The 56,247-nt window shown below is 70.4% G+C and carries 51 protein-coding genes and 3 pseudogenes (1 of these 54 only partly in view); 36 read left to right on the top strand and 18 right to left on the bottom strand.

Going from position 1 to position 56,247, the window contains the following annotated elements; translation table 11 throughout:
* The 4 genes from glmM to HPY32_RS11625 form a co-directional block, all read left to right on the top strand.
* Positions 1-782, top strand: partial view of a phosphoglucosamine mutase gene (gene glmM / locus HPY32_RS11640; protein WP_067581558.1) — the 3' portion only. Its footprint begins 586 nt before the window's first position; only the last 782 of its 1,368 coding nucleotides appear in the window; its start codon lies off the left edge, out of view; it ends in the stop codon at positions 780-782.
* Between the two features lie 123 nt (positions 783-905).
* Positions 906-1,229: a hypothetical protein gene (locus HPY32_RS11635; protein WP_067581562.1), complete on the top strand. Its 324-nt coding sequence runs from the start codon at positions 906-908 to the stop codon at positions 1,227-1,229.
* Positions 1,226-2,662, top strand: coding sequence for a hypothetical protein (locus HPY32_RS11630; RefSeq protein WP_171982836.1), 1,437 nt, complete (start codon positions 1,226-1,228; stop codon positions 2,660-2,662). Before HPY32_RS11635 ends, HPY32_RS11630 begins: the two co-directional genes overlap by 4 nt.
* Positions 2,649-3,626, top strand: coding sequence for a DUF8176 domain-containing protein (locus tag HPY32_RS11625; protein ID WP_171982835.1), 978 nt, complete (start codon positions 2,649-2,651; stop codon positions 3,624-3,626). The genes HPY32_RS11630 and HPY32_RS11625 overlap by 14 nt, the downstream gene beginning before the upstream one ends.
* A gap of 209 nt (positions 3,627-3,835) precedes the next feature.
* Here the strand turns inward: HPY32_RS11625 and HPY32_RS11620 are convergent, their stop codons facing one another.
* Complete coding sequence (locus tag HPY32_RS11620; RefSeq protein WP_067581574.1) at positions 3,836-5,488, bottom strand: ABC-F family ATP-binding cassette domain-containing protein; 1,653 nt, start codon at positions 5,486-5,488, stop codon at positions 3,836-3,838.
* 144 nt (positions 5,489-5,632) lie between these two features.
* On the opposite strand from HPY32_RS11620, the gene HPY32_RS11615 reads away from it, so the two are divergent.
* The 5 genes from HPY32_RS11615 to HPY32_RS11595 all read left to right on the top strand — a co-directional run bounded on the left by HPY32_RS11615 (position 5,633) and on the right by HPY32_RS11595 (position 8,427).
* On the top strand, positions 5,633-5,824 hold the full coding sequence (locus HPY32_RS11615) for a PspC domain-containing protein (protein WP_067581577.1): 192 nt from the start codon (positions 5,633-5,635) through the stop codon (positions 5,822-5,824).
* 79 nt (positions 5,825-5,903) lie between these two features.
* Positions 5,904-6,212 carry a DUF6802 family protein gene (locus HPY32_RS11610; protein ID WP_067581580.1) on the top strand — a complete coding sequence of 103 codons (309 nt, stop codon included), beginning with the start codon at positions 5,904-5,906 and terminating at the stop codon, positions 6,210-6,212.
* A gap of 5 nt (positions 6,213-6,217) precedes the next feature.
* Positions 6,218-6,559 (top strand): hypothetical protein, encoded by a 342-nt coding sequence (locus HPY32_RS11605; protein ID WP_067581583.1) that lies wholly within the window; start codon positions 6,218-6,220, stop codon positions 6,557-6,559.
* A 24-nt stretch (positions 6,560-6,583) separates the two neighbouring features.
* Positions 6,584-8,131 (top strand): hypothetical protein, encoded by a 1,548-nt coding sequence (locus HPY32_RS11600; protein ID WP_171982834.1) that lies wholly within the window; start codon positions 6,584-6,586, stop codon positions 8,129-8,131.
* The gene (locus HPY32_RS11595; protein ID WP_067581589.1) at positions 8,128-8,427 is read left to right on the top strand and encodes a hypothetical protein; all 300 of its coding nucleotides are present in this window, start codon (positions 8,128-8,130) and stop codon (positions 8,425-8,427) included. Before HPY32_RS11600 ends, HPY32_RS11595 begins: the two co-directional genes overlap by 4 nt.
* Before the next feature lie 6 nt (positions 8,428-8,433).
* Here HPY32_RS11595 and HPY32_RS11590 read toward each other — a convergent pair whose 3' ends face one another.
* Complete coding sequence (locus HPY32_RS11590) at positions 8,434-9,300, bottom strand: dienelactone hydrolase family protein (protein WP_067581592.1); 867 nt, start codon at positions 9,298-9,300, stop codon at positions 8,434-8,436.
* 106 nt (positions 9,301-9,406) lie between these two features.
* On the opposite strand from HPY32_RS11590, the gene glmS reads away from it, so the two are divergent.
* Positions 9,407-11,272 (top strand): glutamine--fructose-6-phosphate transaminase (isomerizing), encoded by a 1,866-nt coding sequence (glmS, locus tag HPY32_RS11585; protein WP_067581595.1) that lies wholly within the window; start codon positions 9,407-9,409, stop codon positions 11,270-11,272.
* Between the two features lie 349 nt (positions 11,273-11,621).
* On the opposite strand, the gene HPY32_RS11575 is transcribed toward glmS, so the two are convergent.
* Positions 11,622-12,803: an MFS transporter gene (locus HPY32_RS11575; protein WP_067581598.1), complete on the bottom strand. Its 1,182-nt coding sequence runs from the start codon at positions 12,801-12,803 to the stop codon at positions 11,622-11,624.
* A 158-nt stretch (positions 12,804-12,961) separates the two neighbouring features.
* Here HPY32_RS11575 and HPY32_RS11570 point away from each other — a divergent pair, with 158 nt between their 5' ends.
* Positions 12,962-13,447, top strand: a complete 486-nt coding sequence (locus HPY32_RS11570) for a MarR family winged helix-turn-helix transcriptional regulator (RefSeq protein ID WP_067581601.1) — start codon at positions 12,962-12,964, stop codon at positions 13,445-13,447.
* Positions 13,448-13,457: 10 nt separating this feature from the next.
* On the opposite strand, the gene HPY32_RS45655 is transcribed toward HPY32_RS11570, so the two are convergent.
* A complete protein-coding gene (locus tag HPY32_RS45655; RefSeq protein ID WP_171982832.1) occupies positions 13,458-13,880 on the bottom strand; it encodes a plastocyanin/azurin family copper-binding protein in 423 nt (140 codons plus the stop codon).
* A 203-nt stretch (positions 13,881-14,083) separates the two neighbouring features.
* Here HPY32_RS45655 and HPY32_RS11560 point away from each other — a divergent pair, with 203 nt between their 5' ends.
* Positions 14,084-15,526: an NAD(P)H-hydrate dehydratase gene (locus HPY32_RS11560; RefSeq protein WP_171982964.1), complete on the top strand. Its 1,443-nt coding sequence runs from the start codon at positions 14,084-14,086 to the stop codon at positions 15,524-15,526.
* An 8-nt stretch (positions 15,527-15,534) separates the two neighbouring features.
* On the opposite strand, the pseudogene HPY32_RS11555 reads toward HPY32_RS11560, so the two are convergent.
* A pseudogene (locus HPY32_RS11555) lies at positions 15,535-15,934 on the bottom strand (SDR family NAD(P)-dependent oxidoreductase); the annotation flags it as partial.
* A gap of 6 nt (positions 15,935-15,940) precedes the next feature.
* On the opposite strand from HPY32_RS11555, the gene alr reads away from it, so the two are divergent.
* The 6 genes from alr (at position 15,941) to tsaD (ending at position 21,165) form a co-directional block, all read left to right on the top strand.
* Positions 15,941-17,146 (top strand): alanine racemase, encoded by a 1,206-nt coding sequence (gene alr / locus HPY32_RS11550; RefSeq protein WP_067581609.1) that lies wholly within the window; start codon positions 15,941-15,943, stop codon positions 17,144-17,146.
* Positions 17,143-18,246: an alpha/beta fold hydrolase gene (locus tag HPY32_RS11545; protein ID WP_067581612.1), complete on the top strand. Its 1,104-nt coding sequence runs from the start codon at positions 17,143-17,145 to the stop codon at positions 18,244-18,246. Before alr ends, HPY32_RS11545 begins: the two co-directional genes overlap by 4 nt.
* Entirely contained in the window at positions 18,164-18,685 is a 522-nt protein-coding gene (gene tsaE / locus HPY32_RS11540) for a tRNA (adenosine(37)-N6)-threonylcarbamoyltransferase complex ATPase subunit type 1 TsaE (RefSeq protein ID WP_082870868.1), read from the top strand. The genes HPY32_RS11545 and tsaE overlap by 83 nt, the downstream gene beginning before the upstream one ends.
* A 244-nt stretch (positions 18,686-18,929) precedes the next feature.
* The gene (tsaB, locus tag HPY32_RS11535) at positions 18,930-19,604 is read left to right on the top strand and encodes a tRNA (adenosine(37)-N6)-threonylcarbamoyltransferase complex dimerization subunit type 1 TsaB (protein WP_067581618.1); all 675 of its coding nucleotides are present in this window, start codon (positions 18,930-18,932) and stop codon (positions 19,602-19,604) included.
* Positions 19,601-20,134, top strand: a complete 534-nt coding sequence (gene rimI, locus HPY32_RS11530) for a ribosomal protein S18-alanine N-acetyltransferase (protein WP_067581621.1) — start codon at positions 19,601-19,603, stop codon at positions 20,132-20,134. Before tsaB ends, rimI begins: the two co-directional genes overlap by 4 nt.
* Complete coding sequence (gene tsaD / locus HPY32_RS11525) at positions 20,131-21,165, top strand: tRNA (adenosine(37)-N6)-threonylcarbamoyltransferase complex transferase subunit TsaD (RefSeq protein ID WP_067581624.1); 1,035 nt, start codon at positions 20,131-20,133, stop codon at positions 21,163-21,165. The genes rimI and tsaD overlap by 4 nt, the downstream gene beginning before the upstream one ends.
* 136 nt (positions 21,166-21,301) lie before the next feature.
* On the opposite strand, the gene HPY32_RS45650 is transcribed toward tsaD, so the two are convergent.
* Complete coding sequence (locus HPY32_RS45650) at positions 21,302-22,819, bottom strand: DUF7159 family protein (protein ID WP_171982831.1); 1,518 nt, start codon at positions 22,817-22,819, stop codon at positions 21,302-21,304.
* A gap of 581 nt (positions 22,820-23,400) precedes the next feature.
* On the opposite strand from HPY32_RS45650, the gene groES reads away from it, so the two are divergent.
* Both groES and groL read left to right on the top strand, forming a co-directional pair.
* The gene (groES, locus tag HPY32_RS11515; RefSeq protein ID WP_067581629.1) at positions 23,401-23,700 is read left to right on the top strand and encodes a co-chaperone GroES; all 300 of its coding nucleotides are present in this window, start codon (positions 23,401-23,403) and stop codon (positions 23,698-23,700) included.
* Positions 23,701-23,830: 130 nt separating this feature from the next.
* Complete coding sequence (gene groL, locus HPY32_RS11510; protein WP_067581632.1) at positions 23,831-25,438, top strand: chaperonin GroEL; 1,608 nt, start codon at positions 23,831-23,833, stop codon at positions 25,436-25,438.
* 92 nt (positions 25,439-25,530) lie between these two features.
* Here groL and HPY32_RS11505 read toward each other — a convergent pair whose 3' ends face one another.
* From HPY32_RS11505 to HPY32_RS11495, 3 genes are all read right to left on the bottom strand, one after another.
* Complete coding sequence (locus tag HPY32_RS11505) at positions 25,531-25,791, bottom strand: RskA family anti-sigma factor (protein WP_067581634.1); 261 nt, start codon at positions 25,789-25,791, stop codon at positions 25,531-25,533.
* 1 nt (position 25,792) lies between these two features.
* Positions 25,793-26,368: a sigma-70 family RNA polymerase sigma factor gene (locus HPY32_RS11500; protein WP_067585355.1), complete on the bottom strand. Its 576-nt coding sequence runs from the start codon at positions 26,366-26,368 to the stop codon at positions 25,793-25,795.
* Between the two features lie 440 nt (positions 26,369-26,808).
* A complete protein-coding gene (locus HPY32_RS11495; protein ID WP_067581637.1) occupies positions 26,809-27,102 on the bottom strand; it encodes a WhiB family transcriptional regulator in 294 nt (97 codons plus the stop codon).
* Between the two features lie 666 nt (positions 27,103-27,768).
* Between HPY32_RS11495 and HPY32_RS11490 the strand changes: the two genes are divergently transcribed.
* The 3 genes from HPY32_RS11490 to HPY32_RS11480 all read left to right on the top strand — a co-directional run bounded on the left by HPY32_RS11490 (position 27,769) and on the right by HPY32_RS11480 (position 30,476).
* On the top strand, positions 27,769-28,722 hold the full coding sequence (locus HPY32_RS11490; protein ID WP_156674130.1) for a hypothetical protein: 954 nt from the start codon (positions 27,769-27,771) through the stop codon (positions 28,720-28,722).
* A 121-nt stretch (positions 28,723-28,843) separates the two neighbouring features.
* The gene (locus HPY32_RS11485; RefSeq protein ID WP_067581640.1) at positions 28,844-29,422 is read left to right on the top strand and encodes a sigma-70 family RNA polymerase sigma factor; all 579 of its coding nucleotides are present in this window, start codon (positions 28,844-28,846) and stop codon (positions 29,420-29,422) included.
* Entirely contained in the window at positions 29,415-30,476 is a 1,062-nt protein-coding gene (locus tag HPY32_RS11480; RefSeq protein WP_067581643.1) for an anti-sigma-D factor RsdA, read from the top strand. The genes HPY32_RS11485 and HPY32_RS11480 overlap by 8 nt, the downstream gene beginning before the upstream one ends.
* Before the next feature lie 110 nt (positions 30,477-30,586).
* Here HPY32_RS11480 and HPY32_RS11475 read toward each other — a convergent pair whose 3' ends face one another.
* The gene (locus HPY32_RS11475) at positions 30,587-31,000 is read right to left on the bottom strand and encodes a DUF5319 domain-containing protein (protein ID WP_019932909.1); all 414 of its coding nucleotides are present in this window, start codon (positions 30,998-31,000) and stop codon (positions 30,587-30,589) included.
* Positions 31,001-31,613: 613 nt separating this feature from the next.
* Between HPY32_RS11475 and guaB the strand changes: the two genes are divergently transcribed.
* A complete protein-coding gene (gene guaB / locus HPY32_RS11470) occupies positions 31,614-33,155 on the top strand; it encodes an IMP dehydrogenase (RefSeq protein ID WP_195115778.1) in 1,542 nt (513 codons plus the stop codon).
* 311 nt (positions 33,156-33,466) lie between these two features.
* A complete protein-coding gene (locus HPY32_RS11465) occupies positions 33,467-34,600 on the top strand; it encodes a GuaB3 family IMP dehydrogenase-related protein (RefSeq protein WP_067581646.1) in 1,134 nt (377 codons plus the stop codon).
* Between the two features lie 2 nt (positions 34,601-34,602).
* Here HPY32_RS11465 and HPY32_RS11460 read toward each other — a convergent pair whose 3' ends face one another.
* Entirely contained in the window at positions 34,603-35,403 is an 801-nt protein-coding gene (locus HPY32_RS11460; protein WP_067585364.1) for an alpha/beta fold hydrolase, read from the bottom strand.
* Between the two features lie 257 nt (positions 35,404-35,660).
* Here HPY32_RS11460 and guaA point away from each other — a divergent pair, with 257 nt between their 5' ends.
* Positions 35,661-37,220: a glutamine-hydrolyzing GMP synthase gene (gene guaA / locus HPY32_RS11455; protein ID WP_067581649.1), complete on the top strand. Its 1,560-nt coding sequence runs from the start codon at positions 35,661-35,663 to the stop codon at positions 37,218-37,220.
* 151 nt (positions 37,221-37,371) lie between these two features.
* On the top strand, positions 37,372-37,824 hold the full coding sequence (locus tag HPY32_RS11450) for a guanyl-specific ribonuclease (RefSeq protein WP_067581652.1): 453 nt from the start codon (positions 37,372-37,374) through the stop codon (positions 37,822-37,824).
* 97 nt (positions 37,825-37,921) lie between these two features.
* Here the strand turns inward: HPY32_RS11450 and HPY32_RS11445 are convergent, their stop codons facing one another.
* Both HPY32_RS11445 and HPY32_RS11440 read right to left on the bottom strand, forming a co-directional pair.
* Positions 37,922-38,134 carry a hypothetical protein gene (locus tag HPY32_RS11445; protein WP_067581655.1) on the bottom strand — a complete coding sequence of 71 codons (213 nt, stop codon included), beginning with the start codon at positions 38,132-38,134 and terminating at the stop codon, positions 37,922-37,924.
* Entirely contained in the window at positions 38,127-39,641 is a 1,515-nt protein-coding gene (locus HPY32_RS11440) for a PspC domain-containing protein (protein WP_067585367.1), read from the bottom strand. Before HPY32_RS11440 ends, HPY32_RS11445 begins: the two co-directional genes overlap by 8 nt.
* A 151-nt stretch (positions 39,642-39,792) precedes the next feature.
* Here HPY32_RS11440 and HPY32_RS11435 point away from each other — a divergent pair, with 151 nt between their 5' ends.
* Together HPY32_RS11435 and HPY32_RS11430 are read left to right on the top strand one after the other, a co-directional pair.
* On the top strand, positions 39,793-41,091 hold the full coding sequence (locus tag HPY32_RS11435) for an ATP-binding protein (RefSeq protein WP_067581658.1): 1,299 nt from the start codon (positions 39,793-39,795) through the stop codon (positions 41,089-41,091).
* Between the two features lie 114 nt (positions 41,092-41,205).
* Positions 41,206-41,841 carry a response regulator gene (locus HPY32_RS11430; RefSeq protein ID WP_067585370.1) on the top strand — a complete coding sequence of 212 codons (636 nt, stop codon included), beginning with the start codon at positions 41,206-41,208 and terminating at the stop codon, positions 41,839-41,841.
* 121 nt (positions 41,842-41,962) lie between these two features.
* Here HPY32_RS11430 and HPY32_RS11425 read toward each other — a convergent pair whose 3' ends face one another.
* Positions 41,963-43,096, bottom strand: coding sequence for a serine/threonine-protein kinase (locus tag HPY32_RS11425; RefSeq protein ID WP_067581661.1), 1,134 nt, complete (start codon positions 43,094-43,096; stop codon positions 41,963-41,965).
* A gap of 206 nt (positions 43,097-43,302) precedes the next feature.
* Here HPY32_RS11425 and imuA' point away from each other — a divergent pair, with 206 nt between their 5' ends.
* From imuA' to HPY32_RS44545, 3 genes are all read left to right on the top strand, one after another.
* The gene (gene imuA', locus HPY32_RS11420; protein WP_067581664.1) at positions 43,303-44,028 is read left to right on the top strand and encodes a DnaE2-dependent mutagenesis accessory factor ImuA'; all 726 of its coding nucleotides are present in this window, start codon (positions 43,303-43,305) and stop codon (positions 44,026-44,028) included.
* Between the two features lie 144 nt (positions 44,029-44,172).
* Positions 44,173-44,475: a hypothetical protein gene (locus tag HPY32_RS11415; protein ID WP_156674131.1), complete on the top strand. Its 303-nt coding sequence runs from the start codon at positions 44,173-44,175 to the stop codon at positions 44,473-44,475.
* Positions 44,476-45,037: 562 nt separating this feature from the next.
* Positions 45,038-47,290: a Y-family DNA polymerase gene (locus HPY32_RS44545; RefSeq protein WP_373686628.1), complete on the top strand. Its 2,253-nt coding sequence runs from the start codon at positions 45,038-45,040 to the stop codon at positions 47,288-47,290.
* Positions 47,291-47,296: 6 nt separating this feature from the next.
* Here the strand turns inward: HPY32_RS44545 and HPY32_RS11400 are convergent, their stop codons facing one another.
* Both HPY32_RS11400 and HPY32_RS11395 read right to left on the bottom strand, forming a co-directional pair.
* Positions 47,297-47,998: a class I SAM-dependent DNA methyltransferase gene (locus HPY32_RS11400; RefSeq protein ID WP_067581676.1), complete on the bottom strand. Its 702-nt coding sequence runs from the start codon at positions 47,996-47,998 to the stop codon at positions 47,297-47,299.
* 50 nt (positions 47,999-48,048) lie between these two features.
* Positions 48,049-48,567 (bottom strand): winged helix-turn-helix transcriptional regulator, encoded by a 519-nt coding sequence (locus HPY32_RS11395; RefSeq protein ID WP_067581679.1) that lies wholly within the window; start codon positions 48,565-48,567, stop codon positions 48,049-48,051.
* Between the two features lie 84 nt (positions 48,568-48,651).
* Between HPY32_RS11395 and HPY32_RS11390 the strand changes: the two genes are divergently transcribed.
* The 3 genes from HPY32_RS11390 to HPY32_RS11380 all read left to right on the top strand — a co-directional run bounded on the left by HPY32_RS11390 (position 48,652) and on the right by HPY32_RS11380 (position 50,932).
* Positions 48,652-49,086 (top strand): tautomerase family protein, encoded by a 435-nt coding sequence (locus tag HPY32_RS11390; RefSeq protein ID WP_067581682.1) that lies wholly within the window; start codon positions 48,652-48,654, stop codon positions 49,084-49,086.
* 101 nt (positions 49,087-49,187) lie between these two features.
* Positions 49,188-49,958, top strand: a complete 771-nt coding sequence (locus tag HPY32_RS11385; RefSeq protein WP_067581685.1) for an alpha/beta fold hydrolase — start codon at positions 49,188-49,190, stop codon at positions 49,956-49,958.
* Positions 49,955-50,932, top strand: coding sequence for a ferredoxin family protein (locus HPY32_RS11380; RefSeq protein ID WP_067581688.1), 978 nt, complete (start codon positions 49,955-49,957; stop codon positions 50,930-50,932). The genes HPY32_RS11385 and HPY32_RS11380 overlap by 4 nt, the downstream gene beginning before the upstream one ends.
* Positions 50,933-51,031: 99 nt before the next feature.
* On the opposite strand, the pseudogene HPY32_RS11375 reads toward HPY32_RS11380, so the two are convergent.
* A pseudogene (locus HPY32_RS11375) lies at positions 51,032-51,964 on the bottom strand (SDR family NAD(P)-dependent oxidoreductase); the annotation flags it as partial.
* Between the two features lie 205 nt (positions 51,965-52,169).
* Here HPY32_RS11375 and HPY32_RS11370 point away from each other — a divergent pair.
* On the top strand, positions 52,170-55,523 hold the full coding sequence (locus HPY32_RS11370; protein ID WP_067585373.1) for an error-prone DNA polymerase: 3,354 nt from the start codon (positions 52,170-52,172) through the stop codon (positions 55,521-55,523).
* Between the two features lie 16 nt (positions 55,524-55,539).
* Here the strand turns inward: HPY32_RS11370 and HPY32_RS11365 are convergent.
* Positions 55,540-56,247: pseudogene (locus HPY32_RS11365) on the bottom strand (hypothetical protein); the annotation flags it as partial.

Below are 56,247 nucleotides of genomic sequence, written 5' to 3'. Positions count from 1 at the left end.
CCTCCGACGTCGGCCCGGCGGCCTACCGGGAGGCGGGCGCCCGGGTCGTCGCGATCAATGCCGAGCCGAATGGGCTCAACATCAACGACCGGTGCGGCTCCACGCATCTGGAGCAGATCCAGCACGCGGTGCGCGCGCACGGCGCCGACCTGGGCCTGGCGCACGACGGCGACGCCGATCGCTGCCTGGCCGTGGACGCCACCGGCGCGGTCGTGGACGGCGACGCCATCATGGCGGTCCTCGCGCTGGCCATGCACGAGTCCGGTGAGCTCGCGCGAAATACGCTGGTGGCCACCGTCATGAGCAATCTGGGTCTGCACATCGCGATGCGCGAGGCCGGGATCACCATGCTCACCACCGCCGTCGGCGACCGGTACGTGCTCGAGGAGCTGCGGCGCGGCGGCTACAGCCTGGGCGGCGAGCAGTCCGGGCACGTGGTCTTCCCGCGGTACGGCACCACCGGCGACGGCGTCCTCACCGGTCTCAAGCTGATGGCCCGGATGACCGAGACCGGCCGCGCCCTGGCCGATCTCGCCGCCGTGGTGCGGACCGTGCCGCAGGTGCTGGTGAACGTGCCGGTCACCGACAAGTCCGCGGTGGCCGCGGCGCCGGAGATCCGCGACGCCGTCGCCGAGGCCGAGCGGGTGCTCGGCGAGACCGGGCGAGTTCTGCTGCGCCCCAGCGGCACCGAGCAGTTGGTCCGGGTCATGGTCGAGGCCACCGATCTCGATCGCGCCCGTCAGCTCGCCGACGACCTCGCCAAGCGGGTCGCCGCGGTCTGAGGCGCGAGGCCGTCCCTCGGGTGAGAAGATAGAGTTGGTCGGAAACTTCGCGTACCGCGAAGTATGGTGGACCTCTGAAACATGATGCGACAGCGACAGCTTGGGTTTCCGTGAGGGGGAACAGTGAACACGCTGAAGCTCGATCCGGCGGCGATGGCCGCCTACACCACCATCGCGGATACCGTCTCGCAGCAGCTGGCCTCGGCGGCAGCGGTCGCGGCCGGTGCCGTGCAGCCCGAGCAACTGGCCGCCGATCTGGGCCTGGTCGGCGCCGAATTCGCGGCCACCTTCACCGCGGCGGTCTCCGAACACGCGCAGGCGCTGTCCACCGCGGGGCAGCTGGTCTCCACCTACGGGCAGGTTCTGCGCCGATACAACGCGGCCATGCAGGGCACCGACGCCGACTCCGCCGCCGCGGTCACCCGAATCGGGGAGACGCTGACATGAGACGCGCCGTCGCCACCGCTCCGGGCGCCGATCCGCCCATCGTCGCCACGCTGGTGCGGCCGCTGCTACAGTTACGCGCCTCGCTCGGAACCGGCCGCGCCGTCCCGAGCGAGACCGTCACCACCGCGTTATCCACGGCGTCGTCGCAGGCCGCGGGCACCGAGGACCCGCACCGGCAGGGCATGCACGCGCTCGAGTCGACCTGGGCGGGCACCGGCGCCGACAATACCGTTCCGGCGTTGCGCACTACCCAGACTCAGATCGGTGACATCTCCGATCGCGGCCCGGCCTATCTGGCCGTGCTGGCCGACGCGCACGCCACCAGTGCGCGCGCCGCGCAGCGGGTCGACCAGATCATCGCCGATTTCCGCCGGGACGCGCGGACCATCCTCGGCAATGCCACCGCCGCGCCGGACACCGACGCCGTGATCACCCGCGCCACCCAGGCGCTGCGCGACGCCATCACCACGGTCACCACCGCGCAGACGGAGATGAACGACCACACCCAGCGGCTCACGGCCATGGGCCCGCTCACGGTCACCGATTATTCGTCGCCCGGCACGACACCGCCCGCCACGACGCCGACGCAGTACGGCTCGGGCACCGGGCAGTACCAATTCGACCAGGGCACAGGCACATCGCCCCAGGGCACCTACTCGCCCGGGACCACGTACACACCCGGCGGCGCCTCCTCGCCCGGCACCTATGCGGCGGGGGCCGTTCCTCCGCAACTGGATCCGGTCGCCGCGGCGCAGCTGCAATTGCAGGAGCAGCTCATCGGCGCCGGTGTGCAGGTGGGGACCGCGGCGATCAATGCCGGTGTCACCATCGGCCAGGACCTCATCGACAAGATCGCCGAGGTCGGCACGCACGCCATAGACACCGTGGCGTCCTCGGCCGACAAGGCGATCGAGCAGGCGATTCCGGAGCTCCTGCATCCGGGCAGCACCACCGGCGCGGCGGGCACCGGCACCGGTACCTCGAACGGCTCGAATGTGCTCGACTTCGGCGGCAACCAGCAGTCCGGGTCGTCCCCGTCGTCGAGTTCGCCGTCCTCGACGGGTAGTCCGGGTGTGGTGATCCCGCCCGCCGCGAGCACCCCGAATGTCGCGCCCGCCCCGCCGCCCGCGACCCCGCCCCCGGCCACCCCACCGGCGAGCCCGCCCCCCGCCGCGGTGAATCCGCCTCCCGCACCGGCGAATCCGCAGCCCCCGGACCCCGGTCCGGATGTCGCCGCGCAGCCGGATCCGAAGGCCGGTCAGTCCGCGCCCGGCGGCACGGCCGGCGGGATGGCGCTGCCGCCCCCGCCCGGCACCGACGGCCAGGACCGCAAGCCGCCGCGGATCGACGGTCAGCTCGGTGTGACCGTTCCGGCGGCGGAGCCCATGGTCCCGGCCGCCGTCATCGGCGACTTCGGCGATGACACGATCTGATCCGGACGACCGCGACGCCGAGCACGGTAATCCGTTCGAGCTGGGGTTGCCCATGGTGCGCCTGCCGCACCACCGGCCGCCGCGCCGCCGCCGCTCGATGCGCCGGGGCGGGCGGCGACGTCCGAATCCGGCTGTGGGCGTGCCGGAACCGCTTCCCGATGCGGAGGACTCCTCGGATCTGTCCGGCGACTGGGAGCAGTGGCTCGACTCCGGCCCCCGGCCACCGGAACCGCAGCAGCCACCGTCGGAGACCCGCGCGCATCTGCACGTGCGCGACTACGGCCGGGCGGACTCCGAGGACACGTCGCTGATACCGGCGATCGTCGACCGCTCCGGCGGCAGCCCCGGCCCCCGGCTGCGCCATCCCCGAACCACCCGTCGCCGCGAACGGCCCAATGCGGACAAGCTGATCGCCGTCCTGATCATGCTCGGCGTCGCCGTGGTCGTGGCCGCGGTGGTGCTGACCGTCATCCACACCGCCAACCGCCGCACCGCCAGCGCCCCGCCGCGCACCATCCAGGCCCCCGCCCCCGCGAACCCCGGCGCCTCCGTGGCCCCCACCACCGCCCCGACCACTCCCTCCACCTTCGCCACCGCCGACTGCCAGACCCGCCGCACCCCCGACGTCGTCTCCGGCACCGACCCCGGCGGCACCGCGTCCGGCCCCGACGCCATCCTCGCCTTCGAACGCGCCTACTACGTCCAACGCTCGGGCTACGCCGCCCGAGCCGTAGTAACCGACGACGCCACCGTCCCCCCGGCCGACCAAATCCAACGCGGCATCAACAAAATCCCCCCGAACACCCGCTACTGCGTCCAAATCACCCGAACCCCCACCGACAACCAATGGGAAGTCCGCCTCACCCAACAACAACCAGACCAACAACCAGCAACCTTCACCCAATTGATTACCACCCGAACCACCGCCGACCGCACCTTGATCACAGCCATCGCCCCGGGCTGATCCCGGCCAAAAGCACGCCGGGATCATTGGGAGCGGTACGCCGGGATCGTTGGGAGCGGTACGCCGGGATGACGGGCATGCTGCCCCAACGTCATCCCGGCATGCTGCCCCTACGTCATCCCGGCATGCTCCTCAACGTCATCCCGGCATGCTTTTGGCCGGGATCCCAGTCGATTTCGCCCGACAGCATGCTGGAGCGGCGAAAATCTTCAGTCCTCCGTGAGGTGGCCGTGGTCCATGCGCCAGCGGCGGGTGGCGCGGACGTTGTCGAGCATGCGGCGGTCGTGGGTGATCAGGAGCATGGTGCCGTCGAAGGATTCGACGGCCTGTTCCAGTTGTTCGATGGCGGGGAGGTCCAGGTGGTTGGTGGGCTCGTCCAGGACGAGGAGGTTGACGCCGCGGGCCTGGAGTAGGGCGAGGGCGGCTCGGGTGCGTTCGCCGGGGGAGAGGGTGTCGTTGGGGCGGAGGACGTGCGGGCCGCGCAGGCCGAATTTCGCGAGGAGCGTGCGGATTTCGGACTCGGGCTGGTCCGGCACCTCGGCGGCGAAGGTGTCGGCCAGGGCCGTGCCGCCGCGGAACAGCCCGCGCGCCTGGTCCACCTCGCCGATCGCCACCCCGGAACCCAGTGCGGCGGAACCGGTGTCGGGCGCGATCTTGCCCAGCAGCAGCGCCAGCAGCGTGGACTTCCCGGACCCGTTGGCGCCGGTCAGCACGATCCGATCGCCCCAATCCACCTGCGCCGTCACCGGTCCCAGGGTGAACTCGCCGCGCGTCACCGTGGCGCCGGACACCGTGGCGACCACCGATCCGCTGCGCGGCGCCGCCGCGATCGACATGCGCAGCTCCCACTCCTTGCGCGGCTCCTCCACCACCTCCAGCCGTTCGATGCGCCGCTGCGTCTGGCGCACCTTCGACGCCTGCTTCTCGGTGGATTCGGCGCGCATCTTGCGACCGGCCTTGTCGGAGTCCACCTTTCGCGGATCGCGGGCCTTGCGCCGGGCGGTGCGCACCCCGTGTTCCATCCAGTTCCGCTGCATCACCGCGCGCTCTTCGAGGGCCGACCGGGTGTCGGCGTACTCCTCGTAGCGCTCGCGGGCGTGGCGGCGCGCGATCTCCCGCTCCGCCAGATACGACTCGTACCCGCCGTCGTACACCCCGACCTGCTGCTGGGCGAGATCCAGTTCGACGATCCGATTCACGGTGCGCGCGAGGAACTCCCGGTCGTGGCTGATCACCATCAGCGGCACCCGCACCCCCGCCACGAACTGCTCCAGGCGCGCCAATCCGTCCAGATCCAGATCATTGGTCGGCTCGTCGAGCAGCAGAATGTCGAAGCGCGACAGCAGCACCGACGCCAGCCCGGCCCGCGCCGCCTGTCCGCCGGACAGCGCGGTCATCGGGGTGGCCAGGCCGTCGGGCAGGGTGGCGATCAGGCCCAGCTCCGCGGCCACCTCCTCGGCGCGCTGGTCCAGGTCGGCGCCGCCGAGCGTCAGCCAGCGTTCCAGCGCGGGGGAGTACTCGTCGTCCCCACCCTCGGCGAGGCGTTCGGCGGCGGCGTCCATGGTCTGCTGGGCCGCGGCCACCCCGGTGCGGCGGGACAGGAACGCCAGCACCGATTCGCCGGGCACGCGCTCGGGTTCCTGCGCCAGGTACCCGATGGTGGCGTCGGGCGGGCTCAGCGTGATCTCGCCGGTCGGTGCGTCCCGGTCGGCGAGCATGCGCAGCAGCGTCGACTTGCCCGCGCCGTTCACCCCGACCAGGCCGATCACATCGCCCGGCGCCAGCACCAGATCGAGGTCGCTGAACAGCGTGCGCTCGCCGTGTCCGGCCGACAACCCGCGGGCATGCAGTGTGGTGCTCACCGTGACGAGTCTGCCGTGTTCGGGGTTGCACCCTGAGCCCGGGCCCGCGGAAATCAGGGTGCCGATGGGTCCTGCGCCCGATGCGCGGGCGGGGCCGCGTTCGGCAGAGTGGACGGCGAAGGGAAACAGACAAGGAGAATTTCGATGACTACACCGACCCGGCGCCTGACCCGCTCCCGGACCGACAAGTGGATCGGCGGCGTCTGCGGCGGCCTGGCCGAGTACTTCGGGTGGAACGCCACCGTGATCCGCCTGCTGTTCGTGCTGTCGTGCCTGCTGCCGGGCCCGCAGTTTCTCCTCTACCTGCTGCTGTGGGTGATCATCCCCAAGAACTGACTCGACCCGGCTGCGCCGCGACCCCGGCGGATGCCAGGATGGAACGACATCTGTCGTCTGTCCTTCGAGGAGCCGCACCATGATCCACTCGGGCGATCTGCCTGGCCTGGACCTGCCGGAGGTCGATGCCCACTCCGATCTCGGCGGCCTCGGTTCGATCGAATTGCACCATCCGACACAGGATCTCACCGGCGACGGTATCGCCGACACCGAGACCGTGCACGGCGGCCACTCCATGGAGGTGTGGACCGACACCGACCACGACGGTCTCGCCGACCACGTCACCATTGTCGACACCGACGGCGATTACGCGGCCTGGGAATTCCACCACCACCCGGACGGGACGACCGAATGGGTGCGGACCGATCAGGGGAACCTGGACAAGTAGGGGACATGACGGGTACGGGTTCCGACGGCGTGAGCATCGACGTCGCCGGGGTGGCGAGTCTGGCCGCGGAGATGCGGCGGTCCGCGGAAACGATCGCGCAGCACGCCGGGCGGCTGGACGCGCAGCTCTTCGGCACCGGCCGCGGCGGCGCGGAATCCGAAGCCGGACGGAATTACGCCGCCCACGGTGAGGCCGTTCACGCTGGGCTGGAACGCATTTCGCACTGGCTGCGGCAGTGGAGCCGGGCCGTTTCCGCGACCGCGGATGCGCTCGGGACCGCGGGCGTCGATTATTCGACGACCGAACGCGAGAATGCCCGGCGCATCGCCGCCGCCGGCAATCAGTAGCTCGACGAGAGCCCAGGTGAGCTGATGGCGGACCAGGAAGCGGAGTTCGCAGCGCACGCGAACAGCAGCGTCGGCGATCTGCTGGACTACGGTGCGCCCGGGCTGCGGTACTGGTCCGACTTTCTGCCGCTCTACATCGAGGCATTCGGTGCGGTGCCGGGCGGTTACCGGGTGGCCCAGCTCGAGGCGCTCTACGACCAGCAGCGCGGCATGACTCTGGAGCGGCTGGACGCGGCCCGGCAGGAGGTGCATGCGGCGCTGGCCGAGGCCGACACCCAACTCGAGGCGCAGCGCGGGCATTTGCGGCGGTTGCCGTCGGTGTGGAGCGGGGGCGCGGCCGCGGAGACGGCGCAGCGCCTGCTCTTCGACCAGGTGCGGTGTGCGAGTGGGGATATCGACACCGCGCGCGCGGCCGCGGCCGCGCTCGAGGCGATGATGGCCGCCGCGCGCCGGGCGGTGTTCGAGAAGGCTTATCTCACACTGGGTTTGCTCGAGCCGGGGCAGCAGGTGACCATCGGCGGCAAGTCCGCCGCCGACATCCGGACCATCGTCGCGGTGGCGAAGGCCGGGCAGTGGATCGGCGGCGATCAGGTCCGCGCGCTGAAAAGCGTTTTCCCCGAGGGGAATCTGACCGTCACCACGACGGTCGCGGGCGGCGCACAGGTCGACCGCATCGACGACCGCAACGACATCGGCTTCGGAACCGGCAAGCTGTGCCACGACGCCTGCACCGACTGGCTGAGCCGGACATTCAAACCCGATGTCGAGCACAAGCTGGAGACCTGGGTGAGCGGCTGCCAGGGCACCGATACCACCATCGAGCAGCTGTACCGGAAGATCGCGGCCGCCATGAACGAGGTGCACGAGTCCGACTACCCGATACCGGGTGCCGTGTCGCGGCAGCGCGGCCCGGCGCAGCCGAGTTCCCCCGGAACACCAGGCGTTTCGATTTCATCCCCACCCACAGCGGCTGAATTACCCGGTACCCCACCACCGCAAACCTCCGCACTCTCCGGCCTGATCCAGCGGGGAATCGAGGGCGCGCTGCACGATGTCGCGGCATCCGCCGCACCGCATGAGGCCGTCCCGCAAGGTGATTCGCCTGCGCCGGAGAACCGGCAGGCACCGGCCGAATTCGACATCGCCGGCAGGCATGTGCGACTCGAGGTGGACCCGAACCACGAACTGACGGTGGACCTGTCCGAGGGCGATGAGAGCAAGACCTACACCGCCACCCTCGACGAGCACGGCGACCCGATCATCTCCACCACCGTCCACAGGTCCCCCGGTAGCACGCCCCCCGACCCCACCACCGACCCGGCGATCCCCGAGCACGTGCACCCGATCGGTCCACCCCGGCCCGACCCGAAATCGGATGCCCCCAGGGACAATCCGCCCACCACCCCGCCCCCCGACGACAGTTCGGGCGCCCAACTCCCCACCGCGGGCCCCCTACCCCGCTCCGAAAACCGCAGCGAGGGAATGGAACACCGCAACCGCATCACCCCGCCCACCGACCGGGACCAACCCGGGACCGGAGCGCAACTCCCGGAAGCAGGCCCCCTCCCGTGAACCATGCCGCCGACATAGAACTCCTCGCCGCCGAGAACTCCCGCCGAATGTCCCTCCTGACAACCGAACTGGACGAAATACGGCAGCGCACCGCCGCCAACGACCGCGACTGCGCCGCCCAGCGCGCATCCGCCCAGCAGAAACAACACGGACCGGAAGCCCGCACCCGCCGCCCCGCCCCGACCTGGACCGAAGCCGTAACCCGCTCTCGAACGGCCCGCCGCTCCGTGGAGGTCGTCAACCCCACCGACGACGATGACGACCCCTACTACCGCCGCAAGAGCTGGCTGGTGTGAGACCCCCTATTTCCGCAGCGACTGAACCGCCTGCAGCAGTTGCAGTTTCGACGGTCGCTCCGGCTCCTTCTCGGCCAGGGCCTCCAGGTCGATCGCCTGCGTGTGGGGGAGGATCGCCTCCGGGTCGGCGAAGGGCTTGTACTTCTTGTCGCCGAGCAGCTGGTAGGTGAGGTAGCCGGTGAGCAGGGCGCGGGTGAGGCGGGCGGTGCGGGGCTCGTATTTACCGGCGCCGAGGGCGGCGAGGGCGCGGCGGCCCTCGATCAGGCCGTTGTGGGAGCCCTTGTCGAGGGCGCGCAGCACCATGGGGCCGCCCCAGGCGGTGGCCAGCGAGAGGGCGTTGGAGGTCGCCGAGTCGATGTCCTCGGGGCTCACCAGGATCAGGGCGGGGGCGTCGATATCGGGGGCCAGCGATTCCGAGGCGGGGGCCGAGCGGGCCGGGAACAGCGCCGCGACCGCGGCGACCGGGCGCTGCGCCGCCGCGATCACCGCGGCGCCCGCGCCCATCCCGTGCCCGGCCAGCGCCAACCGGTCGGGATGCACGCTGATCGCGCCGCTACCGAGCCGCACGCCCGCGCAGATGTCCAGCGTTGTGAGCAGATCGGCGGCCAGATTCAGGTGTGACGGGATCGGCCCGCGCTCGGTATCGGGGGCCGCGGCCACGAAACCCCAGGACGCCAGGTGTTCCAGCAGCTTGCGATAGTTGCCGACGCCGGTCAGCCACCCGTGCCCGAAGGCGACTGCGGGCAGGTTGAGGCCGTTTTCCGGGGTGCACACCACGCCGGGCTGCCCCGCGATGGCCAGGTTGCCGCGCATGACCCGATGCGGGCCCGGGCTGGTCAGGGAGCTCAGGAGCGATTTCACAGACGCCGACACGACCTCGAACTTAACTCGAGAGCGCCGTCTTACGGCGTTTCGCCCGGCATTCGGCACCATACTGTCCGATTCGCATGCGCGTCCGCTCCCAGTAGGGTGGGGACCCATGTGCGGAATCGTTGGGTACGTCGGATACCGGGACGCGCTCGGCGTCGTCGTGGACGCGCTGCGCCGCATGGAATACCGGGGATACGACTCCGCGGGTGTGGCGATTCTCGACGGCGCGGGCTCGATCGCGGTGGAGCGCAAGGCCGGTCGCCTGGCGAATCTGGAGGCCGAACTCGCCGAGACCGGCATCGACGCCTTCGCCGGCAGCACCGGCATGGGACACACCCGCTGGGCCACGCACGGCGCCCCGACCGACCGCAACGCGCACCCGCACCGCGACGGCACCGGCACGGTCGCCGTCGTGCACAACGGCATCATCGAGAACTTCGCCCCGCTGCGCCGCGAACTGGAGGAGGCGGGCGTCGAACTGCGCAGCGACACCGACACCGAGGTCGCGGTGCACCTGGTGGCGCGCGTCTACGCCACCGGCCCGACCGCGGGCGACTTCGTCGGCAGCGCGCTGTCGGTGCTGCGCCGGTTGGAGGGCGCGTTCACGCTGGTGTTCACCCACGCCGACCATCCGGGCACGATCGTGGCCGCGCGCCGCTCGACCCCGCTGGTGGTGGGCGTCGGTCAGGGCGAGATGTTCATCGCCTCCGACGTGACCGCGTTCATCGAGCACACTCGCGAGGCGGTCGAGCTGGGCCAGGACCAGGCGGTGGTGATCACCGCCGACGGCTACACGGTCACCGACTTCGACGGCGCCACCGGCGTTGCGACCCGCCCGTTCACCATCGACTGGGATCTGGCCGCGGCCGAGAAGGGCGGCCACGATTACTTCATGCTCAAGGAGATCGAGGAGCAGCCGTCCGGCGTGGCCGACACGCTGATGGGGCATTTCGCGAACGGCCGCATCGTGCTCGACGAGCAGCGGCTGGCCGATCAGGAACTGCGCGAATTCGACAAGGTGTACGTGGTCGCCTGCGGCAGTTCGTATCACGCGGGCCTGCTGGCCAAGTACGCGATCGAGCACTGGACCCGGCTGCCCGTCGAGGTGGAGCTGGCCAGCGAGTTCCGTTACCGCGACCCGGTTCTGGACCGGTCGACGCTGGTGGTGGCGATCTCGCAGTCCGGCGAGACCGCCGACACGCTGGAGGCGGTGCGGCACGCCAAGGAGCAGAAGGCGCGCGTGCTGGCCATCTGCAACACCAACGGCGCGCAGATCCCGCGCGAGTCCGACGCCGTGCTCTACACCCGCACCGGCCCCGAGATCGGCGTCGCCTCCACCAAGGCGTTCCTCGCCCAGATCACCGCGAACTACCTTGTCGGACTTGCCCTCGCGCAGGCCCGCGGCACCAAGTACCCGGACGAGGTGGCGCGCGAGTTCGGCGAGCTCGAGGCCATGCCGAAGCTGGTCGAGCGGGTGCTCGAGACCGCGCCGCAGGTGCGTGCGGTCGCCCGCCGGTTCGCGCACCAGTCGACGGTGCTGTTCCTGGGCCGCCACGTCGGCTACCCGGTGGCGCTCGAGGGCGCGCTCAAGCTCAAGGAGCTGGCGTACATGCACGCCGAGGGCTTCGCGGCGGGCGAGCTCAAACACGGCCCGATCGCGCTCATCGAGGAGGGCCTGCCGGTCATCGTGGTGATGCCCTCGCCCAAGGGCCGCGCGGTGCTGCATTCCAAGCTGCTCAGCAACATTCGCGAGATCCAGGCCCGCGGCGCCCGCACCATCGTGATCGCCGAGGAGGGCGACGACACCGTCCGCCCCTTCGCCGACCACCTCATCGAAATCCCCGCCGCCCCCACCCTCTTCCAGCCCCTACTGTCCACCGTCCCCCTCCAGATCTTCGCCGCCGAGGTAGCCCAGGCCCGCGGCTACGACATCGACAAGCCCCGCAACCTGGCCAAGTCCGTCACGGTGGAATAACCCACCCGCACCCCTAACGGGATGCGGCCGGGTACAGGAGACGTGCCCCGCCCCGGCGTGCCTTCACCCGTCGGCCCGGTGTGCCTTTACTCGTTGGCCTCGGCGTGCTTTTACTCGTTGGCCTCGGTGTGCTTTTACTCGTTGGCCTCGGTGTGCTTTTACTCGTTGGCCTCGGTGTGCTTTTACTCGTTGGCTCCGGTGTGCTTTTACTCGTTGGCTCCGGTGTGCTTTTACTCGTCGGCTCCGGTGTGCTTTTACTCGTCGGCTCCGGTGTGCCTTCACTCGTTGGCCCCGGCATGCTTTCACTCTTTGGCCCCGGCATGCTTTTGGCCGGGGCCTACTCGAGCCCTCAATTACCCACTGCCACAAGAGGTTCGCCACTAGCCCGCGTGCGCCGCTCCAGCGCGCCGGACAGTACCGCCAGACCCAGCGCGGTGCCCGACAGCGCCACGCCGACCCAGTTGGGTGCGGTGTAGCCGTAACCGGCGGCGATGACCAGTCCGCCCAGCCAGGCGGACAAGGCGTTTCCGAGGTTGAAGGCGCCGATGTTCAGGGCCGCGGCGAGGGTGGGGGCGCTGGCGGCGTGGTCGAGGACTCGCTTCTGCAGCGGCGGCACGGTGGCGAATCCCAGTGCGCCGATGAGCATTACGGTGATGCCCGCGGTGATCTTGTTGTGCGCGGTGACGGTGAACAGGCCGAGCGCGATCGCCAGGCCGCCGAGGGTGAGATACAGCATCGGCATCAGGTGCCGGTCGGCGAAGCGGCCGCCGACCAGATTGCCGATCAGGAAGCCCAGGCCGAACAGCACCATGATCCAGGTGACCGAGCTCTCCGCGAACCCGGTGACCTCGGTCATCATCGGCGCGAGATAGGTGGTGGCCGCGAAGACGCCGCCGAAGCCCAGCACCGTCATGGCCATCGCCAGCAGCACCTGCGGATTGGTGAACACGGCCAGCTCGTGCCGCAGCCGCGCGCCCTGCGGCGCGGGTCGATCCGGCACCAGCGCGGCGACACCCGCGAAGGCGACCACCCCGGCCACCGCCACCAGCGCGAATGCCAGCCGCCACCCGAAATGCTGACCGAGCAGCGTATCCAGCGGCACCCCCGCCACGGTGGCGACCGTCAGCCCGACGAACATCAGCGAGATCGCGCCCGCCCGCCGCTGTGGCGGCACCAGGCTGCCCGCCACCACCGAGCCGATGCCGAAGAACGCGCCGTGCGCCAGCGAGGCGACGACCCGCCCGGTCAGCATCAGGCCGAAATTCGGTGCGGCAGCGGACAGGATATTGCCCGCGATCAGCAGGGCGAGGCTGATCAGCAGCATGCGCTTGCGCGCGACGCGGGTGCCGAGCGCGATCATGATCGGCGCGCCGACCAGGACGCCGAGCGCGTATCCGGTGATCAGCCAACCGGCCACCGGTATCGAAACGGAATATGCGCCGGCGATGCCCGGCAGCAGGCCGACGACCACGAATTCCGTTGTGCCGATGGCGAAGGCCCCGACGGTCAGGGCCAGCAGTGCGAGCGGCATGAGTGTGCCTCCACCTGATGTCATTGGGAGTCGATCCGCTCATTGCGGATGCTCATTACGAGCGTCGACAATAATTGCACACGCGCATTATATGCAAGAGCGTCATATTTCACGCGCGGGGTACCCTGGGTGTCGCAACCCCGTACGCAGGAGGATCCATGACCGCGGACGCCGCGCTGACCGGCCTGGCCGACGGCTGGTACGCGCTGTCGGTGCTACACGACCGCATCGAGGCGCACATCGAACGCGCACTGGCCGGACACGGGCTCAGCGTCCGCGAGTATTCGCTGCTGGTGGTGCTGAGCCGTCAGCACGACGGCCCCGGCGGCCACCTCCGGATGAATCAGGTCGCCGATTCGGTGGCGCTGAGCCAGAGCGCGGCCACCCGCCTGGTCACCCGCCTCGAGGACCGCGGCCTGCTACAGCGCTACCTGTGCCCCGACGACCGCCGCGGCATCTACACCGACGTCACCCCCGACGGCCTGACCCTGCTCGCCGAGGCCCGCCCCACCCACGACGACGCCCTCACCGGCGCCCTCCGCCAGGCCGCCGCCGACTCCGAACTGGCCCCCTTGGTCGCCGCGGTCGAGGCCCTCAACACCTCGGCCCGCGGCACCCGCTCCCGCGAGTACCGCCCGGTCTGACCGACCGCGCCTACTGCACGATGACGGTCCCGCGCATCTCCGGATGCAGCGGGCACAGATACCGATACGTCCCGGCAACGCTGAAGCTATGACTCCACTCGCCCTTGGTGACGATCGGCCCATTGATCCCCATGGCCGAATCCCCGATCCCCTGCACCGCATGCGGAACCCGATCGGAGAACTTCCACGTCACGGTCCCACCCACCGGAATGGTCACGGAAGCCGGTGAAAACGCCATCTTGTCGACCTCGACAGTCACCGCCGAAGCCGGAGCAGTAGAGGCAGCGCCCCCCGAACCCCCGGCCACCGAAGTCGTCGAAGGCGCGGATTTCGTTCCCCCCGAACCACACCCACCGACCAACACCCCCACAACCACAACCAAGGCCCCCAACCCGACCCGCAAACCCGCCCCCCAGTGTGCGCCAGCCGACATACCCCCCACCCTATCCCGCAACCATGGCCACCAATTCGCCGGTGGCCCCGACGCGCCCCTCCACTTGGTCCCGGCGCGCCTCTCCTCTTGCTCCTGGTGTGCCTCTCCTCTTGCTCCCGGCATGCTTTTGGCCGGGATCCCCCGGCGTAATGTGCAGAATCGGGCGGAGACGGCCGTGGAGGAGGCGAGCGATGGCAGCGGAGATGCGTGGATATTTCACCGCCGATGAGGTGCGGGCGGCGGAGGCTGAGCTGTTCGGGCGGGTGGCTGCGGGGGTTCCCATGCAGCGCGCCGCCTACGGGCTGGCCGGTGTGGTCGCCGCGGAACTGCGCGAGCGCACCGGTGGGATCGCCGGACGTCGCGTGACTCTGCTGGTCGGGTCCGGCGACAATGGGGGCGACGCGCTGTTCGCGGGGTCCCTGCTTCGCCGCCGCGGCGTCGCGGTCTCCGCCGTCCTGCTCTCCCCGGACCGTGCGCACGCGAAAGGTCTTGCGGCCCTGCGCCGTACCGGCGGCCGCGTGCGCGACGAACTGGCCGCGCCCGATCTGGTGGTGGACGGCATCGTGGGTATCTCGGGCCGCGGTTCGCTGCGCCCGCGGGCCGCGGAACTGGTTGCGGCGGTGCGGGTTCCGATCGTGGCGGCGGACCTGCCCAGCGGCGTCGACCCGGACACCGGCGCGGTGGACGGCCCGGCGGTGCGCGCCGAGGTCACCGTCGCCTTCGGCGCCTACAAGCCGGTGCACGCGCTCGCGGCATCCCGGTGCGGCCGAATCGAGCTGGTACCCATCGGATTACGGCTGCCGGAGCCGAATCTCGCTGCGCTGGAACCGGTGTCGATCGGCGCGGGCTGGCCGATCCCGGGCGCGCACGACGACAAGTACAGCCAGGGCGTCACCGGCATCTGCGCGGGCAGCGCCGCCTATCCGGGCGCGGCGGTGCTGTGCACCGGGGGAGCGGTGGCCGCGACCTCCGGCATGGTCCGCTACGCCGGAACCGGCGCGGCCCAGGTCCTCGCGCACTTCCCGGAAGTGATTGCCGCCGAGTCCATCTCGGCGACCGGGCGGGTGCAGTGCTGGGTCTTCGGCCCCGGCGCGGGCACCGATGACGCCGCCCGCGAACGCCTTTCGGAGATCCTCGCCACCGACCTGCCCGTGGTCGTCGACGCCGACGGCCTGACCCTGCTCGCCGCCGACCCGGCCCCGGTCGTCGGCCGCCGGGCCCCCACCGTGCTCACCCCGCACGCCGGGGAATTCGCCCGCCTGACCGGCCACGACCCCGGCCCGGACCGCGTGGCGGCGGTGCGCAAACTCGCCGAGGAATGGCAGCTCACCGTGCTGCTCAAGGGCCGAGCCACCCTCGTCGCCAGCCCCGGCCATCCGGTGCTCGTCAACGAGGCGGGCGGTTCCTGGGCCGCGACCGCGGGCGCGGGCGACGTCCTGTCCGGCGTCCTCGGCGCCCTCCTCGCCGCGGGCCGCGCCCCCGCCTGGTCCGCCGCGGCCGCCGCCCGAGCCCACGCCCTGGCCGCCAATCTCGCCGCCCACCAAGCCCCCGGCCCCGGCGCCCCCATCTCCGCCACCCCGCTCCTCCACCATCTCCGCCCCGCCGTCCAAACCCTCCGCATCTACGCCGGGGCCGCGCAACCTTAAAGCCCGTGGAATGCCATGATTCCGCCGATGCCGGACAGCTGGAGGATGTGCCCGCCGCTCTGCGCTCGCATGATCGGCAGCGCCGCCTGCGTCACCCACAGTGCCCCGAGCACATTGGTCTCGAACTGCGCCCGGAACTGGCGACCATGCCGAACCGGCCGTAACCGGCATTGTCGACGACCACATCGAGCCGCCCGAAGTGCCGGGCCGCCTGCGCCACGGCGGCGAAATCACCGGCGCGGTCGATCACGTCCAGCCGCAGCGGCACGAACGTGTCCGGATACTTGGTGATCAGATCCTCCACCGTCGCCAGGTCCCGGCCACCCGGTCGCCCCGCTCCGGCGCCGCGAGCGCCCACTCCGAACTCTCCGGACCCGCGCCGACCACGCTGGAGCACACTCCAAGCAACCCGCGATGGCGGCGCGGCCGTGGCGAGCCGCAGCGGTAGTGGCAGGATCGGTAACCGTGAGTAGTGCTGATCCACAGGCGGAGACCGTCGTCGATCTGGATGCCGTGGCACACAACGTCCGGACGCTGCGCGAGTACGCGGGCGACGCCGCGGTCATGGCGGTGGTCAAGGCCGACGGATACAACCACGGCGCGGTGCGGATCGGCCGCGCGGCGCTGGCGGCCGGCGCGGCCGAACTCGGCGTCACCACCATCGCCGAGGCCCTGGCCCTGCGCGCCGCGGGCATCGATGCCCCGATTCTGAGCTGGCTCAACACCTCCGACGCCGACTACCCCGCCGCCGTCGCCGCCGATATCGAGATCGGCGTGTCCTCGGTGGCGCAGCTGCGCGCGGTCGAGCGGGCCGCGCGCAGCACCGGCCGGACCGCCACGGTGACCCTCAAGGTGGACACCGGCCTGAACCGCAACGGCATCCCCGAAACCGAATACCCGAAAGTCCTGACCCTGCTGCGAGAACTGGTCGCCGAGCAGTCGGTCCGGTTCCGCGCCATGTTCTCCCACCTCGCCCGCGCCGACGAGCCCCGGCATCCGGCGATCGACGTGCAACGCGACCGCTTCATGGACGCCATCGCCCTCGCCAAGGACCACGGCCTGCAACCCGACCTGGTGCACCTGGCCAACTCCGCCGCGGCGCTCACCCGCCCCGACCTCGCCTTCGACATGATCCGCCCCGGCATCGCGGTCTACGGCCTGTCACCCGTCCCCGAGCTCTCCGATTTCGGCCTGCGCCCCGCGATGACCTTCCGGGCGCGGGTGGCGCTGGTCAAGCCGGTCGCCGCGGGAGAGGGCGTCTCCTACGGGCACGAATGGGTCGCCCCGCGCGACACCACCGTCGCCCTCGTCCCGGTCGGGTACGCCGACGGTGTGCCGCGATCGCTGGGCGGCCGCATCGGGATCCGCCTCGGCGAGCGGGACTACCCCGCCGTCGGCCGGGTGTGCATGGATCAGCTGATGGTCGACCTGGGTGACAATCCCGACGGGGTGCGGGAGGGCGACCCGGCGGTCCTGTTCGGCGGCGCGCCCGGCGATCCGCACCCCCAGCGGTGGGCCGACCTGCTCGGAACCATCCACTACGAGATCGTCTGTTTCCCCCGCGGTCGAGTCGTGCGACGCTATGTGGGCGATCCACGACGGCCAAGGGGTGCGCTATGAATTGCGAACGGCGGCAGGGGCTTCGATCGGCGGCGTGGCGCGGCGGCATGGCCACCGCCGGTGTGCTGGGCGCGCTCGCCGGGGCACACGCGTTGCGCCGCATCGGCGCCGCGGTGCGCTGGCCCGCCCGGCGCGACGATCTCCGCGACGAGGACTTCACGCTGCTCGAGCGCGACCGGGCGGTGACGGTCGTCGCCGACGACGGCGTCGAGCTGTCGGTGCGCGTCACCGGTGCCGAAGACGCCTCGGTCACAGTCGTTTTCGTGCACGGCTTCTGTAACAGCATGGAGTCGTTCCACTTTCAGCGCCGCGACCTCGAAAAGCTGTGGGGCCCCGGCGTTCGCATGGTGTTCTACGACCTGCGCGGCCACGGCCGCTCCGGCGCGCCCGACACCGACAGCTGCACCGTGCCGCAGCTGGGCCGCGATCTGGCCGCGGTGATCGCCCAGTGCGCGCCGACCGGTCGGCTGATGCTGGTCGGCCACTCCATGGGCGGCATGTCGATCCTGGCGGCGGCCGCGCAGTTCCGCGCGCTGTTCGAGACCCGGGTGGCGGCGCTGGCGCTGCTGTCGACGGCCGCGGCGGAGGTGTCCGAGGCGGGAGTGGCGCAGCTGCTGCGCAATCCGGCGCTCGACGGGTTCCGGGTGGCCGTGCACGCCGCCCCGGCGCTGGTTCAGGTCGGTCGCGTCGCCGCCCGCCAGGTGATCACGCCGATCCTGCACGTCAGCTCCTTCCACGGCGACGTGAGCCCGACGCTGTCCCGCTTCACCACGACCATGATCGACCGCACCCCGGTCGCCACCATCGTGAAATTCCTGAAAGCCCTGGAGCTGCACGACGAATCGGCCGCGCTGCCCACCCTCGCGCCGATCCCGGCGCTGGTGCTCGGCGGCGTGCACGATCTGGTCATCCCGTTCCGCAACTCCCGGGCGCTGGCGCGGCAACTGCCCGACGCCGATCTGGTGCGGGTCACCGACGCCGCGCACATGGTCCACCTGCAGTACCCGGAACTGGTCAATGCCGCGCTGGATCGCCTGTTCGCCCGCGGCGGGCTGGCCGGGGCCGGGCAGCGCCGAAGCAAGGAGGCCGCCCGTGGCTGAGCGGCGCGTGCTCCCGACGGTCGAGGACACCGAGGCCCTGGGCCGCGAGCTGGCCGCCGAACTGCGCGCCGGGGACCTGGTGGTGCTCGACGGTCCGCTCGGCGCGGGCAAGACGGCGCTGACCCGCGGCATCGGGGCCGGTCTCGGGGTCGAGGGGCGGGTGAGCTCGCCGACGTTCGTCATCGCCCGGCAGCATCGCGCCGGAACCCATCCGGGCGCGATCGCGATGGTGCATGTCGACGCCTACCGCCTCGGCGGCGACCTCGACGAACTGGATGCGCTCGATCTCGACACCGATCTGGCCGACGCGGTCGTGGTCGTCGAATGGGGCCTGGGCGTGGTCGAGCATCTGACCGATCGCCACCTGCGCGTGCTGCTGCGCCGCGAGCCCGAATCCGATGTCCGCACCGCCACCTGGGAATGGGTCGGCCCGACCTGATTTCGGGTCCCGGCACTCGGGGTGCGGCGTGTGACGGTTCCCACTCGGAGCGCGGGCGAGAATCGATCGGGCGAATGTGGCGCTTCGCACTCGACGCCCCCGACTCGACCGAAACCACTGCCTTGCCGACGAATACGCGGGAAGAACCCGTTGCCGATAGGTTGCCGAGCACGCAATATGCGACGTCGGCGGGGTGGCGGCGGTGCCGTCCCGCAGGTGACCAACCGGTATCGTTGACCTAATCATGCTTGTACTCGCTGTCGACACCGCGACGCCCGCCGTTACAGCAGGGCTGGTGGATCTGGAGCAGGCCGACCCGAAGCCGCAGGTCCACACCCTCGCGTCCCGCGTGACCGTGGATGCGCGCGCCCACAACGAGGTGCTCACCCCGCAGATTCTGGCTTGCCTGGAGACTGCGGGCCGGGCGCGCGGCGAACTCGATGCGGTCGTCGTCGGCATCGGGCCCGGCCCGTTCACCGGGCTGCGGGTCGGCATGGCGACCGCCGCCGCGTTCGGCGACGCGCTCGGCATCCCGGTGTACGGGGTGTGCAGCCTGGACGCGATCGCCGCCGACGCCTGGCGCGAGATCGACGACGCGCGGGCCGAACTGCTCGTCGTCACCGACGCCCGCCGCCGCGAGGTGTACTGGGCCCGCTACCGCAAGTCCGGCCGCATCGACGGTCCGCAGGTGTGCCGCCCCGGCGATCTGGAGTCCGGCGACGCCACCGCCATCGCCGGATCCGCCTCGCACGTCGACTTTTTCGATCTGCCGGTGCTGCCGGTGGAGACCCCGTCCCCGGCCGGTCTGGTGTCCTGCGCCGCCGCCGAATTGCTGGTCCAGGCCACCCCGGAGCCGCTGGCGCCGCTGTATCTGCGCCGCCCCGACGCGGTCGAACGCAGCTATCAGGCGGTGCGATGACCACGCACACCCCGCCGGCCATCCGCATCGAGCCGATGGGCCCGGCCGATATCGCGCGCTGTGTGGAGCTCGAGACCGTGCTGTTCCCCGAGGACGATCCGTGGCCCGAGGTCGCGTTCAACTCGGAGCTGGCCGGGACGCACAACCGCTACCTGGTGGCCCGCGACGAGGCCGGGCGCATGCTCGGCTACGCCGGTATCGCGCTGCTCGGCACGCTGGAACATCCGGAGGCCGAGGTGCATACGATCGGCGTCGATCCGGAATGCCATCGCGGGGGCATCGGCACGCTGCTGCTGCGGGCGCTGCTGTCGGAGGCCGGTCGGCGCGGTGGGCCGGTGTTCCTGGAGGTCCGCACCGACAATGCGGCGGCGATCGCGCTGTATCAGAAGCACGGCTTCCACATCATCGGCCTGCGCAAGAACTACTACCAGCCCAGCGGCGCCGACGCGTTCACCATGCGGCGGCCCGCGATGACCGGATTCCCCGGCCCGGCCGCGGGCATCTCGCAGGATTCAGAGGTCGTGTCATGATCGTCATGGGCATCGAAAGCTCGTGTGACGAAACCGGAGTCGGCATCGTGCGCTGGCGCGACGACGGCACCTGCGAGCTGCTCGCCGACGAGGTCGCCTCGAGCGTCGACCAGCACGCGCGCTTCGGCGGTGTGGTGCCGGAGATCGCCTCGCGGGCGCATCTGGAGGCGATCGTGCCGGCCATGCGCCGGGCGCTGTCCGCGGCCGGGGTGGCGCGGCCGGACGCGCTCGCGGTCACCATCGGTCCCGGCCTCGCCGGTGCGCTGCTGGTCGGTGTGGCGGCCGCGAAAGGCTATGCGGCGGCGTGGGACATCCCGCTGTTCGCGCTGAATCACCTGGGCGGGCACGTCGCCGTCGACACGCTCGAACACGGGCCCATGCCGCCCTGCGTGGCGCTGCTGGTGTCCGGCGGGCACACCCATCTGCTGCACGTCACCGATCTCGCCGACCCGATCGTGGAACTGGGCAGCACCGTCGACGATGCGGCGGGCGAGGCGTTCGACAAGGTGGCGCGCCTGCTCGATCTGGGCTTCCCCGGCGGCCCCGCGCTGGATGCCGCTGCGGCGCACGGCGACCCGCGCGCCATCCCGTTCCCGCGCGGCATGACCGGTCCGCGCGACGCGCGCTACGACTTCTCCTTCTCGGGCCTGAAGACCGCGGTGGCCCGCTACGTGGAGGCGGCCCAGCGCACCGGCGCCGAGCTGCCGATCCCGGATATCGCCGCCTCGTTCCAGGAGTCGGTCGCCGACGTACTGACCATGAAGGCGGTGCGCGCCGCCCAGGACGTCGGGGTGGACACCCTGGTCCTCGGCGGCGGCGCGACCGCCAACTCCCGAATCCGCTCGATGGCGCAAGACCGCTGCGCCGCAGCCGGTCTGACCCTGCGCGTCCCCAAGCCCCGCCTGTGCACCGACAACGGCGTCATGATCGCCACCCTCGGCGCCCACGTCATAGCCGGCGGCGCCAAGCCCTCCAACCTCACCGTAGCCACCGACCCCGCCCTCCCGGTCTCCACCAGCCAACTCCGCTAACCCCCACCTGTAACCCCTGAACTCCCACCCTGTCGCCCCATCCGCGGTCGACACCTGGGCTCGTTCGTGGTCGGGCCGCTGGTCCGCCCGAGGCTTGGCGTGGTCGGTGCGTTGGCTTGCGGGGTTGGGGGCGTGGTCAGTCTGGGGGCTCGATCGTTGGGCCTCCGGCGGAGCCGGAATTCGAGCGGGGGAGTAGCTTGCTCGGGTTTGGGCTGGGGGTGGAGGTGGGGTTGGGGCTGGGGGTCGAGTTCGGGTTTGGGCCGGGGTCGTGGGGGTCGGGGGTCGGCTGGGGGGCGACGGTGGAGGTGCCGCCCAGGAGGGGGCCGAGGAGGTGGGGGAGGTCGGGGAGCGGGATTTGGGGCAGGCCCGGGTCGGGGCGCAGGGGCAGGCCGCTGGTGGCGGGTGGGGGTGCGGGGGTGGTCGTTGTGGGTGCCGGGCTGGGGGCGGGGGCGACGGGGACCGTGCTCAGTGGGCCGCGGGTGGTGCCGCGGGGCTGACCGGCGGTGGTGGCGGAGGATCCGGCGGGCGCGGAGGTCGGCGCGGGCGTGAGCTGCGCGGTATTGGTGGTGCCGACCGGGCTCACATCGTGATTGACCACGGGCGCCAGCTCCTTGATGCCGTAGCCGACCACCAGCCCCAGCACCACGACCGCACCGGCCAGGGTGCCGACGAGCTTGGTGAAGGTACCGGCCGGCGCGTCGGTGCCGAGGCTGATGACCGGGAAGGCGGACGGCTGCGCCGAATCGGCCACCAGCGCAGCGCCTTTCGCGGTGGCGACCTCCGGCTCGGACACGGTGGACACCGGCACGTCGAGCAGATGGTCCAGCGCGGAGACGACGACCGGCATGTTCGCGCCGCCGCCGATCACCATGACCGCCTCGGGCTGCCGCGGCGCCCGGGCGAAGACCGCGGAGGCGAAGACGGCGGCCTCGCGCATCAGGTCGGCGACCAGTTCCTCGAAGTCGGCGCGGGTGAGCTTGAGCGGCTGCCCGGCGACGTGGTCGATGGTCACGGCCGGGGCGACGGACAGGTGCTCCTTGGCGGCGCGACTGCGGTTGATGAGCATGCCGCGATTGGGCCGGGTGCCGCGGCGCGCGAAGTGACAGTCGAGCAGGTGGTGGTAGATCAGCTCGTCGACGGCGGTGCCGCTGATGGCGCTGGTGCGCTCGGAGCGCAGCACGGTGTCGTCGGCCAGGTCGGCCACGGTGACGGTGGTGCCGGACGCGCCGAAGTCGACGATGGCGACCGTCCGGTACCGGTCGAGCAGGCCGGTATGGCGCAGGAAGGTCAGCGCGGCAGTGCTTTCCGGGATGAGCTGCACATCGCGCCGCTGGCGACCGATGGCCGCGCGAATGGCCACGGCCTGCTCGCGGTCGCGGTAGGCGACGGCGATGGACCCCGGTGGCCCGGACGACGTCTCGGTCCGGGTGACGGGGAGGCCCGCGGCGTGCGCGCCGAGCGGATGCACGAAGTCGCGGGGCATCTGCGTGGTCATCAGCTCGATGGACGACGCCACCAGGTCGCCGAGGTCCGAATGCGCGACGTCGGCCGACACCACCCGGTAGTCGAAACTCTGGGCGCCGTTCGGCGCGGTGGCGACGAGCGCCGAGCACACCACTTCGGTCCCGGCGGAGATGCCGAGGGATGTTCGCATGTTCACCTCCCTTCGAGCGGATGGTCACGGTGTCTTCGACCATCTCGAACGGACAACACGGGCCGTCGCGTGGATGACGACCGGCCCGAGCACCGGACGATCACTTACGGTCTTGCTCTCGTCTCAGGCGGGCGCGAGGGTGTCGCGCCATGGGTGAAGCGGTGGTGCAGCATTCCACGAATCGTGTGACGAGATAGCGGCCGACGCGGTGTCGGGTGGCGGCAACATCACGGAGCCGTCGTCCATAGTGTCACAATCCGTTATCCGAACGTTACAGTTTTTCGGGATCAAATGCCAAGGCATCGGGCGTGTCGCAATCGCGGTGCCGCGGAACCTGTTTCACCCTGCCGTACCTGGACGATCGACTCGTATGCTGGTGGCACTACCCGCCCTTGAGCGCTGGCACTCGCCTGTATAGAGTGCTAGTTGGCACTGGATGTGCAGGTGCCAGCGTGACTACTGAGCAGGGTTCCGGCACCCGCGACGACGGGGCAATGCCCAGGAGTCAGCACAGTGACCGAAACCGTGAGTCCGGGGAACCGCCCCGGACGACCGAATCCCCTGAAAGTGGAGGGCTCAACGTGGCGAGCGTGAACATCAAGCCGCTCGAGGACAAGATCCTCGTCCAGGCCGGCGAGGCCGAGACGACGACCGCCTCCGGCCTGGTCATCCCCGACACGGCGAAGGAGAAGCCCCAGGAGGGCACTGTCATCGCCGTTGGTCCCGGCCGCATCACCGACTCGGGCGATCGCATCCCGGTGGACGTCAAGGAGGGCGACACCGTGATCTACAGCAAGTACGGCGGCACCGAGATCAAGTACAACGGCGAGGAGTACCTGATCCTGTCGGCGCGCGACGTCCTGGCGGTCGTCAACAAGTGATCGCGCCCGGCGCGGTCGTCCCGGCGCAGGCCGGGATCTCGCAATAAGGACGCACTGCCCCGGTGCCCGCACAGCGTGGGCGTCGGGGCAGTTGTCATTCGCCTCCCACGAGACACAGGACTTGTAACCCATGGCAAAGCAGATCGAGTTCGACGAGAAGGCTCGTCGGGCAATGGAACGCGGCGTCGACAAGCTCGCCGACGCCGTCAAGGTCACGCTCGGCCCGCGCGGCCGGCACGTGGTGCTGGCCAAGGCGTTCGGTGGCCCCACGGTCACCAACGACGGCGTGACCATCGCGCGTGACATCGACCTCGAGGATCCCTTCGAGAACCTGGGCGCGCAGCTGGTCAAGAGCGTCGCCACCAAGACCAACGACGTCGCCGGCGACGGCACCACCACGGCCACCGTGCTCGCGCAGGCGATGATCAAGGTCGGCCTGAAGAACCTCGCCGCCGGCGCCAACCCGATGGCCCTGGGCGCGGGCATGAGCCAGGCCGCGGACGTGGTCTCCGAGGCGCTGCTGGCCTCCGCGAAGCCGGTCTCCGGCGCGCAGGCCATCGCGCAGGTCGCCACCGTCTCCTCGCGCGACGAGGAGATCGGCGAGATGGTCGGCAAGGCGCTGACCACCGTCGGCAAGGACGGCGTGGTCACCGTGGAGGAGTCCTCCACGCTGAGCACCGAGCTGGTCGTCACCGAGGGCGTGCAGTTCGACAAGGGCTACCTGTCGGGCTACTTTGTCACCGATGCCGACAAGCAGGAGGCGGTGCTCGAGGACGCCCTGGTGCTGCTGCACCGGGAGAAGATCAGCTCGCTGCCGGATTTCCTGCCGCTGCTGGAGAAGATCGCCGAGTCCGGCAAGCCGGTGCTGCTGGTCGCCGAGGACGTCGAGGGCGAGGCGCTGTCCACCCTGGTGGTCAACGCGATTCGCAAGACGCTCAAGATCGTCGCGGTCAAGGCGCCGTACTTCGGTGACCGCCGCAAGGCGTTCCTGGACGACCTGGCCGTGGTCACCGGCGGCACCGTGATCAACCCGGATCTGGGCATCAGCCTGCGTGACGCCGGCCTGGACCTGCTGGGCAAGGCCCGCCGCGTGGTCGTCACCAAGGACGACACCACGATCGTCGAGGGCGCCGGCGCCCAGGCCGACATCGACGGGCGCATCGCGCAGCTGCGCGCCGAGATCGAGGCCACCGACTCCGACTGGGACCGCGAGAAGCTGGAGGAGCGGCTGGCCAAGCTGTCCGGCGGCGTCGCGGTGATCAAGGTCGGCGCGGCCACCGAGACCGCGCTCAAGGAGCGCAAGTACCGGGTCGAGGACGCGGTCAGCGCGGCCAAGGCGGCGGTCGAGGAGGGCATCGTGCCCGGCGGCGGCACCGCGCTGGTGCAGGCCGCGACCAAGCTGGTCGAGCTGCGCGAGTCGCTGACCGGTGACCGCGCGATCGGCGTCGAGGTGGTGCGCCAGGCCCTGCAGGCGCCGCTGTACTGGATCGCGACCAACGCCGGTGTCGACGGCGCGGTCGTGGTCAGCAAGGTCACCGACGGCAAGGACGGCTTCAACGCCGCCACCCTGACCTACGGCGACCTGGTCACCGACGGCGTGGTGGATCCGGTCAAGGTGACCCGTTCGGCGGTGCTGAACGCCACCTCGGTGGCGCGCATGGTGTTGACCACCGAGAGCGCCGTGGTCGACAAGCCGGCCGAGGAGGAGCACAACGAGCACCACGGGCACGCGCACTGACCCCTGGTGAACGGCGATCGGGCCGTTCGCATTCCGGCTCCGGAATGCGAACGGCCCGATTCTTCTGTCTCGATCGAGGCTCGGGGGCGGGCTCAGCGGCCGCCGGGGCAGTGGTGCGGATCGGGGGCCGCGACCTCGGCCAGCAGGCGCTCCCGGAGCGATTCGGGCGGCTGTACCGCCGCCGCGGCGGCGACGGCGACGAGCGTCTCCCTGGTGGATTGCACTTCACGTTCGAAGTCCACGCGCAGGATTTCGTCGCCGCTGCCTAGCAGCTCGCACACCGCGCGCCGGTCTTCGTCGCCGATCGATCCGAGCGCGACCGCATGCGCGAGATCGATCTGGCTGTCGTTCATCTCAGGTCACTCCCAAACTCTTCTTGAGTCGTGTCAGCCCATCGCGGATACGGGACTTAACAGTCGGTAACCCTACGCCGAGATGGGCCGCCACCTCCGCGTAGGTCCGCCCGCCGAAGTAGGCGAGCGTGATCGCCTCGCGCTGGGTGTCCGTCAGTGTCGCCATGCCGTCGAGCACCGCCTGCTGTTCGAGTCGCCTGCCCACCTCTTCGGTGACTTCGTCGAATTCGTTACCGAGAGTGCTTGCGCCGTAGGCGACCTCGCGCTGGGCGTGGGCCTGCTCGGCGCGGACGCGGTCGACCGCCCGGCGATGCGCGAGGGTCATCAGCCAGGTGACCGCGGAGCCCTTGGCCGGATCGAAGTTGGCCGCGGTACGCCAGATCTGGAGATAGACCTCCTGGGTCGTCTCCTCCGCGTACCCGGGGTCGTGTAGGACACGCAGCACCAAGCCGAACACCCGCGCGCACGTGCGGTCGTACAGCTCGGCGAATGCCGCATGGTCGCAGCGGCCGCAGCGTTCGAGAAGCACGGCCAGCTCGATGCTTTCGGAGACGCGTGCCGTCACCGCAGAGTCCACACCGGAGGTGGTGTCCACCCGCCCGTCCCTGGCTTTCTGGAACGAGTCGCCCTCTGCGGCCGGGGGCCGCGTTGTCACAACGCTCCATTCTGTGTCATCGGCCACTACGGTAGCGCGCGGGCTATAACCTCCTCTCGGGCGGGGTGCCGAACAAAACCGCCTGTGGCCCAGCGGTTTCGAGTCGCTTCCCCGACACACCGAGGAGTGCTTGACGGACACGCCGTGACACGCCGGTACCGCTCGCGAAACGCTGAGGCGACAGGTGGTGGTCATTTCGCAGCAGGCAGATCGGCGGTGGCCGAGGGAGCCTGCGCGCCTGCATCGATATGCCTCGGCCGTAGTTGTGGGTGGCCGAGTATTTGCTGCTAGGGATTCGACGCACCCGGCCGTCTGGATGGGCGAGGGATGGGAGGAATTTCGCGCCCCGCCGGATACCGAGGTCAGACGGTCACTCGGCGGCGATTGCGGCGGGCGTGCATCTCGCGCTCGGTTTCCGACATTCCGCCCCAGATGCCGTACGGCTCGCTGACCTCGAGCGCGTGACTGCGGCACTGCATGAGCACCGGGCACGACCGGCAGATTTCCTTCGCGCGCAGCTCACGCTGCGCCCGTGCGCGTCCCCGCTCCCCGTCGGGATGGAAGAACACGGAGGAATCCACTCCGCGGCAGGAACCGCGCATCTGCCAGTCCCAGACGTCGGCGTTCGGGCCAGGGAGGTGGGTGGGCATGGGCATGGTGAACTCCTCGTGGTGCGAGCTCGTCGGCGTTGTCGAGCGGTGCTTGTCAGCAGCGGTCTGTCCGGAGACCGGACGGGCGCGGCCGGATGAGACCCCGCCGAGTTCGGGCTCGGACCTGTCACCGGTGTCCCGGCGATCGCAGTTCGTGGTCGCCGCAATTTCGCGCGGCGCCGACGACGACGTTGCAGTACGTTAGGACGCATGGCGAAAAGGAGTCAATAGTTTGTCCGGCGGCGATTTCAATTCCGGCGAATCTCAGATTTAACCTTCGCGCTATTTACTTTCGGGCCCACCCTGGTGATACTGATCGGTTGGCCAGGTCTGCCGTGGTTGTGGCAGGTCTTGTGACGGTGCATAATCGGGCAGGTCATGCGGTATTTCTTCGAAAAGATCCGGTAGTCGACCCGGCGTCGGTCCCGGGTGTGGTATGTGGCCGATCGGGCCGCCGAAGCGAAACATCCGCGTCGCAGATGGCCGTGCCGAGGCGACCAGGTTAATTGTCCGAAAAGCATACGAATTCCTTACGCACGTGCTGAGCGATAGCCGGTCACAGTTTTACGAGATGGAAACACCTGAGCGGCATTCTTCACGCTGAGCGGTTGCCCGCTGTTCGGGTCACCGGGGCCGCGCGGCGAGCGGGACCGCGCTGGATAGGGTGCGGCGGTGAACGAGTTCGCACTGCCCGCCGACCTGCGGCCTAGTCCGGGAAACACGCTGTTCGCCGCGGCCGCCTTCGGTGCCCGCCCCGCTCTCCCGGCCGCCGGATTGCCCACCGCCGGGACCGCCGCCGAATCCTGGCTGCGCGCGGTCGTACTCGGTGGCCAGGGCCGTTACGCCGCCGCCCGCGCCGAACTCCGGCGCACCCCGCGGCTCGGCGCCGACCCGGCACTGCGCTCGCTGGCGCTCAGCACCGAGGCCTCGCTGCTGCGGCAACTCGGCTGGCACGCCCGCGCCGCCGCGCTCGACGGACGGGCCTTGGCGCAGGTCGCGGCGGGGGAGCCGACCGGGTCACCCGCCCGCGACATCGCGATTTGCGACGCGTTGACCGGACTGGCCGCCGACGCCCTCGGCACCGCCCGCCCCGCCCTGGCGGCAGGATTGCTTGATCGTTGCCAGACTCCTCTGGAACGGCTGTGTGAAGCGGTGAGGACGCCTGACATCGGCGTGTCGGCTCCCGATCCCGCGTGGCGGCCGCGGCTGCGTCGGCACTGGGTCGCGGCCGAGACGGCACTGTCCGCTCCGGACACCGGGCTGATCTCCCCGCCCACCCCGGAACCGTGCCCGCACCCCGCGCTGGCGCACGCGGAGCTGGCGCTGGCGCTCGCCGAGGCCGGTCCCTCGGTCCGGCACCGCGTCAAATCCCGGCTCCTCGTCGCCGCCGCGGCCGCCGCGGCGGGCGATCTCGATCGATCCCGGGAGCTGGCCGCCCTCGTCGCCGAGCAGTGCCGCGCCCACGGCCTGCTCCCGCTGCAATGGGCCTGCGCCATGCTCCGGAGCGGGGTATCGGCCGGGCCCGCGGCCGCGGCGGCCGCCGCCGAAGCGGCCGCGTGCGCCCGCGCTCTGGCAGGTCACGGCGGTCTATTGCGTTCGGACGCCGGGGTTCTCACCGAGTTGTGATCCCCCGTGTTGCTCGTACCGGGGATTGAAGCGGCTATTGTTGGACCCGTTCCGCCCGACCGGCGGAAGCACTGGTCACGAACCGACCGTGCCACTTGTAACGCCAGGAATATCTCTGACGATGACGCACTCGGGCGAGGAGTTGGACGCCGCCGTCGCTGCTGCAGCGCAAGGCGATCGTTCGGCTTTAGCCCAGGTACTGGAAAACATCCGCCCGTTGGTGGTGCGTTACTGCCGCGCGCGGATCGGCGCTGCGGAGCGTGGGCAGCTCTCCGCGGACGACGTTGCGCAGGAGGTATGTCTGGCCGTGATGACCGCCCTCCCCCGATACCAAGATCAGGGGCGGCCCTTCATGGCCTTCGTCTACGGAATCGCTTCGCACAAGGTCGCCGACGCCCATCGTAACGCCGCCCGTAACAAGGCGGATGCGATGGCCGAAGTACCAGATGTCATATCCACCGACCAGGGGCCGGAGCAGCGAGCTCTCGAATCCGAAGCCAGCCGACAGATGAACAGCCTGCTGGCCACACTTCCGGAGAAGCATCGAGAGATCCTGATCCTGCGTTTGGTCATGGGTCTGTCAGCAGAAGAAACAGCTGTTGCCGTGGGCAGTACGGCAGGGGCTATCCGAGTGGCCCAGCATCGGGCGCTCGCGAAACTGAAGTCACAAGTGGCGAGGGCAGGTGAAATGTATGGCTAGGGATGGCGAGCGCGGTCGGGGCGACTGGAAAGCGCGGCTTGGATCGCAGGACAGCGATCCCTACGCCGAGGCATCCGGTGATTCCGGACCGGTCGATATCGCCGCGGTCCGCCGCGACGATGCGCTCATCGACGCCATCGCCGGCGACGGACCCGTAGCGACGGACAGTCCCGAGGAGTTCCAGCTCGCGAGTCTGCTCGCGGACTGGCGGGCCGACATCGTCGAGGCGCCGTTGCCGGCCGGACCGGATCTGGATGCCATTGTCGCGGCGGTCAATCAGGAAATCGGCGCGCGGCAGGCGAGGGTTGCCGTAGGCAGAAGAGGCGGGCTGCGACTGGTCCGTCCGCTCATGGGTGCGGCGGCGGCGCTGGCCGTCATCATCGGCGGTATGACGGCGTTCTCCTACAGCGCCCAGCCGGGCGATCCGTTATGGCGGGTCAAGGAGGTCGTGTTCAGCCAGCAGGCGCAGACCACCATCGCCCAGAACGCCGAGACCAATCTGAACAAGGCGGACGACGCCATCAAGTCCGGTAATCCGGAGCGGGCCAAGACCCTGCTGCAGAGCGTCCAGTCCAACGCCACCCAGCTCGACGATTCCTCGCGCAAGAACCAGCTCGAGTCCAAGTGGAACGACCTGCTGGCGAAGTTACCGCCGGCGATCGCCGCCTCCCTGCTGCCGACTCCCGCGAACGGGACCGAACCCACCACCGTTCCGAGTTCGGTGACGCCGACCGCGCAGCCCACGGGCAGCGGCAATCCCAGCACCGACGGTTCCCAGCCCACTTCGACGGGCGAGCCCACGAGCGGTGGTGGGTCCGGTACCGAGCCGAGCAATGTGCCGCCGACCCACTCGCAGCCGCCGACCACTCCGCCCACCGCGGAACCGCCCACCTCGGCGCCCCACGAACCCACCGGCGCGCCGACCACGGTCGGTTCGCCGGAGGGCGGTTCGGCTCCGGGGGAGAAGCCGGGCAACCCCGGTCGAATCGGGCCTCCCGCACATCGATCCGTGGTGCCGACGACCCCGGAGTCGCTGCCCGAAGGCGCTCGGTAGACGGCTGCGGGTGCGTCCGCAGCCGGATCGGCCTCGGCGACAACGAGACACAACAGAAGATGGTTAGGTAACGAAGACCGATCGCCGACCCGGCGGTCGGCTTTTTCGTGTCAGGCGTCGAAACCGTCGAACCCGTCGCCGTGCAGCGCCTCGTTCATCGATGCGTCGGCGTACCCGCGGCAGTAGTCCCACGTGACATAGGCTTCCGGCGTCGGGTCGTAGGCGGGTTCGTGCGGGCGCACCGTGCCGTCCACCAGAAGCTGGAGCAGGTTGGCGCGCAACATATCCCAATCGTGATAGTGATCCTGCCGGCAGTCCTCGCAGCTGACCACCAGACCGCGGATACCACGGTGGGCCAACAGGGCCTCGTAGACGGCGAGGTCGGCGAGATCCTCTTCGACCGCTAGGCGCTCGTGAGGATCCAGCGGCTCCCCCGGCTCGATGGCATCGAGCGCGGCCGACGGGTCGGAGGGGTCTCCGGCGAATGGATCCGGCGGCAGGCCAGGTGGTAGATGGTCACGCACGTTTCCACGGTACGCAGAACAGGGGGGCCTGCGCCAGCGCTGTGCCAAATTTGCCGCGCTGTGTTGTATTTGCTCTGTCTGTTTGCCGCTCCTCCGTCGCGGCAGGTTTGCGGCCCATGGGGGGCTCGTCGTTTCGGGGCCGCTGCTTGCTCCTTCGTCGCTTACGCAGCGGCCCCGAAACGACGAGCCGGGCCGCAAACCGGACGGGTTGGTAGGGCGGGCATGTTCGGCCCACTGCCTCGACGTACAGCCAGGCGATTCGGATTCAAGATCGATTCTTGGGGTTGGGGGACAGACCGGTGTCGTAAAGCCGGGGTGACTGATCAGGTGGTGTGTGAGCGAAGTCGCTGACCGTGGGTCGCCGGGGAGCATTTGCTCAGGGTTGCCTATTGCCGGGCATGTCGGGGTGTGTCGGAGATAACTTATCCTCCCCGACGGGGCTCGCTCGCGGGGGGTTCGACCCACTCCCGTGGGTGTTCGATTTGCAGGGCCGATACGATAGACCAACGGGTGCCGGGTAATGATCTTCGGCTCCGCCAATCCGTTCAGACAAACGCGATCCGGGCCCGATCCCCGGAGCCGCTGCTTTCGAGGTCCAGGAGGGGTCGATCCGATGAGTAGTCCCGTGACGGACGAGCGCGCCGTCCGCCCTCGTACGGGTGGTGACGATCCGAACAAGATCGCTATGCTCGGCCTCACGTTCGACGACGTGCTGCTGCTGCCGGCGGCTTCGGACCTCATCCCCAGTTCGGTGGAGACCTCCAGCCGGCTGACCCGTGAGATCACGCTGCGCACACCGCTGGTCAGCTCGGCCATGGACACCGTCACCGAGGCCCGCATGGCCATCGCCATGGCCCGCGCCGGTGGCATGGGCGTGCTGCACCGCAATCTGGCCGCCGCCGATCAGGCCGCTCAGGTCGAGACCGTCAAGCGGTCCGAGGCCGGGATGGTGACCGATCCGGTCACCTGTCGCCCGAGCGACACGCTCGCCGAGGTCGACGCCATGTGCGCGCGGTTCCGCATCTCCGGTCTGCCCGTGGTGGACGAGACCGGCGCGCTGGTCGGCATCATCACCAACCGCGACATGCGGTTCGAGGTGGATCAGAACCGCCGCGTGGCCGACGTCATGACCAAGGCGCCGCTGATCACCGCGCAGGAGGGCGTCACCGCCGAGGCCGCGCTCGGCCTGCTGCGCCGCCACAAGGTGGAGAAGCTCCCGATCGTGGACGGCAACGGCCGACTGCGCGGGCTGATCACCGTCAAGGACTTCGTCAAGACCGATCAGTACCCCAACGCCACCAAGGACCGCGACGGCCGCCTGCTCGTCGGCGCGGCCGTCGGTGTCGGCGAGGACGCCTGGTCGCGTGCCATGGCCCTGTCCGATGCGGGCGTCGACGTGCTGATCGTCGATACCGCGCACGGCCATCAGGCGCAGGTGCTGCAGATGGTCAGCAAGGTCAAAGCCGAGGTGGGCGACCGCATCCAGATCGTCGGCGGCAACGTCGCCACCCGCGCGGGCGCCGCGGCGCTGGTCGAGGCGGGCGCGGACGCGGTCAAGGTGGGCGTGGGCCCCGGCTCCATCTGCACCACCCGCGTGGTCGCCGGTGTCGGCGCGCCGCAGATCACCGCGATCCTGGAGGCCGTCGCGGTGTGCGGGCCGGCCGGGGTGCCGGTGATCGCCGACGGCGGCGTGCAGTACTCCGGCGACGTCGCCAAGGCCATCGCGGCGGGCGCGTCCACGGTCATGCTCGGCTCGCTGCTGGCCGGCACCGCCGAGTCCCCGGGCGAGCTGATCCTGGTGGGCGGCAAGCAGTTCAAGAGCTACCGCGGCATGGGGTCGCTGGGCGCCATGCAGGGCCGCGGCCAGGGCAAGTCCTACTCCAAGGACCGCTACTTCCAGGACGACGTGCTCGCCGAGGACAAGCTGGTCCCGGAGGGCATCGAGGGCCGGGTGCCGTTCCGCGGCCCGGTCAAGCAGGTGATCCACCAGCTGGTCGGCGGCCTGCGCGCGGCCATGGGCTACACCGGCTCGCAGAGCATCGCCGACCTGCAGCAGGCACAGTTCGTCCAGATCACCGCCGCGGGCTTGAAAGAAAGCCACCCGCACGACATCACGATGACGGTGGAGGCCCCCAACTACACTGGCCGCGGCTAGTCCACCGGACGGCATCGTGCATGACTACCCCCGGTTGCGGGTAACCGAAAGTGCTCGCGCCGTCCGCCGGTAGCAATTCGGACAACGAGCAAGCCGAGCCGAGAACAGCGGCCACCCCCAAAAGACGCCCTGAACAGTACGGGCAGATGAACGCGGACGGCCGACGCAACCCGCACGGTTTGCGGCCGCCCCGTCGTTCCGGGTTCTGTTGCAATGCGACGAAGGAGCAAGCAACAGGACCCGGAACGACGGGGTCACGAGGCCGCAAACCCGCGACGCCGAAGGCGGCGCAATCAGATAAGGAGAAACCAGTGCGCGACATGGTCGAGATCGGCATGGGCCGAACCGCCCGGCGTACCTATGAGCTGGACGACGTCGACATCGTCCCGTCGCGGCGCACCCGCTCGTCCAAGCAGGTGTCGCTGTCCTGGCAGCTGGACGCCTATCGCTTCGACATCCCGCTGGTGACTCATCCGTCCGACGCGCTGGTCTCGCCGGAGTTCGCCATCGAGCTGGGCCGCCTCGGCGGGCTCGGCGTCATCAACGGCGAGGGGCTGTGGGCCCGGCACGCCGACGTGGCCGCGCGCATCGACCAGCTGATCGAGGTCGCCGAGAAGGAGGGCACCGAGGCCGCGGTCGCGCTGCTGCAGCAGCTGCACGCCGCGCCGATGCAGCCCGATCTGCTGGCCGCCGCGGTGGCCCAGGTGCGGGCCGCCGGGGTGACGGTCGCGGTGCGGGTGAGCCCGCAGAACGCGCGCGCCCTCACGCCGGGCCTGGTGCAGGCCGGGGTCGACCTGCTGGTGGTGCACGGCACCATCATCTCCGCCGAGCACGTCGGCGGGGACGAGCCGCTCAACCTCAAGACCTTCATCGCGGAGCTGGACGTGCCGGTGGTGGCGGGCGGCGTCAGCGATCACCGCACCGCCCTGCACCTCATGCGCACCGGCGCGGCCGGTGTGATCGTCGGCTACGGCTCCACGCCGGGCGCCACCACCACCGGTGAGGTGCTCGGCATCGACGTGCCGATGGCGACCGCGATCGCCGACGCCGCCGCGGCGCGCCGCGACTACCTCGACGAAACCGGCGGCCGCTACGTGCATGTCATCGCCGACGGCGACATCGTGTCGTCCGGCCAGCTGGCCAAGGCCATCGCGTGCGGCGCCGATGCGGCCATGCTGAGCGTGCCGCTGACGCTGGCCCAGGAGGCGCCCGGGCGCGGCTGGTACTGGCCGACCGCGGCGGCGCATCCGTCGGTGCCGCGCGGCGCGCTGCTCAAGTTCGCCGACGAGGACGAGCGCCCGACCCTGCAGCAGCTGCTGTACGGGCCCTCCAGCGATCCCTGGGGCTCGGTGAATCTCGTTGGCGGCCTGCGCCGTTCGATGGCCAAGGCCGGGTACTGCGAGCTCAAGGAGTTCCAGAAGGTCGGCCTGAGCGTGCGCGCGTAGCGTCACGTCAGCTCCCGCGACACCACCCGGTCGCGGAGGAATTCGCGGATCGCGGCATTGACCTCGCCCGGGTGGGTCACGGTCACCGCCTGGCGGGCGCCCTCGATCTCGAGGAATCGCGAATTCGCCAGTCCGCGTGCCATTTCCAGCGCGTGCGCGCGGGCGATCCCGGCCCGGGTCGGATGGATGACCAGGGCGGGGCAGCCGATTTCGGGCAGCCGGTTCAGGATCGAGTCGCGGGCCAGCAGGCAGCCCGCGGCCACCTCCATGGCCTGCGGGTCGCGGGCCAGCCAGCGCGTGGTCCAGGCGATGCGCTGCCCGTCGTCGTCGCCGATCAGCCAGTGCGCCAGGTGTTCCGCGAGCGCGCGGCGGGTGCCGGGTTCGCGCCAGTGGTCCAGGAAGCGGCGCGAGTTCTCCAGTTCGTGCGGCGTGGGCGCGTGCGCCTCGGTGGCGATCAGGATCAGCGCGGCGACCCGCTCGGGGGCCAGCAGCGCGGTGCGCATGGCGCTGAAGCCGCCCTGCGAGGCGCCGCCGATGACGGCGCGTTCGACGCCGAGCTGGTCCAGCACGGTCAGCGCGTCGCGGGCGGCGGTCCAGTAGGTGAACGGCAGCCCCTCGTCGCGGGTCCGGCCGTGCCCGCGCGCATCCCACGCGACGATGCGGAACTCCGGTGCGAGCTCGTCGGCCTGGGCCGCGAACATCGTTCGGTCCATGAAGAATTCGTGCCCGAGTAACACCACCGGGCCGCTGCCGCCGCTGTCCTCGTAGTGGATCTCGGCATCGATCGCGCGGGCGAATGGCACGAGCACGAGGATAGCTGGGAAGTCCCGGCCGCACGGCCGGGTTGGGCGGTGACTTCGATTCCTGCGTGCCGAACTTTGTTGCAGCCCGGCTGCTGTGGGTTCGCTGGCGGCGGGCGTTGGGCCGCACCGATTTTCGTGTCGATCCGGAGTGGACCGTTCGGTCCGCAAAGGCGCGGCGAAAGGTCCGGCCGTGGCCGGTGTCGCTGTCCGGGTTCCCCGGGCACGAGGTGCGCATTTGCGCTCTTTAAACTGGGCGGGTGGCAGAAACCCAGCGACCTGTTCTCGTCGTCGACTTCGGAGCGCAATACGCGCAACTGATCGCGCGGCGGGTGCGCGAATCCAGCGTGTACTCCGAGGTGGTTCCGCACACCATGACCGTCGAGGAGATCGCCGAGCGGCAACCGCTGGCGGTGATCCTGTCCGGCGGCCCGGCGAGCGTCTACGCCGAGGGCGCCCCGCAGCTCGACGCGCGGCTGTTCGACCTGAACGTTCCCGTCTTCGGCATCTGCTACGGCTTCCAGGCGATGGCCCGGGCGCTGGGCGGCACCGTCGCCCACACCGGCACCCGCGAATACGGCCGCACCGAGCTCAATATCGACGGCGGCGTGCTGCACGGCGGCCTGCCGACCATCCAGCCGGTCTGGATGAGCCACGGCGACGCCGTCACCGACGCGCCCGAGGGTTTCGAGGTCACCGGCACCACCGCGGGCGCGCCCGTGGCGGCCTTCGAGGATCCCGCGCGGCGGCTGGCCGGTGTGCAGTACCACCCCGAGGTGCTGCACTCCCCGCACGGCCAGCAGGTGCTGAGCCGATTCCTGCACGACATCGCGGGCATCCCCGGCACCTGGACCCCGGCCAATATCGCCGAGGCGCTGGTGGCGCAGGTGCGCGAGCAGATCGGCGAGGGGAACGCCATCTGCGCGCTGTCGGGCGGCGTGGATTCCGCGGTGGCGGCGGCCTTGGTGCAGCGTGCCATCGGCGACCGGCTGACCTGTGTGTTCGTCGATCACGGCCTGCTGCGCGCGGGCGAGCGGGAGCAGGTGCAGCGCGATTTCGTCGCCGCGACCGGGGCCAAGCTGGTCACCGTCGACGCGGTCGACAAGTTTCTCGGTGAGCTGAAGGGCGTCACCGATCCGGAGGAGAAGCGCAAGATCATCGGCCGGGAGTTCATCCGGTCGTTCGAGGACGCGGTCTCCGGGATCGTCGGCGGGCAGCAGGACAAGTCCGTCGAATTCCTGGTGCAGGGCACCCTCTACCCGGACGTGGTGGAGTCCGGCGGCGGCACCGGCACCGCGAATATCAAGAGCCACCACAACGTCGGCGGCCTGCCGGAGGATTTGGAATTCCAGCTCGTCGAGCCGCTGCGCCTGCTGTTCAAGGACGAGGTGCGCGCGGTGGGCCGCGAGTTGGGGCTGCCGGAGGAAATCATTGCGCGCCAGCCGTTCCCGGGCCCGGGGCTGGCCATCCGCATCGTCGGCGAGGTCACCCGCGACCGGCTGGACACGCTGCGTCAGGCCGACGCCATCGCCCGCGAGGAGCTGACCGCGGCCGGACTGGACCGCCAGATCTGGCAGTGCCCGGTGGTGCTGCTGGCCGATGTGCGCAGCGTCGGCGTGCAGGGCGACGGCCGCACCTACGGCCACCCGATCGTGCTGCGCCCGGTGTCCAGCGAGGACGCCATGACCGCGGACTGGACCCGGCTGCCCTACGACGTGCTCGAGCGCATCTCCACGCGCGTCACCAACGAGGTGGCCGAGATCAACCGCGTAGTCCTGGATGTGACGAGCAAGCCGCCGGGCACCATCGAATGGGAGTGAGGACCCTCCGGACGAGGTCCTGAGTCGTCGGATTTCGCAACAGATTTCACTCGCCCGCAAGGACGATGTGGCATCGAGTGTCTCAGTGGTTCAGTGCGGCGTGTGAGGGTGGGCGCCCGGGAGATCACCGACAACTGTTGCGAGGTAGTTGATGATGAGGGATTCCAAGACGCCGAAAAGCCTGTGGGCCAAGCCGATTGCGGCGCTCGCCGCATTCGGGCTGGCCGTGCTCACCGCGATGTCGGTGCTGCTGGGCGGGTCGGCGGCCGCGGCCGGGCATGGTCCGGTGGCGGTTTCGGCAGGGGACGAGATTCGGCTCGCGGGCTGCTCGGTTCCCGGCCAGGCGTGGCAGACGCTGAAGCTGATCGATGCCGGGGAGTGGCCGCCGAACGACGGCTCCGGCACCAAGGGCGGCACCACCTGGGACGATCGTGAGGGCACCCTGCCGCGAACGGGCGCCAACGGCCCCATCCACTACAAGGAATGGGACGTCAACCGGAAGCAGCCGGGCCAGACGCGCGATGCGCAGCGCATCGTCACCGGCGACAACGGAACCGCCTATTACACCGGCGATCACTACGCCACCTTCTGCCAGATGCGCTGACCCTTCGCGATCCGCGCGGCAAAGAGCCCCTGTGCCCAGCCGATTCGGCTCGGACACAGGGGCTGTATGCGTATCCCGGCACGCTTTTGGCCGGGATCTAATTCTTGTTCTTACGCCTGCGGGGCGAGACCACCAGCGCGACGCCGACCACGATGGCGACCAGCACCACGATCCAACCCACCGGCACAATGCTGTGCTTGGGCCAGGAATCCGGGCCGATGAAGGCCCACACGCTCACCAGCACGGCCAGCACTCCGGCCAGCAGCAGCGAAAACGACGGTCCGCGACGGGTTTCGGGGTTGTCATTCATATTTCACCTCGGCATCTCCGGCGCGGACATGGACATTGAGCGTGAGCAGCCGACTGGTCGGCGGCCCGATGATGCCCTGCGGGCACCGCACATCACCCACCCGGCTGGTGCAGACGGCGTGCAGCCGCATCGAAGCGGGCACCAGGATCTTGGCCTCGCCCATGTCGACCGACACGTTCACGGTGTGATCCTCGGTGAGGTTCAGCTGCCGTAGATCCAGCATGAGCGAGCCCGCTTCCACCCGATAGGCCGGGCGCAGTTGCGCGACCGTGGTCGGGGTCGAGGTGCGATCGCCCATGGCATCGGTCTCGATGTTGATCGGGTTCGACAGCGAGGCCAGGATCACGAACCCGGCCAGCGGCGCCAGCAGCACCAGCAGTCCGTATCCGCGCCGCGCGAACGCACCGACGATCAGACCCAGCCCCACCACCAGCAGCGCGAGCGCGGCGATCCGGCCGGGGGTCATCCAGTGCACGCCCGAGGCGGCCACCGCGCCCGCGGCCGCCGCCGCGAGAACGGCCAGGCCGATCACCACCGGGGTGAGCCGGGAGCGCGGCCGCCGCGGCGGCGGCGCCTGCACCGCCACCGGCCGTTCCGGACCGGGCTCGGGCAGGTCCCAGGCCAGCGGGGCGACACCCAGCGGATCCCAGCCGGGCGGGGTCGGGCCGAAGCGGGCCGGGTCCGGAGCCGTCCGGGTCGGGGCCGGGCCGGGCGTCGAGGCGGGCGCCGCGGTCGAATTATCGGTCGGCGCCGAGGCTTTTCCCGGCACCACCGTGTCTCCGGCGGGGGCGTCCAGGGGTTCGGTGCGCAGGGCCTCGGTCGTGGCGTCGGTTCGCGGGTTCACCTCGGTGGGGGCTTCCCGGCGCAGCGCGACGGTATCGTCCTGCGCGGCGGCGTCTTTCGGCCGATCGGGCTCGTAGTGGTCGGGCAGTCTGGTGTAGGGCCCATAGGTCGCGCCCGCCCACGGCGAGCCGCCCGGGAAGACGGTGCCGGGGTAGCCGGTCGCGGCGATGTCGCCCTCGGCGAGTAGCGAATCGTATTCGGCGGCGGGCGGATTCGGCTGCCGCATGAACAGCAGCCACCAGCCCGCCAGCATGAGCGCGAAGCTGATCAGCCCGGAGCCGCCGAGGCCGATACCGAACGGGCCCGCGGTGCTGACGGCGATCGCGAGGGCCACGATCAGCACGATGGTCTTGGTCGGCGACTGCGTGCTGACGCCCTTGCCGAGCAGGCCCTCGGCCGGGGAGACCTGGTCGCCCGCGGTCGGCAGCAGCAGCCACGCCGCCAGGTACAGCACGATGCCCGCGCCGCCGAAGATGGTCGACACCACGAACGCGACCCGCACCAGGATGGGGTCCACGCCGAAGCGGCGCCCGAAACCGGCCGCCACGCCGGCGACCGGGCCCTGGTGGGGCAGCCGCACGGGGCGTGTCCGCCACAGATGTTGGAGCTGTTCGTTGAATCCGGTCCGGCCGGTGGCGCCGGCCCAGCCGTTCGGTCTGGTCATGGTCTCCATGGTGGCCGCCGACGGCGCCCGGTCGCATCCGGGGGAACCCTGATTCACCGCCTGAATTCACCGGGGTGCCGCCTGCGACCAGGGCCGGAATGGGGGTGTTCCCGGATGGTCGGTGTCGAGGGGGCGTGCAAGTATCGAAGGCATGTATCCGTCCATGCCCGCGTTCGATGCGCGCGGTGTCGAGCCCGCACCGCCGATACCGCGTCTGATGCGCCGCTCCGGCGGGCGGGTCGTGGGCGGTGTCGCGGGCGGTATCGCCGACCACCTGGGGATGGACGTCTTCAAGGTGCGGATGGCGTTCGTGCTGCTGTCCGGGCTCATGGGCGCGGGCCTCGTCGCCTACGGAATGCTGTGGATCTTCACCTCCGCCGGTGCGGACGGGCCGCCGCCGACGGCCACCGAGCGGCGGCAGTCGGTCGGGCTGGTGCTGCTGGGGCTGGCGCTGTCGGTCTCGCTGACCTGGTTGTTCAGCGGGACGTCGGCCAAGGTGGTCGGGCCCATCATCGTGGTCGCGGTCGGCGCGGCGCTGGTGTGGCGCGAATTCGACGCGGAGGGGCCGCGCTCGATTCTCGGCCTGCCCGCGCGGCCGGGCGTGCTCACCTGGACGCGCATCCTGGCCGGGGTCACCCTGATCGTGGTCGGGCTGGGCGTGGTGGTGCTGGCCCGCATCAATCTGAGCTCGCTGGGGTCGGCGCTGGTCGCGGTCGCGGTGACGCTGATCGGCGTCGGGCTGCTGACGGTGCCGCTGTGGCTGCGCATGATGCGGGCGCTCAATGCCGAACGCGCCGCCCGCATCCGCAACGAGGAGCGCGAGGAGATCGCCTCCCACCTGCACGACTCGGTGCTGCAGACGCTGGCGCTGATCCAGCGCCAGGCCGACGACCCGCAGGAGGTGATGCGGCTGGCCCGCAGCCAGGAGCGGGAACTGCGCAAGTGGCTGTTCGAGGACACCATGCCGGCGCAGTCGAGCCTGGCCGCCGCCCTGCGCACCATCGCGGGCGAGGTGGAGGACCAGCACGGCATGCAGGTGACGCCGGTGACCGTCGGCGACGTGTCGATGGACCCGGGCGACACCGGATTCGGCCTGCCCAAGGAGCATTTCACCGCCGTGCTCGGCGCCACCCGGGAGGCGCTGGTCAATGCCGCCAAGCATGCCGGGGTGCCGACCGTCGATCTGTACGCCGAGGTCGAGCCGCATCAGGTGAGCATCTTCGTGCGCGACCGCGGCGCCGGGTTCGATCCCACCACCGTTCCCGCCGACCGCCAGGGCCTGGCCAAATCCATCCACGCCCGCATCGAGCGGCGCGGCGGCACCGTGGAGGTCAAGTCCACCCCCGGCCGCGGCACCGAGGTCCGGATCTTCATGCCCCGCAACGACTCCGAGGGTCAGGAGCCGGCCGAACCTACCGGGGAGACCCACGAGCGGTCCGGCGCGTGCTGATTCATCGACGGTAACCTCGGCGTGCGGCGCGTCGGCACCGGGTGTGGTACCGATGAGTGGGCGAATTCGCGTCCGGTGGTGGTGCTCGGCCCCGAGGTGAGGAGAACTGTGAGTATCCGGGTCTTTCTGGTCGACGACCATGCCGTGTTCCGGTCCGGGGTGCGGGCCGAGTTGAGCCGCGAATCGGATATGGAGGTGGTCGGCGAGGCGGGCGGGGTGTCCGAGGCCATCTCCGGGATCAAGAGCGCGCGGCCGGACGTGGTGCTGCTGGACGTGCACATGCCCGACGGCGGCGGCGTCGCGGTGCTACAGGGCATCGAGGAGGGCCCGGTGTGCCTGGCGCTCAGCGTGTCCGACGCGGCCGAGGATGTGATCGCGGTGATCCGGGCCGGGGCCCGCGGCTATGTCACCAAGACCATCTCGGGTCCCGAACTGGCCGACGGCATCCGGCGGGTCGCCGGTGGCGACGCGGTGTTCAGCCCGCGCCTGGCCGGTTTCGTGCTGGACTCGTTCACCGGCCGATCCCCCGCCCCGGAGCCACCGCTGGACCCGGAACTGGACTCGCTGACCCCGCGCGAACTCGAGGTGCTCCGCCTGCTCGCCCGCGGCTACACCTACCGCGAGATCGCCGAAAACCTGTTCATCTCGGTGAAAACCGTGGAAACCCACGCCTCCAACGTCCTCCGCAAGACCCAGCAGTCCAACCGCAACGCCCTCACCCGCTGGGCACACCGGCGGCGGATCGACTGACGTCGCGGGTCAGCGGGCTGTCCTGTTTCCGGCGTGCCGGTTACCCCCGTTTCCGGCGTGCCAGTTACCCGTGTTTCCGGCATGCCAGTTACCCCTGTTTCCGGCATGCTTTTGGCCGGAATCACATGGCCGCAACAAGAATCACGATCAGAATCAGTAGGCCGATGAGCAGGCCCACCGCGATCGCGAGCGGGGCCCCGTTCGGGCCGAGGCTGGCCAGGTTGAAACCGCGCGACTTCTGTTGCGGCGCAGGCGCGCTCGGGGCGGTGGCGCGCGGCGGGCGCGGCAGCGGTGCGGAGAACGGGCTGCGCTGACCGGCGGCGGAGTTGCGGGCCGCCCACGCCGGAATGGTGCCGTCGTCGGTGCGTACCGGGGCGCCGAGGATGTAGGGCCCGGTGCCGGGACCGAAAGCGGCGGTGAGGATTTCGTTGCGCGCCTCGGACATGGTGGGGCGGCGCTGCGGCGCGGGCTCCATCATGTGCAGCAGCACCTCGGTGAGCACCCCGCTGCGGTGCGGCGGAATGATCTGCGCCATCGCCGCCCGCTCGACGATCACATCGCTGTCCTCGTGAAACCCGTACGGCGGCTGGCCCTCGATCGCGGTGTACAGCGTCGCGCCGAGCGAGAACACATCGCTGGCCTCGGTCGGCTGCGCGCCGCGCGCCACCTCCGGCGGCAGATAGGCGGGGGTGCCGGTGATGACGTCCTCGGGCTCGTCGCCGAGATCCCCGGTGCCGCGCGAGATGCCGAAGTCGCTGAGCTTGACCCGGCCCACCTCGGCGCCGCGGTCGGCCACCAGGATGTTGCCCGGCTTGATGTCGCGGTGCACGATGCCCGCGGCGTGCGCGGTGGCCAGCGCGTCCGCGACCTGGGCGCCGATCTGCGCCGCCTCGATCGGCGGCAGCGTGTCCACCAGCGCCAGCGCCTTGGCGACGCTGCGGGAGGGCAGATACTCCATCACCAGCCAGGGCTCGCCCGCCTCCAGCACCACGTCGTAGACGGCGATGGCGTGCTCGTGCGACAGCTTCGCGGCGACCCGGCCCTCGTGGATGATCCGGTTGCGGACCTCCTCGGCCTCGCGCTCGCTGAGCCCGGCCGTGGACAGCACCTGCTTGATGGCGACGTCGCGATCGAGTAGCCGATCGTGCGCCAGCCAGACCGCGCCCATGCCGCCGCCGCCGAGCTTCGACTGCAGGCGATAACGGCCGGCGACCAGATAGTCGGGGCCGACGATGGGACGGGCGCGTTCGGTCACGGCGCGAGGATAGCGGAAAACGATGCTGACTGGCCTGCTTCGCCCGTCGAGGCGTCCCGGGAGTGGCGTTCGACGCAGACCGGGGGTGGGGTTCTCCTGTGAGTAAATCGAACGTATATTCGATCCAGATCGATAGCTGAGTAGGTGCTGGAATCGGTACGGATCGGCTTCGGTGCAGTCCATCGGTGAGAGATAGGTGGTCGGAGATGGGTTCGCCCGAACAGGCACGGCTGGAGCGGCTGGCGGAGCTGCGCCGGCGCATGGCCGCGATCCCGGCTCGCGGCGCGGACGCTGCGCCGCGCGTGCCGACGGCCGCGGGTCCGCGCCGGGAATCGCTGCCGGTGCCGTCCGCGCTGGTGGGGCTGCTGCCGGAGGGTGGGGTGCCCCGGGGCTCGGTGATCGCCTACGCGGGTGCGAGTTCGTTGCTGGTGGGTTTGCTGGCGGCGGTCACCGGCGCCGGTGGATACGCCGCGGCGGTCGGCCTGCCCCGGCTCGGGCTGCTCGCCGCGGCGGAGATGGGTGCTCGATTGGAGCGACTGGCCGTGGTTCCCGACCCCGGATCGGATCCGGTGGAGATCGCTGCCGTGTTGCTGGATGGACTAGATCTGGTCGTGCTCGGCCTGAACGGACTTACGGTGCCGCCCAGCCGCACTCGCGTCCTCGCCGCCCGCGCCCGCAGCCGGGGAGCCACCCTCGTGGTGACCGGCGGCACCTGGAGCGGCCCCACCCTCCGCATCGCCACCCGCGTCGACGGCTACGAGGGCCTGGGCCGCGGCTGCGGCCGCCTCCGCACCGTCCGCCTGGAAGTCTCCGTCCGAGCCCGCTCCACCCCGGAACGCCGCGGCACCCTCACCCTGCAACCCCACGACGAGGGCGTGGAATGGATCGCCACCCACCCGGCGAAACCCCGCGAGATCTCCCAACTCGCATGACCGCAAGCGAGGCCACCGGTCCACTACCGGCGATCGGCCGCTACAACGACACCCGCCCAAGCCGCCGAGGCCCGCACACTGCCACCCTCGTCCACGAATCGTGCACCGATAACCGGGTCCTCCGACTCGCCCATCGGTACGGATGTGAGCGGTTCCGGCGAGTGTTCGATTGTTGCCGTTGTGGTGATACTTGCCCAGGCCATCATGGTTCGCGCACCGCTGTTTCCGTCCGCGAGCTATGCGCCGGTGATCGGGTTCTCCTGTGCACCTATCGGTACGGATGTGAGCGGTTCGGGCGAGTGTTCGGTTGTTGTCGTTGTGGTGATGTTTGTTGTGGTGATGTTTGTCCGGGGCATCGTGGTTCGCGCACTGCTGTTTTCGTCCGCGAGTTGTATGCCGGTGATCGGGTTCTCCTGTGCACCTATCGATATGAATGTGAACGGCTGAACACGTCGGAGGGAGTCCCGCTCGCCGTCCCGACATGTCTTTCTGCCGCCCCGATACGCTCTCTCCTCATCCCGGCACGCCTCCCCGTCATCCCGGCGTGCGCTTTTCTCGTTGTCCGGGCGCGTCTTCCTGTTATCCCGGCGTGTGCTTTCCTCGCCATCCCGGCATGTCTTTCTGCCATCCCGATGCGCTCTCTCCTCATCCCGGCGTGCCTCCCTGGCATCCCGGCGTGCGCTTTTCTCGTCATCCTGGCGTGCCTCCCTGCCATCCCGACGCGCGCTTTTCTTGTCATCCCGGCGTGTTCTTTCCTCGTCATCCCGGCGTGCTTTTGGCCGGGATCTCCTGCGGCAGGTGGATTCCGGCCGAGGACACGCCGGAATGGTGAGGATCGGCGGGGTGATTCGTCTGCGCGGGCCGGTCTGCAAGGTTGTGATCGAGCGCGATTCGTGTCCGGTCGATCGCGACGGGAGTGTCCGGTGCGGACACGAGCTCATCGGTGGGGGCGAGATGTGCTGTCGGGGAGTGTGTTCGGTGTCCGAGTATCCGCGAGGGCGCGGTGCGGGTGAGTGGGGCCCGGGTGCTGGCGGTGTGGTGTCCGGACTGGCCTGCGGTGGCCGCGGCGGCCGTGGCCGATGTTCCGCCGACGCGGGCGGTGGTGGTGCTGCATGCGAATCGGGTGGTGGCGTGTTCGGCGGTGGCGCGGGCCGCGGGGGTGCGGCGCGGGCACAGGCGTCGGGAGGCGCAGGCGCGGTGTCCGGATCTGTTCGTGGCGCAGGCGGATTCGGATCGGGATGCGCGGCTGTTCGAGCCGGTGGTGGCGGCCGTGGACGCGACGGTGCCGGGTGTGGAGGTGCTGCGGCCGGGGCTGGTGGTACTGGCCGCGCGCGGCGCCGCCCGCTACTTCGGTTCCGAGGAGGCGGCGGCCGAGCGGTTGGTGGACGCGGTCGCGGCGGCCGGGGTCGAATGCCAGATCGGCATCGCCGACGAACTGTCCACGGCGGTGATCGCCGCCCGCCGCGCCGCGCTCGTGCCACCCGGCGCCGGGGCGGATTTCCTTGCCCCGCTGCCGGTGTCGGAGCTGGCCGCGGAACCGAGCCTGGCCGCCCCGGAGCGCGGCGACCTGATCGACCTGCTGCACCGCCTGGGACTGCGCCGCATCGGCGACTTCGCCGCCCTCACACCCGGGGAGGTCGCCTCCCGCTTCGGTGCCGACGCCATCCGCGCCCATCGCTGCGCCCGCGCCGAACCGGAGCGCCCGCCCTCGGCCGCCCCACCGCCCCCCGATCTGGCGGTCGAATACCCCTGCGACCCACCGATAGACCGCATCGACGCCGCCGCCTTCGCCGGCCGCCTCCTGGCGACCCGCCTGCACGACCGCCTGTCCGCCGCCGCGGTGGCCTGCACCCGCCTGACGGTCGTCGCGGAAACCGCCGCCGGAGAACACCTCTCCCGCACCTGGCGCTGCGCCGACCCCCTCACCCCCACCGACACCGCCGACCGAATCCGCTGGCAACTAGGCGGCTGGCTAACCCACCGCACCCTCCACACCCCCACCGAAACCGAGGACGGCGGAACGATATTCGGCACGGGTGAGCCCCGCGACCCCAGCGGCTCCACGGTGCCGAGAGGGCAGCGTGACAAAACAGCCCCCGGAGCGAGTCGACCCCATGATCCCAACGACCGTGCGATACCCGACTCGAGAGATCGGCGCAGCGGAATGGTGTCCGGAGCGGATCGAACTGATGGGTCCAGTGGCCGTGTGCCTGAGCCGAGAGGTCGGCATGAAGGAATGGTGTCGGGGGCGGATCGAGCCCGTGGTTCCAGTGGCCGTGCGGTGCCCGAGCCGAGAGGTTGGCGTGGCGGAACGGTGTCGGGGGCGGGTCGAGCCGATGGCTCCAATGGCCGTGCGGTGCCCGACTCCAGGGATCGGCGTGACGGAACGGTGTCCGGGGAGGGGCGAGCCCATGGTTCCAGTGACCGTGTGGTGCCAGACCCGAGAAGTCGGTATGGCGGAACGGTGTTCGGGGAGGGAGAGTCCAGTGGTAGCGCGATATCTGGGTCGAGAGATCGGCGCGGAGGGCACGTGGCACCCGGCGTGGGCGCTGCGCGAGCGGGGGCGGTTGGCTTCGGCGAGAGTGGTTCCGGTGATCGGATCGGTGCTGGGCGTGTAGGATTCACCACGGGGGCAGGCGATTTCACGGTCGGAGGGCGTAGACGGTCGCAGGGTGCGGGGCCGTCCGCGCCGATCACGATGTTGCGGTTGGAGCCGGTCGAAGTTGTTGCGGCGGGGGCGTTGCAGCTCGGGCTGTGGGGCGGGGTGGGGGAGGGGGAGGAGCGGGCGCGGCGGGCGTTGATCCGGGTGCAGGGGCTGCTCGGCGGGGAGGCGGTGCTGGTCGGGGTGCTCAGCGGTGGGCGCGGGCCCGCCGAGCGGGTCACGCTGATCGCCCTCGGGGACGAGCCGGTGCCCGCGGCGGATCCGGCGCTGCCCTGGCCGGGTCGGCTACCGCATCCCGCGCCCGCGATGGTGCTGGTGAACCGGCCGGAGGTGGCGCTGGAGGACTCCGGTGGCGCGCCGGTGTGGATCTCCGATCGCGGTCTGCTCACCGCCGACCCGGCCCGCTTGCGCTGGGGCAGCAGGGAATTGACGGTGACCGACTGGTCCGGCCCCTGGCTCCTGGACGAACGCTGGTGGTCCGGCAACCGCACCGGGAACCGTGCCGTGCGCGCCCAGGTGATGCTGGCCGACACCGAGCTCCGCGTGCTGCTCCTGCTCGGTTACGACCGCGCGTGGCACGTGGAGGGCCTCTACGACTGATCCCGGCTACTCCGGCAGCGTCCACACCAGCGCCATGGTGAACGGCTGGCCGCGCAGCTCCGACCACTTGGGCTTGGCGGCCAGCCAGGCATCGTCGACCACGGCCTCGGCCGCCTCGGTGAGCCGCCAGCCCGCCGCCACCCCGGCGTTCACATGCTCGCTGAACAGGTGCAGGTGGGTGCTGATCGCCAGCGGCTCGCCGGAGGCGCCGGTGTAGTGCGTGGGCATGCCGGTCACCATCATGAACTGCGGGTGGTAGCTGACCAGGACGAAGGTGCCGCCGGGCGCGGCCAGCCTGCGCGCCTCGGCGTAGAACTGCGCCAGCTCCGGCAGATGCTCGTCGATGAGCGAGGAGATCACCAGATCGTAAGCGCCGCTTGCCAATCCGGTATCACGCACATCGCCCTGGGCGAGGGTGGCATGCACCCCGCGTTCCCGGGCCCGCTCCAGCATGCCCGCACTCAGGTCCACCCCGTCGATCTCGATGGTGCCGTGCCCGCGCAGCCAGGCGCCGGTACGCCCGGTGCCGCAACCCAGGTCGGCGGCGCGGCGCACCTCGCTCCACCGCGGGTGTCGCAGCCGGTCCAGCAGCGCCAGATCCATTTCGTCCATGACGGTTTGCTCGTAGGTCGGCGCCCATCCGTCGTATCCGGTGGCGACGTCGACGGTGCGATAGTTCCGGCGATCGAAATCCGCGAAGGTCGGCATGATCGCGAGTATTGCGCGCCGAACCCCGTCCCACCCAGCCAATTTCCGGCCTATCCGTGCGGAGCCTCGCCGTGCCGTTCCGCGTGCCGCCGGGCCAGGACCCGGGTGCCCGGCCCGGCCGCGGCCCCCGGTCCCGCGTGCGAGGCCACGGCCGAATCGTCGATCGGTTCCCCGCACGCCGAGCAGCAGACCCGCGGGGTGAACTGCGCCTCGCAGTCTCGGTGCACGAGGCGCATCGGCGGCCCGCCCGGCGGCGTCGCCCACTTGTCGCCCCACGCCATCAGGGCCATGAGCACCGGCACCAGCTCGTGCCCGGCCGCGGTGAGGTGGTATTCGTGCCGCGGCGGCCGCTCCCGGTACGCCCGCCGCTCCACGATGCCGTGCTCGACCAGCGCGTCGAGCCTGCGGGTGAGCAGATTGCGCGAGATGCCGAGGTTCTCCGCGATGTCGTCGAACCGGTTCAGGCCGAGGTAGAGGTCCCGCACGATCAGCGGGGTCCACCACTCCCCGACGAGTTCCAGGGAGCGCCCGATCGAGCAGTGCATCTCCGCGAAGCTGGTCCGTTGCATGCCCCTCAGTCTAGAGGGTTGATTCATTGAACTAACCGGGCGTACCGTCCTGTACGTCACTGAGTTCAATGAAAGGACTTACCAATGCCGTTCGTGGAGTTGTTCGTTCCCAAGGGGTCGCTCGACGAGGAGCGCCGGGAGAAGATCGGCGAACGCCTGGTCTCCGAGGTGATGCTGGCCGAGGGCGCGCCGGATACCGAGGCCGCCAGGTCCATCTCCTGGCTGGTGGTGAACGAGATCGACGCATGGTTCGTCGGCGGCCGCCGTCTACCCGCCGGAGAGAAGCCGAAATACGTGGTGCGAGTGGGCGTTCCGGCCGGATCGATGACCGACGACAAGCGCACCGACATCGTGCGGCGGGTGACCCGGGTGCTCGCCGACGCCGATGACGACCCCACCCGCTTCACCGACGCCGCAGCCGCCTGGGTGCACATCAACGAGATCCCGGAGGGCAACTGGGGAGCGCGCGGCGAGATCGTCCGAATCGAGGACATCGTCGCCCTGGTCTCCGGCAGCTAGCCGCTACACGTTTCCTCTTACCCGCGCGGAGCGCGGGTCCGCTATGGCACTGGGCACAACCAGCGGCGGCGGGCCCGCGCCACCCCGTACCCTGGCTCAACGTGGAGTCGACAGTTACCCGGGTGCCGCTGGGCGGCGTGCTGATCGCGTATCGCGATTCCGGGCCGTCGACCGTGCCGCACCCCCTCGCCGACGTTCCCGTGCTGCTCGTGCACGGCATGGGCGGCGACGGGCACACCTGGGACCGGTTCGCGCATCGGCTGGTGCGCTCGGGACGCCGCGTGATCACCCCGGATCTGCGCGGCCACGGGCGCAGCGCGCACACCGACTCCTATCGCTTCGACGAGTTCGGCGCGGACCTGCTGCGCCTGTGCGACCGGCTCGAGCTGACCGCCGTGGACCTGGTCGGTCACTCGCTGGGCGGCTACGCGGTGTCGTGCGTGGCGATCGAACGCCCCGACCTGGTCCGGCGGCTGGTGATCGAGGAGCAGCCGCTGCCGCTGCGGTCCGGAGACGAGCGCGTCACCCTCACCCGCCGGTTCCCCACCGTGCCGGAGCTGTGGCACGCCACCACCAGCCTGATCCGGCATCCGCGGGCGGTCCTGGCCTTCGACCGATCGATGACCCGGACCGCGCTCGAGCAGTTCCGTAAGCCCAATCCGGAGTGGTGGGAACGGCTGCCGGACATCGCGGCCCCCACGCTGATGCTGCGCGGCGGCCCCGGCGGCATGGTCGACCCGGAGAAGCTGGAGCTGTTCCGCACCTCGGTTCCGGACTGCGCCGTCGCCGCCTTCGACTGCGGCCACAGCATCCACCGCGACCGCTATCGCGAATTCACCATCGCCGTGCTGCCCTTTCTCGGCCACTCATGACCGTCTTCGAGGGCATGTCGTGCGCGGCCGCGGCGGCCGATATCCCGTTGCCGGGCAGCGCGACCCGGGTGACCGGATGGCTGTGCGTCGAGCAACCGGGAGCGTGGGGCCGCGATGTGCTCGGCGACGAGGTGCTGGGCGCGGACATCACCGCGGAGCTGGCCGCCCGCACCAAGGCCGCGCGAGTCCGCCCGACGCTCATCCGCAGGCCCGGCCGCAACGAATTCACCGGCGCCCGTACGGTTCTGCTCGCCGCCACCCGCCCGCAGGGCTCCTGGTGCGAACGCCTGGAGATCGCCGATCTGAAGGAACTGCTCGACCTCGACCTGCATCTGCTGAACGGCCCCGCCCCGGGACTCGGTGCACCCGTGACCGATCCGACCATCCTGGTCTGCGCCCACGGCAAGCGCGACCAGTGCTGCGCACTCCTCGGCCGCCCGATCGCGGCCCGACTGTCCGCCGAATACCCCGACCGGGTGTGGGAGTGCTCGCACACCGGCGGCCACCGCTTCGCCCCCGCCATGGTCATACTTCCCACCGGCTTGACCTACGGTCGACTGTCCCCCGACGCCGCCTTACGGGTGGTATCCGACGCCCACCGAAACCTGGTCCCGCTCACCGGTTTCCGCGGCCGAAGCTGTTATACACCGGTGGAGCAGGTAGCCGAAATAGCGGTGCGACAGCATCTTTCGTCATACGGCGAGCCCTCGGCTGGCCGTTCTGATGACGACCAGCTCGATGCGGACGCACTGACAGTGGTGGCCGTAGGCGACGCTCTGCCTGATACGGCTGCTGCTTCGTCTGATACGGCTTCCGCCTCTTATGCGGGCGCGGCGACCGTCGCCCATCGGGACGGGCGCCGGTGGTTGGTCACCGCTCGCACCATTGCCTATGCCCCGCGTCAGGCCAGCTGTGGGGCCGCGCCGAAGCCTGCTACCGCCGTCGTCCCGGACGAACTCCGCCCGCTGTTCTGAGTGCCGCCGCTATCGATTACAGCGGATGCGCTGCGGCCGTAGCCCTTTCGTGGGTATCTGCTCCCACGGAGAGATTGCTCCGCCGATCGGCGGAGGCGGTCACCAGTGCGTGCCGGGCACCAGGCGGGCGGCGCGGCGGAGAACGGTGCGGGTGACCCGGACCGCCGGGGAGGTGTTGCGGGGTTTGGGCTGGGGGGCAAGGACTTCGGTATCGGGAAGGTCGTCGGGGGTGGCCTCGCCCTTGGCGGCCGGGGAGTCCGGCAGCGCGCGGTAGTAGCGGTGCAGGATGCGGTCCTTCAGGCGCGGGGTGAACAGGGTGCCGTACTCGGCGAGCGTGCCCAGTGGGACGTCGATGCGTTTGGGGCGTTCGACGAGGGCGCGCACGATCGTCGCGGCGGCCCATTCGGGCGACTCCGACGGACCCTGATTACCGCTGGGGGTGATCATCGGCGTGCGCACCAGCGGCATGTGGATGGTCGTGAAAGTGATGTTGTCGGCCAGCATTTCGGCCGCGGTCACCTCCGCGAACTTGTCGAGCGCGGCCTTGCTGGCCAGGTAGGCGGCGAACCGGGGCGTGGCGACCTGCACCCCGGCGCTGGAGATATTGACGATGTGGCCGGACTTGCGCTCGCGCATCTGCGGCAGCAGCGCCAGCGTCATCCGCACCGCGCCGAAGTAGTTGACCGCCATGGTGCGCTCGAAGTCGTGCAGCCGATCGGTGGAGCGGTGCACGGCGCGGCGGATGGAGCGCCCGGCATTGTTGACCAGCATGTCGACGTAATCGTGTTCGTCGAGAATGGTTTTGACGGTGAACTCGACCGACTCGGAATCGGTGACGTCGCACTGGTAGGCGTACGCCTGCCCGCCGGCGGCGGTGATCTCGTCGACCACCGCGGCGAGTTCGTCGGGGCGCCGCGCCAGGAGGAATACGACGGCGCCCTTGGCCGCGACCGCGACGGCGGCCGCGCGGCCGATGCCGGAGGAGGCGCCGGTGATGAGTACATGCTTGCCGGTCAGGTCTCGACGCGCGCGCCGGCGAGCCAGATAGCCATCGGCCGCGTGATTGTCGGTCATCGCCGCTCCGCTCCCTTGCAGATCCGTTTGTCACGAACTTACTTCAAAGTAAGTTCGCGCGCCAATACGAGTGAATCACAGTCCGACAACCCGCCGCACCCGCATCGATGCATCGAATGTATGTTCGATCAGAGTAAGAACCGGTCGGTTTGCGGAGGTGTGCATGGGCTGGGGCAACGGCCCGCCGACATGGTCGGAGATGGAGCGCGTGCTCTCCGGCCGGTCGAGTCGCGGCGCCGAACCGCCGGGCGACGGCGGCGACAGCCCGGCCTGGTCGCGCACCCGCGGCGAGTACCGGGCCGGTCCGCTGCCGCGCCCCGAAGGGCCGACGGTGCCCTACGCGGAACTGCACACCCACTCCGCCTACAGCTTCCTCGACGGCGCGTGCCAGCCGGAGGAACTGGTGGAGGAGGCGGTGCGGCTCGGCCTGACGGCGCTCGCGCTCACCGATCACGACGGGTTCTACGGCGTGGTGCGATTCGCGGAGGCGGCGCGGGAATGGGGAATGCCGACGGTCTTCGGCGCGGAACTGTCGCTGGGCACCGCTGCCCGGGCGAGCGCGCACCTCGGGCGGCGGGGCGGTTCCCGCAGGCGCGAGGAGCGGGACGGCATCGACTCCGAACCCCGGGCGGGCACGCCCGATCCCGCGGGCCCGCACCTGCTGGTGCTGGCGCGCGGCGAGGAGGGGTATCGCCGACTGTCGCGGGAGATCTCGGCCGCGCACATGGCCGCCGGTGCGAAGGGCATCCTGCGCTACGACCTGGACCGGCTCACCGATGCCGCGGGCGGGCACTGGCAGATTCTCACCGGCTGCCGCAAAGGTCATGTGCGCCAGGCACTTCAGCGGGGCGACGCGGCGGCCGAGGCGGCGCTGCGGGATCTGGTGGAGCGCTTCGGCCCGGAACGGGTGACGGTGGAGCTCACCCACCACGGCATTCCGGAGGACGACGAGCGCAATGCCCGCCTGTTCGCGCTGGCCGATCGGCTGGGCCTGCCGGTGATCGCCACCACCGGGGCGCACGCCGCCACCCCCGCCCAGCGGCGACGGGCAATGGCGCTGGCGGCGATCCGGTCCCGGCTCAGCCTGGACGAGATGGACGGCTGGCTGGCCCCCGCGGGCGGCGCGCACCTGCGCTCCGGCGCGGAGATGGCGCGGCTGTTCTCCGCCTGGCCGCAGGCGATCACGAATGCCGTTGCCCTGGCCCGCGACTGCGCCTTCGATCTGAAGCTGATCGCGCCCGAACTACCGCCGTTCGCCGTGCCCGACGGGCACGACGAGGACTCCTGGCTGCGTACGCTCGTCTACGACGGCGCCGCCCGCCGCTACGGCTCGCCCGCGGCGAACCCGAAGGCGTATCGGCAGCTCGAGCACGAACTGCGAGTGATCTCGGACATGCACTTCCCGGGCTACTTCCTGGTGGTGCACGACATCGTCAGCTTCTGCCGGGACAACGACATCCTGTGCCAGGGCCGGGGTTCGGCCGCCAATTCCGCGGTCTGCTACGCGATCGGCATCACCAATGTCGACCCCGTGGCCAACGATCTGCTCTTCGAACGATTCCTGTCCCCGGAGCGGGACGGGCCGCCCGATATCGATATCGACATCGAATCCGATCGCCGCGAGGAGGCCATTCAGCACGTCTACACCGAATACGGCCGCGAATACGCCGCCCAGGTCGCAAATGTGATCACCTATCGCGGCAAGTCGTCCGTGCGCGATGCCGCTCGGGCACTGGGCTTTTCGCCCGGCCAGCAGGATGCGTGGAGCAAACAGGTGAGCCGCTGGACCGGGGTGTCGGAGGAGACGCACACCGATATTCCGGCCGAGGTGCTGGAGCTGGCGGGCGAGATCGAGGGCCTGCCACGGCATCTGGGTATTCATTCCGGCGGCATGGTGATCTGCGATCGGCCCATTGCCGACGTCTGCCCGGTGGAATGGGCGCGCATGCCCGGCCGCAGCGTCCTGCAGTGGGACAAGGACGATTGCGCCGCTGCGGGCCTGGTGAAATTCGATCTGCTCGGGCTGGGCATGCTGTCCGCGCTGCACTACATGATCGACCTGGTGCGCGAGCACGAGGGCGAGACCGTCGAGCTGCACAAGCTGGACCTGAAAGAGGCGGCCGTCTACGAGATGCTGTCGCGCGCCGACTCGGTGGGGGTGTTCCAGGTGGAATCGCGGGCGCAGATGGCGACCCTGCCGCGGCTGAAACCACGCGAATTCTACGACCTGGTCGTGGAGGTGGCTTTGATCCGGCCCGGACCCATTCAGGGCGGGTCGGTGCATCCGTTCATCCGGCGGCGCAACAGGCTCGAGAAATGGGAGGTCGAGCACGAGGCCCTGCGGAATTCGCTGGAACGCACCTACGGTGTGCCGCTGTTCCAGGAACAGCTCATGCAGATGGCCGTCGATATCGCCGGATTCACCGCGGCCGAGGCGGATCAGCTGCGCCGGGCGATGGGCTCCAAGCGTTCGCCCGAGCGCATGGAACGGTTGCGCGAGCGCTTCTATCGCGGCATGCGCGAAGTGAACGGCATTACCGGCGAATTGGCCGACCGCATCTACGAGAAGGTGTACGCCTTCGCGAATTTCGGCTTCCCGGAAAGCCATTCGCAGAGCTTCGCCTCGCTGGTGTTCTATTCGGCGTGGTTCAAACTGCATCATCCGGCGGCGTTCTGCGCGGGCCTGCTCAATGCGCAGCCGATGGGGTTCTACTCCCCGCAGTCGCTGGTCGCCGATGCCCGGCGGCACGGGGTGGTGGTGCACGGGCCGGATATCAATCACAGCCTCGCCGCCGCCACGCTGGAGCGGCGCGGCAGCCAGGTGCGGCTCGGGCTGGCCGCGGTCCGGCACATCGGCACCGAATTGGCCGAGAAGATCGTCGCCGCCCGCGCGCTCGGCGGCCCCTTCGCCTCGTTCGTGGATCTGACCGGGCGGGTGGAACTCACGGTGCCGCAGGCGGAATCGCTGGCCACGGCGGGTGCGCTGGGCAGCCTGGGCCTCACCCGGCGGCAGGCGCTGTGGGCGGCGGGCGCGGCGGCGGGGGAGCGGCCGGACCGGCTGCCCGGCACCGGCGCCGCCACCGCCGCGCCCACCCTGCCCGGCATGAGCGAGCTGGAGCTGGCCGCCGCCGACGTCTGGGCCACCGGGGTGTCGCCGGGCAGCTATCCCACCGAATTCCTGCGCCCGCAGCTGGACGAGCTCGGCGTGATTCCGGCCGATCGCCTGCTCGGCCTGCCCGACGGTTCGAAGGTGCTGGTGGGTGGAGCGGTCACGCATCGGCAGCGGCCCGCCACCGCCGCCGGGGTCACCTTCATCAATCTGGAGGACGAGACCGGCATGGTGAACGTGGTGTGCTCGGTGGGGTTGTGGCAGCGCTATCGGCGCATTGCGCAGGGTGCGCCCGCGCTGCTGATTCGCGGGCGCCTGCAGAATGCGGAGGGTGCGGTCAGCGTCGTGGCGGAGTACCTGCAGCGCATGGATTTACGCATGGCCTCCAGATCGCGCGATTTCCGCTGACCGCGACCGGGGGCGATCAGAAATCGCCGTTGCCGCCGCCTCCGCCATCGAATCCGCCCCCGCTGTCGCCGCCTCCGCCGAAGTCGCCGTCGCTGCCGCCGCCACCCCACTCCTGCGGGGCCTGCTGCTCGTAGCCGCCGGAGAAACCCTGCCCGTACTCGTGGCCGCGTTCTTCCTCGCGGCCCTCCATCTTCCCCAGTTCGTAGCCGAGCAGGCCGCCGCCCACCGCGCCGCCGACCGCGCCGAGGCCGCCCGCCATGCCGGGACTCATGCCCTGGCGCGGTGCGTAGCCCGGATCGTAACCGGGGCCGTATCCGCCGCCGGGGCCGTAATTGGCTCCGGGACCGACACCGCCCGGGGGATTGCCGCGGTTGAACATGCCGCCGCCTCCGCCGCCGCGTCGCCGCCGGATCACCGCGACCACCGCGGCCACGATCAGCGCGATGATCACCAGCGGGCACAGCAGGCCGACGAGGCTGAAGCCGCTGTGCTGGGTGCTGTGCCGGGCCTGGGGCGGGGGTGCGGGGCGGTGCTGCTGGTTCGCCGGTGCGGGCTGTTTGGCAATCGACGCAAGGGAATTCAGCGCGGCCACCGTGCCGCCGGTGTAGTCCTGGTTGGGTCCGTAGGCGCTCTTGAAGGCGTCGGTCGCCGGATTCGCATTGAGGATGTGCGAGTTGCGGCCGGTCCTGATCGTTATCCAGTGCGACTGGGTATTGATGGCGAT

It is taken from the genome of Nocardia terpenica (genome assembly GCF_013186535.1).
GTDB classification, from domain to species: domain Bacteria; phylum Actinomycetota; class Actinomycetes; order Mycobacteriales; family Mycobacteriaceae; genus Nocardia; species Nocardia terpenica.
The sequence above is the reverse complement of the archived record's forward strand: the minus strand, read 5'-3'. Positions and strand labels throughout refer to the sequence as shown.

What these genes read in the sequence shown, in the direction of transcription:
- HPY32_RS11495 (WP_067581637.1), bottom strand. Translation starts at nt 27,102, where the DNA reads ATGCCCATGCCCACCCACCTCCCTGGCCCGAACGCCGACGTCTGGGAC.
- HPY32_RS11615 (WP_067581577.1), top strand. Translation starts at nt 5,633, where the DNA reads ATGACTACACCGACCCGGCGCCTGACCCGCTCCCGGACCGACAAGTGG.
- HPY32_RS11545 (WP_067581612.1), top strand. Translation starts at nt 17,143, where the DNA reads ATGAATTGCGAACGGCGGCAGGGGCTTCGATCGGCGGCGTGGCGCGGC.
- tsaE (WP_082870868.1), top strand. Translation starts at nt 18,164, where the DNA reads ATGCCGCGCTGGATCGCCTGTTCGCCCGCGGCGGGCTGGCCGGGGCCG.
- HPY32_RS11440 (WP_067585367.1), bottom strand. Translation starts at nt 39,641, where the DNA reads ATGACCAGACCGAACGGCTGGGCCGGCGCCACCGGCCGGACCGGATTC.
- HPY32_RS45650 (WP_171982831.1), bottom strand. Translation starts at nt 22,819, where the DNA reads ATGCGAACATCCCTCGGCATCTCCGCCGGGACCGAAGTGGTGTGCTCG.
- HPY32_RS11505 (WP_067581634.1), bottom strand. Translation starts at nt 25,791, where the DNA reads ATGAACGACAGCCAGATCGATCTCGCGCATGCGGTCGCGCTCGGATCG.
- HPY32_RS11570 (WP_067581601.1), top strand. Translation starts at nt 12,962, where the DNA reads ATGACCGCGGACGCCGCGCTGACCGGCCTGGCCGACGGCTGGTACGCG.
- tsaD (WP_067581624.1), top strand. Translation starts at nt 20,131, where the DNA reads ATGATCGTCATGGGCATCGAAAGCTCGTGTGACGAAACCGGAGTCGGC.
- HPY32_RS11605 (WP_067581583.1), top strand. Translation starts at nt 6,218, where the DNA reads ATGACGGGTACGGGTTCCGACGGCGTGAGCATCGACGTCGCCGGGGTG.
- HPY32_RS11370 (WP_067585373.1), top strand. Translation starts at nt 52,170, where the DNA reads ATGGGCTGGGGCAACGGCCCGCCGACATGGTCGGAGATGGAGCGCGTG.
- HPY32_RS11480 (WP_067581643.1), top strand. Translation starts at nt 29,415, where the DNA reads ATGGCTAGGGATGGCGAGCGCGGTCGGGGCGACTGGAAAGCGCGGCTT.
- HPY32_RS11400 (WP_067581676.1), bottom strand. Translation starts at nt 47,998, where the DNA reads ATGCCGACCTTCGCGGATTTCGATCGCCGGAACTATCGCACCGTCGAC.
- HPY32_RS11600 (WP_171982834.1), top strand. Translation starts at nt 6,584, where the DNA reads ATGGCGGACCAGGAAGCGGAGTTCGCAGCGCACGCGAACAGCAGCGTC.
- tsaB (WP_067581618.1), top strand. Translation starts at nt 18,930, where the DNA reads ATGCTTGTACTCGCTGTCGACACCGCGACGCCCGCCGTTACAGCAGGG.
- HPY32_RS11485 (WP_067581640.1), top strand. Translation starts at nt 28,844, where the DNA reads ATGACGCACTCGGGCGAGGAGTTGGACGCCGCCGTCGCTGCTGCAGCG.
- glmS (WP_067581595.1), top strand. Translation starts at nt 9,407, where the DNA reads ATGTGCGGAATCGTTGGGTACGTCGGATACCGGGACGCGCTCGGCGTC.
- HPY32_RS11395 (WP_067581679.1), bottom strand. Translation starts at nt 48,567, where the DNA reads ATGCAACGGACCAGCTTCGCGGAGATGCACTGCTCGATCGGGCGCTCC.
- rimI (WP_067581621.1), top strand. Translation starts at nt 19,601, where the DNA reads ATGACCACGCACACCCCGCCGGCCATCCGCATCGAGCCGATGGGCCCG.
- HPY32_RS11450 (WP_067581652.1), top strand. Translation starts at nt 37,372, where the DNA reads ATGATGAGGGATTCCAAGACGCCGAAAAGCCTGTGGGCCAAGCCGATT.
- HPY32_RS11435 (WP_067581658.1), top strand. Translation starts at nt 39,793, where the DNA reads ATGTATCCGTCCATGCCCGCGTTCGATGCGCGCGGTGTCGAGCCCGCA.
- HPY32_RS45655 (WP_171982832.1), bottom strand. Translation starts at nt 13,880, where the DNA reads ATGTCGGCTGGCGCACACTGGGGGGCGGGTTTGCGGGTCGGGTTGGGG.
- imuA' (WP_067581664.1), top strand. Translation starts at nt 43,303, where the DNA reads ATGGGTTCGCCCGAACAGGCACGGCTGGAGCGGCTGGCGGAGCTGCGC.
- HPY32_RS11560 (WP_171982964.1), top strand. Translation starts at nt 14,084, where the DNA reads ATGCGTGGATATTTCACCGCCGATGAGGTGCGGGCGGCGGAGGCTGAG.
- HPY32_RS11380 (WP_067581688.1), top strand. Translation starts at nt 49,955, where the DNA reads ATGACCGTCTTCGAGGGCATGTCGTGCGCGGCCGCGGCGGCCGATATC.
- HPY32_RS11630 (WP_171982836.1), top strand. Translation starts at nt 1,226, where the DNA reads ATGAGACGCGCCGTCGCCACCGCTCCGGGCGCCGATCCGCCCATCGTC.
- HPY32_RS11625 (WP_171982835.1), top strand. Translation starts at nt 2,649, where the DNA reads ATGACACGATCTGATCCGGACGACCGCGACGCCGAGCACGGTAATCCG.
- HPY32_RS11575 (WP_067581598.1), bottom strand. Translation starts at nt 12,803, where the DNA reads ATGCCGCTCGCACTGCTGGCCCTGACCGTCGGGGCCTTCGCCATCGGC.
- alr (WP_067581609.1), top strand. Translation starts at nt 15,941, where the DNA reads ATGGCGGCGCGGCCGTGGCGAGCCGCAGCGGTAGTGGCAGGATCGGTA.
- guaB (WP_195115778.1), top strand. Translation starts at nt 31,614, where the DNA reads ATGAGTAGTCCCGTGACGGACGAGCGCGCCGTCCGCCCTCGTACGGGT.
- HPY32_RS11390 (WP_067581682.1), top strand. Translation starts at nt 48,652, where the DNA reads ATGCCGTTCGTGGAGTTGTTCGTTCCCAAGGGGTCGCTCGACGAGGAG.
- groL (WP_067581632.1), top strand. Translation starts at nt 23,831, where the DNA reads ATGGCAAAGCAGATCGAGTTCGACGAGAAGGCTCGTCGGGCAATGGAA.
- HPY32_RS11445 (WP_067581655.1), bottom strand. Translation starts at nt 38,134, where the DNA reads ATGAATGACAACCCCGAAACCCGTCGCGGACCGTCGTTTTCGCTGCTG.
- HPY32_RS11610 (WP_067581580.1), top strand. Translation starts at nt 5,904, where the DNA reads ATGATCCACTCGGGCGATCTGCCTGGCCTGGACCTGCCGGAGGTCGAT.